General features: G+C 41.9%; 48 protein-coding genes and 2 pseudogenes (1 of these 50 running past the window's edge). 24 read left to right on the forward strand and 26 right to left on the reverse strand.

Annotation, left to right across the window (positions count from 1 at the left end; all coding sequences use genetic code 11):
- The first annotated feature begins 291 nt into the window (after positions 1-291).
- From ACU0NF_RS04980 to ACU0NF_RS05005, 6 genes and pseudogenes are all read left to right on the forward strand, one after another.
- Positions 292-1,248, forward strand: coding sequence for an MlaA family lipoprotein (locus ACU0NF_RS04980; RefSeq protein WP_445660334.1), 957 nt, complete (start codon positions 292-294; stop codon positions 1,246-1,248).
- Between the two features lie 110 nt (positions 1,249-1,358).
- On the forward strand, positions 1,359-2,327 hold the full coding sequence (gene gigA / locus ACU0NF_RS04985; protein ID WP_445660335.1) for an RsbU family protein phosphatase GigA: 969 nt from the start codon (positions 1,359-1,361) through the stop codon (positions 2,325-2,327).
- A gap of 113 nt (positions 2,328-2,440) precedes the next feature.
- Positions 2,441-2,959, forward strand: coding sequence for an anti-anti-sigma factor GigB (gigB, locus tag ACU0NF_RS04990; protein WP_370983541.1), 519 nt, complete (start codon positions 2,441-2,443; stop codon positions 2,957-2,959).
- 23 nt (positions 2,960-2,982) lie between these two features.
- Positions 2,983-3,807 (forward strand): carbon-nitrogen hydrolase family protein, encoded by an 825-nt coding sequence (locus tag ACU0NF_RS04995; RefSeq protein WP_445660336.1) that lies wholly within the window; start codon positions 2,983-2,985, stop codon positions 3,805-3,807.
- Positions 3,808-3,924: 117 nt separating this feature from the next.
- Positions 3,925-4,350 (forward strand): organic hydroperoxide resistance protein, encoded by a 426-nt coding sequence (locus ACU0NF_RS05000; protein WP_370983543.1) that lies wholly within the window; start codon positions 3,925-3,927, stop codon positions 4,348-4,350.
- Between the two features lie 215 nt (positions 4,351-4,565).
- A pseudogene (locus tag ACU0NF_RS05005) lies at positions 4,566-4,736 on the forward strand (DUF4951 domain-containing protein); the annotation flags it as partial.
- Between the two features lie 45 nt (positions 4,737-4,781).
- Here ACU0NF_RS05005 and gspE read toward each other — a convergent pair.
- Positions 4,782-6,269, reverse strand: coding sequence for a type II secretion system ATPase GspE (gspE, locus tag ACU0NF_RS05010; RefSeq protein ID WP_445660337.1), 1,488 nt, complete (start codon positions 6,267-6,269; stop codon positions 4,782-4,784).
- 99 nt (positions 6,270-6,368) lie between these two features.
- Between gspE and ACU0NF_RS05015 the strand changes: the two genes are divergently transcribed.
- Positions 6,369-7,190 carry a hypothetical protein gene (locus tag ACU0NF_RS05015; RefSeq protein WP_131385878.1) on the forward strand — a complete coding sequence of 274 codons (822 nt, stop codon included), beginning with the start codon at positions 6,369-6,371 and terminating at the stop codon, positions 7,188-7,190.
- Positions 7,191-7,199: 9 nt separating this feature from the next.
- Positions 7,200-8,132, forward strand: a complete 933-nt coding sequence (locus tag ACU0NF_RS05020) for a mechanosensitive ion channel family protein (protein ID WP_445660338.1) — start codon at positions 7,200-7,202, stop codon at positions 8,130-8,132.
- A gap of 102 nt (positions 8,133-8,234) precedes the next feature.
- Here ACU0NF_RS05020 and ACU0NF_RS05025 read toward each other — a convergent pair whose 3' ends face one another.
- Positions 8,235-10,940 carry a DUF2339 domain-containing protein gene (locus ACU0NF_RS05025; RefSeq protein ID WP_445660339.1) on the reverse strand — a complete coding sequence of 902 codons (2,706 nt, stop codon included), beginning with the start codon at positions 10,938-10,940 and terminating at the stop codon, positions 8,235-8,237.
- Between the two features lie 162 nt (positions 10,941-11,102).
- Here ACU0NF_RS05025 and polA point away from each other — a divergent pair, with 162 nt between their 5' ends.
- The gene (gene polA, locus ACU0NF_RS05030) at positions 11,103-13,868 is read left to right on the forward strand and encodes a DNA polymerase I (RefSeq protein ID WP_445660340.1); all 2,766 of its coding nucleotides are present in this window, start codon (positions 11,103-11,105) and stop codon (positions 13,866-13,868) included.
- A gap of 223 nt (positions 13,869-14,091) precedes the next feature.
- Here polA and ACU0NF_RS05035 read toward each other — a convergent pair whose 3' ends face one another.
- The 5 genes from ACU0NF_RS05035 to ppx are packed head-to-tail and all read right to left on the reverse strand — an operon-like array spanning position 14,092 to position 19,229.
- Complete coding sequence (locus ACU0NF_RS05035) at positions 14,092-14,661, reverse strand: YggT family protein (RefSeq protein WP_131267055.1); 570 nt, start codon at positions 14,659-14,661, stop codon at positions 14,092-14,094.
- 27 nt (positions 14,662-14,688) lie between these two features.
- Positions 14,689-15,519 (reverse strand): pyrroline-5-carboxylate reductase, encoded by an 831-nt coding sequence (gene proC, locus ACU0NF_RS05040; protein WP_131385886.1) that lies wholly within the window; start codon positions 15,517-15,519, stop codon positions 14,689-14,691.
- Positions 15,520-15,547: 28 nt separating this feature from the next.
- On the reverse strand, positions 15,548-16,897 hold the full coding sequence (gene tilS / locus ACU0NF_RS05045; protein ID WP_445660341.1) for a tRNA lysidine(34) synthetase TilS: 1,350 nt from the start codon (positions 16,895-16,897) through the stop codon (positions 15,548-15,550).
- Complete coding sequence (locus tag ACU0NF_RS05050) at positions 16,834-17,658, reverse strand: acetyl-CoA carboxylase carboxyltransferase subunit alpha (protein WP_131267058.1); 825 nt, start codon at positions 17,656-17,658, stop codon at positions 16,834-16,836. Before ACU0NF_RS05050 ends, tilS begins: the two co-directional genes overlap by 64 nt.
- Before the next feature lie 50 nt (positions 17,659-17,708).
- Positions 17,709-19,229 (reverse strand): exopolyphosphatase, encoded by a 1,521-nt coding sequence (gene ppx, locus ACU0NF_RS05055; RefSeq protein WP_445660342.1) that lies wholly within the window; start codon positions 19,227-19,229, stop codon positions 17,709-17,711.
- Positions 19,230-19,488: 259 nt separating this feature from the next.
- On the opposite strand from ppx, the gene trxA reads away from it, so the two are divergent.
- The 3 genes from trxA to ACU0NF_RS05070 all read left to right on the forward strand — a co-directional run bounded on the left by trxA (position 19,489) and on the right by ACU0NF_RS05070 (position 22,109).
- Positions 19,489-19,815: a thioredoxin gene (gene trxA / locus ACU0NF_RS05060; RefSeq protein ID WP_086175779.1), complete on the forward strand. Its 327-nt coding sequence runs from the start codon at positions 19,489-19,491 to the stop codon at positions 19,813-19,815.
- 329 nt (positions 19,816-20,144) lie between these two features.
- Positions 20,145-21,413, forward strand: coding sequence for a transcription termination factor Rho (rho, locus tag ACU0NF_RS05065; RefSeq protein ID WP_131385892.1), 1,269 nt, complete (start codon positions 20,145-20,147; stop codon positions 21,411-21,413).
- Between the two features lie 420 nt (positions 21,414-21,833).
- Positions 21,834-22,109: a hypothetical protein gene (locus ACU0NF_RS05070; protein WP_131267060.1), complete on the forward strand. Its 276-nt coding sequence runs from the start codon at positions 21,834-21,836 to the stop codon at positions 22,107-22,109.
- Positions 22,110-22,292: 183 nt separating this feature from the next.
- Here ACU0NF_RS05070 and ACU0NF_RS05075 read toward each other — a convergent pair whose 3' ends face one another.
- The 3 genes from ACU0NF_RS05075 to pheS all read right to left on the reverse strand — a co-directional run bounded on the left by ACU0NF_RS05075 (position 22,293) and on the right by pheS (position 26,130).
- Positions 22,293-22,589 (reverse strand): integration host factor subunit alpha, encoded by a 297-nt coding sequence (locus ACU0NF_RS05075; protein WP_004649746.1) that lies wholly within the window; start codon positions 22,587-22,589, stop codon positions 22,293-22,295.
- A complete protein-coding gene (gene pheT / locus ACU0NF_RS05080) occupies positions 22,586-24,967 on the reverse strand; it encodes a phenylalanine--tRNA ligase subunit beta (RefSeq protein WP_445660343.1) in 2,382 nt (793 codons plus the stop codon). The genes ACU0NF_RS05075 and pheT overlap by 4 nt, the downstream gene beginning before the upstream one ends.
- A 182-nt stretch (positions 24,968-25,149) precedes the next feature.
- Positions 25,150-26,130: a phenylalanine--tRNA ligase subunit alpha gene (pheS, locus tag ACU0NF_RS05085; protein ID WP_445660344.1), complete on the reverse strand. Its 981-nt coding sequence runs from the start codon at positions 26,128-26,130 to the stop codon at positions 25,150-25,152.
- Between the two features lie 156 nt (positions 26,131-26,286).
- Between pheS and ACU0NF_RS05090 the strand changes: the two genes are divergently transcribed.
- Positions 26,287-27,330, forward strand: coding sequence for a hypothetical protein (locus ACU0NF_RS05090; protein WP_445660345.1), 1,044 nt, complete (start codon positions 26,287-26,289; stop codon positions 27,328-27,330).
- A gap of 131 nt (positions 27,331-27,461) precedes the next feature.
- On the opposite strand, the gene ACU0NF_RS05095 is transcribed toward ACU0NF_RS05090, so the two are convergent.
- The 3 genes from ACU0NF_RS05095 to orn all read right to left on the reverse strand — a co-directional run bounded on the left by ACU0NF_RS05095 (position 27,462) and on the right by orn (position 29,918).
- Complete coding sequence (locus ACU0NF_RS05095) at positions 27,462-27,971, reverse strand: pyridoxamine 5'-phosphate oxidase family protein (protein WP_445660346.1); 510 nt, start codon at positions 27,969-27,971, stop codon at positions 27,462-27,464.
- Positions 27,972-28,370: 399 nt separating this feature from the next.
- Positions 28,371-29,159, reverse strand: coding sequence for a tRNA threonylcarbamoyladenosine dehydratase (locus tag ACU0NF_RS05100; protein ID WP_445660347.1), 789 nt, complete (start codon positions 29,157-29,159; stop codon positions 28,371-28,373).
- A gap of 204 nt (positions 29,160-29,363) precedes the next feature.
- Positions 29,364-29,918, reverse strand: coding sequence for an oligoribonuclease (gene orn / locus ACU0NF_RS05105; RefSeq protein ID WP_445660348.1), 555 nt, complete (start codon positions 29,916-29,918; stop codon positions 29,364-29,366).
- A 125-nt stretch (positions 29,919-30,043) separates the two neighbouring features.
- Here orn and rsgA point away from each other — a divergent pair, with 125 nt between their 5' ends.
- From rsgA to secB, 4 genes are all read left to right on the forward strand, one after another.
- Positions 30,044-31,102 (forward strand): small ribosomal subunit biogenesis GTPase RsgA, encoded by a 1,059-nt coding sequence (rsgA, locus tag ACU0NF_RS05110; protein ID WP_445660349.1) that lies wholly within the window; start codon positions 30,044-30,046, stop codon positions 31,100-31,102.
- A 93-nt stretch (positions 31,103-31,195) separates the two neighbouring features.
- Positions 31,196-31,603: a rhodanese-like domain-containing protein gene (locus ACU0NF_RS05115; protein WP_131385906.1), complete on the forward strand. Its 408-nt coding sequence runs from the start codon at positions 31,196-31,198 to the stop codon at positions 31,601-31,603.
- A gap of 21 nt (positions 31,604-31,624) precedes the next feature.
- Positions 31,625-31,879 (forward strand): glutaredoxin 3, encoded by a 255-nt coding sequence (grxC, locus tag ACU0NF_RS05120; protein WP_445660350.1) that lies wholly within the window; start codon positions 31,625-31,627, stop codon positions 31,877-31,879.
- 38 nt (positions 31,880-31,917) lie between these two features.
- The gene (gene secB / locus ACU0NF_RS05125) at positions 31,918-32,373 is read left to right on the forward strand and encodes a protein-export chaperone SecB (RefSeq protein WP_131216434.1); all 456 of its coding nucleotides are present in this window, start codon (positions 31,918-31,920) and stop codon (positions 32,371-32,373) included.
- Between the two features lie 145 nt (positions 32,374-32,518).
- On the opposite strand, the gene ACU0NF_RS05130 is transcribed toward secB, so the two are convergent.
- From ACU0NF_RS05130 to ACU0NF_RS05165, 8 genes are all read right to left on the reverse strand, one after another.
- Entirely contained in the window at positions 32,519-33,325 is an 807-nt protein-coding gene (locus ACU0NF_RS05130) for an enoyl-ACP reductase FabI (RefSeq protein WP_131267068.1), read from the reverse strand.
- Between the two features lie 175 nt (positions 33,326-33,500).
- A complete protein-coding gene (locus tag ACU0NF_RS05135; protein ID WP_445660351.1) occupies positions 33,501-34,235 on the reverse strand; it encodes a Bax inhibitor-1/YccA family protein in 735 nt (244 codons plus the stop codon).
- Between the two features lie 174 nt (positions 34,236-34,409).
- Positions 34,410-35,231, reverse strand: coding sequence for a TatD family hydrolase (locus tag ACU0NF_RS05140; RefSeq protein ID WP_445660352.1), 822 nt, complete (start codon positions 35,229-35,231; stop codon positions 34,410-34,412).
- Positions 35,231-36,223 (reverse strand): RsiV family protein, encoded by a 993-nt coding sequence (locus ACU0NF_RS05145; protein ID WP_445660353.1) that lies wholly within the window; start codon positions 36,221-36,223, stop codon positions 35,231-35,233. The genes ACU0NF_RS05140 and ACU0NF_RS05145 overlap by 1 nt, the downstream gene beginning before the upstream one ends.
- A 66-nt stretch (positions 36,224-36,289) precedes the next feature.
- The gene (locus ACU0NF_RS05150; RefSeq protein ID WP_445660354.1) at positions 36,290-37,114 is read right to left on the reverse strand and encodes a hypothetical protein; all 825 of its coding nucleotides are present in this window, start codon (positions 37,112-37,114) and stop codon (positions 36,290-36,292) included.
- Between the two features lie 108 nt (positions 37,115-37,222).
- On the reverse strand, positions 37,223-38,815 hold the full coding sequence (locus tag ACU0NF_RS05155) for a peptide chain release factor 3 (protein WP_131385249.1): 1,593 nt from the start codon (positions 38,813-38,815) through the stop codon (positions 37,223-37,225).
- 124 nt (positions 38,816-38,939) lie between these two features.
- Positions 38,940-41,009 carry a putative bifunctional diguanylate cyclase/phosphodiesterase gene (locus ACU0NF_RS05160; RefSeq protein ID WP_445660355.1) on the reverse strand — a complete coding sequence of 690 codons (2,070 nt, stop codon included), beginning with the start codon at positions 41,007-41,009 and terminating at the stop codon, positions 38,940-38,942.
- A gap of 474 nt (positions 41,010-41,483) precedes the next feature.
- A complete protein-coding gene (locus ACU0NF_RS05165; RefSeq protein WP_445660356.1) occupies positions 41,484-43,682 on the reverse strand; it encodes a carboxy terminal-processing peptidase in 2,199 nt (732 codons plus the stop codon).
- A 200-nt stretch (positions 43,683-43,882) separates the two neighbouring features.
- Between ACU0NF_RS05165 and nagZ the strand changes: the two genes are divergently transcribed.
- Together nagZ and ACU0NF_RS05175 are read left to right on the forward strand one after the other, a co-directional pair.
- Entirely contained in the window at positions 43,883-44,905 is a 1,023-nt protein-coding gene (nagZ, locus tag ACU0NF_RS05170) for a beta-N-acetylhexosaminidase (RefSeq protein WP_445660357.1), read from the forward strand.
- A gap of 179 nt (positions 44,906-45,084) precedes the next feature.
- Positions 45,085-45,945: a class I SAM-dependent methyltransferase gene (locus ACU0NF_RS05175; RefSeq protein WP_445660358.1), complete on the forward strand. Its 861-nt coding sequence runs from the start codon at positions 45,085-45,087 to the stop codon at positions 45,943-45,945.
- 29 nt (positions 45,946-45,974) lie between these two features.
- Here ACU0NF_RS05175 and ACU0NF_RS05180 read toward each other — a convergent pair whose 3' ends face one another.
- Positions 45,975-47,306: an alpha/beta fold hydrolase gene (locus ACU0NF_RS05180; RefSeq protein ID WP_445660359.1), complete on the reverse strand. Its 1,332-nt coding sequence runs from the start codon at positions 47,304-47,306 to the stop codon at positions 45,975-45,977.
- Positions 47,307-47,607: 301 nt separating this feature from the next.
- Between ACU0NF_RS05180 and ACU0NF_RS05185 the strand changes: the two genes are divergently transcribed.
- The 4 genes from ACU0NF_RS05185 (at position 47,608) to pta (ending at position 53,124) form a co-directional block, all read left to right on the forward strand.
- Entirely contained in the window at positions 47,608-48,873 is a 1,266-nt protein-coding gene (locus tag ACU0NF_RS05185; protein WP_445660360.1) for a glutamate-5-semialdehyde dehydrogenase, read from the forward strand.
- A 121-nt stretch (positions 48,874-48,994) separates the two neighbouring features.
- Positions 48,995-49,396 carry a hypothetical protein gene (locus ACU0NF_RS05190; RefSeq protein ID WP_131319640.1) on the forward strand — a complete coding sequence of 134 codons (402 nt, stop codon included), beginning with the start codon at positions 48,995-48,997 and terminating at the stop codon, positions 49,394-49,396.
- Between the two features lie 313 nt (positions 49,397-49,709).
- Positions 49,710-50,927: an acetate/propionate family kinase gene (locus tag ACU0NF_RS05195; protein WP_171535609.1), complete on the forward strand. Its 1,218-nt coding sequence runs from the start codon at positions 49,710-49,712 to the stop codon at positions 50,925-50,927.
- Positions 50,928-50,982: 55 nt separating this feature from the next.
- A complete protein-coding gene (gene pta / locus ACU0NF_RS05200) occupies positions 50,983-53,124 on the forward strand; it encodes a phosphate acetyltransferase (RefSeq protein WP_445660361.1) in 2,142 nt (713 codons plus the stop codon).
- A gap of 120 nt (positions 53,125-53,244) precedes the next feature.
- On the opposite strand, the gene ACU0NF_RS05205 is transcribed toward pta, so the two are convergent.
- Complete coding sequence (locus tag ACU0NF_RS05205) at positions 53,245-53,631, reverse strand: hypothetical protein (protein WP_445660362.1); 387 nt, start codon at positions 53,629-53,631, stop codon at positions 53,245-53,247.
- Between the two features lie 145 nt (positions 53,632-53,776).
- Positions 53,777-54,371: pseudogene (locus ACU0NF_RS05210) on the reverse strand (class I SAM-dependent methyltransferase).
- 624 nt (positions 54,372-54,995) lie between these two features.
- Between ACU0NF_RS05210 and ACU0NF_RS05215 the strand changes: the two are divergent.
- Positions 54,996-56,522, forward strand: coding sequence for a fumarate hydratase (locus tag ACU0NF_RS05215; RefSeq protein ID WP_445660363.1), 1,527 nt, complete (start codon positions 54,996-54,998; stop codon positions 56,520-56,522).
- Positions 56,523-56,628: 106 nt separating this feature from the next.
- Here ACU0NF_RS05215 and ACU0NF_RS05220 read toward each other — a convergent pair whose 3' ends face one another.
- Together ACU0NF_RS05220 and clpX are read right to left on the reverse strand one after the other, a co-directional pair.
- On the reverse strand, positions 56,629-57,342 hold the full coding sequence (locus tag ACU0NF_RS05220) for a DUF2846 domain-containing protein (RefSeq protein WP_445660364.1): 714 nt from the start codon (positions 57,340-57,342) through the stop codon (positions 56,629-56,631).
- A gap of 206 nt (positions 57,343-57,548) precedes the next feature.
- Positions 57,549-57,671, reverse strand: partial view of an ATP-dependent protease ATP-binding subunit ClpX gene (clpX, locus tag ACU0NF_RS05225; protein ID WP_445660365.1) — the 3' portion only. The gene runs 1,188 nt beyond the window's last position; 123 of the gene's 1,311 nt are visible here — the last part of the coding sequence; the start codon falls outside the window, past its right edge; the stop codon is at positions 57,549-57,551.

A 57,671-nucleotide genomic window follows, 5' to 3' on the forward strand; every position in this document is an offset into this window, starting at 1 on the left:
TAACTTCTTCAAGACTTCCAGATTTTACCCTTTAGGCTAAATCCTTGTTTCTCAACAAGTTTTAATCAACATCACCGCCGATGGATGTGCATTCTACAGCATTTCAGATCAGGCGCAACCCCTTTTTCAAACCTTTTTCATTATATGAATATTTTTTAATCGCTTTATCTTTTTTTCCTACATAATTTGATCAAATTTGTTTTAATACCATCGTTCAAAGAACTGTTAATATACTTTATTAGGTATTTTTAGCTTTAAGCACTGGCTTACGATAAAGCTCTAGGATTTTTTATGCACCACTTTCATTATGTTTGGGCTAGCCTTCTATCTTTAGGTTTGATTTCTCCTGTATATGCAAATGATTCAATTGATACTTCCGAATCTTCAGCAACAGATAACCTAAAAACCTCTCCTGCAGAAAAAATCCAAACAGCTCAACACCCTCGTCTTGAAGCATTAAAAGAATTAAAAAATGTTAAAGCGAAAGATTTAAAAGTAAATGCAAATGCATCCCAACCTGAAATTCAAAAGGATCCCTTGCAACCTTTGAATAGACAGATCTTTGCTTTTAATGATGTTCTAGATCGTCATGTAGCTCGTCCTCTAGCAATTCAATATAAGGAAAAAGTACCCACTGATGTTCGTGGGTCGTATCGTCAGTTTCGCAAAAATTTAGGCGAACCTTGGAATGTCGTAAATCAACTGATTCAAGGTCGTCCTCTTCGTGCTGCAGAATCTTTAGGACGATTTACGATTAATACCATCACCACTTTAGGCTTTGCCGACCCTGCCCGACGTCTTGGATTGTCTGCTGAAGAAGAAAATTTTGGTACAACATTAGGTTATTACGGCGTTCCCTCTGGTGCATATTTAGTTTTACCCCTTTTCGGTCCAAGTACATTTCGTGATGGATTGGGCACCATAGTAGATAGTCAGGCACGCCCACAAAAATACATTTTAGATGATCACGACAGGATTTACTGGGCAGATCAAGCGTTACGCGGAATTGATGCCCGTTCACAAATTTTAGATATAGAAGATGTGTTACAAGGCGATAAATATGCTGCCATTCGTGATATTTATTTGCAGCGTAAAAATTTCGCAATTGCAGAAAAAAAAGGGCTAGAATCTGAAAGCATGTTCATTGAAGATGATGTAGACAGCGTTGAGGATGAGGTGCTAGAAGATAATCAAAATAACAGCACGGATGAAATGCAAAACGATGATGTAGACACCACAACTAAATAAGTCTTTGCCATTTATTAAAAATATGGTCAGTAGAGCGTCTTTCTTTGCCGATCATTCGCTTGTTATAGTACAGCTATACATTATTACCTTAAGGATCATACAATTTCTTTATGTATTTCATTCAACCGACTCGCAATATTCCTTATTTAGATCAGGTTCTAAGTACGCTTCCAGGTGTACAAATGATTCACATAGATGATATTGATTTGTATGATCCCACAATTCTAGCAATTGCGGATGTACAAGACTATTTGACGCGTCAGTGGTCATTACCCACGATTGTGCTGGCTTTTGAAAATGAAGGCACCGCTTTAGCCCAAGCTTGGGAGCTGGGTGCTTTAGCGGGCTGGATCTGGAATAAATTACCCGTTGATCCCGTAGCGTCATTACTCAAAATTGATGCGCAATATAAACGTAATCAAGATAGTCGCGACCTGCCCTCAGCTGCACATTTGCAGCAGTGTTTGCTTCCTAATCCGATTGAACTGATCAATTACAAAGTTGAAACATTGTTTCAGCCTTCTGCATATCTGTCAGGTGATTGGTACGATTACTGGAAAATTAGCGATAAAGAAATTATCTTTTATTTGGCGGATGTCTCTGGACATGGAGTCACTAGCAGTTTATTGACTTCCTGGATGGCTGCCTTTCATGGTCGCTCTAAAACACCGCGCGAGTTGATTAAAAAACTTAACGGCATGCTGGTTCAAGAAAATATCGAAAAACATATTACAATGATTGCCGGGGTTTTAAATTTAGAAACGCATCAGCTTCGTTGGTCCAGTGCCGGGCATTACCCCCCTGCAATTATCTTTGAACCGAACCAGCCACCGCAAATTTTAAATACCAGCAGCTTTCCTTTAGGACTCACTGAGGATCTTGAAGTTGAAGAGTTTGAGTGTGTGCTGAATCGTCATGCGCGGTTTATTATTTGTTCAGATGGTGCACTCGAGCCTTATCCTGGCGGACTGAATGAACAATTTGAAAAATTGGTCTTTGATTTACAGAATCAATCCTTCCAAGCGCCTGAACATGTTGCAGACGATATTGCGATCCTAAGTTTACGCCGAATGAATTAATCATATAATCAATGCGTTAACTTTCAACTAAGCGATATACGACCCTAGACTACTTGAGTCTATAGTAGCCCTATGTGATAATTTTAGAATCCTTCTCTGCAAATGGCATTTATATGTCAACAGGTCATGTTGAATATGCAAGCTTGAATGGAACGCATATTTTTAAGCTTATTGGTGAAGTGCGTGCCCAATCTTGTATTAGTCTAGACAAACTCCTTAGTAAAATTGAACAGCAATCGAATGTCGTTGGGGCAATCGTAGATTTAACCCAAACTACATTTATTGACAGTACTGTTTTAGGGATACTTGCCAAGCTTGGTTTAAAGCTGAAGCAAATTCACCAAATTCAGGCGGTCATGTTATCTACCAATCCAGATATTACCACCTTGGCCAATAGCATGGGCTTGGGTCAGGTTTTTGTGATCTTAAATTACTGCGGTGATCCGAAAGTATGTACCCGTGAATTGATGGAAGAACACATTACGCATAACGCTATGTTAACCACTGTTTTAGATGCACATAAAACATTGATGAAATTGAATGAAAGTAACCAAAACATGTTTGAACCTTTGGTTAAGCAACTGCAAAAAGAGCAAGACACCATAGAACAAGTGTCTCAACAAAACGTATAAAAATTATTATTTAGAGCCATCACATGACTTTACTCTCTGTTGTACAAATGAATTCCCAAGATGATATTGAAGCCAATTTCATCGTGATCGAGTCCTTGATACAACAAAGTAAAGCAGATGGCGCAGAGCTGATTGTTTTCCCTGAAAACTTTGTCTGTTTTGCAGGCGGAAAACAACGCGAAACCGCTACGCAGTTTGAAGCCATTCAACAGCGCCTGGAAAAACTTGCGCATCAATATCAAATTTGGATTGTAGCAGGCACTCTCCCATGCCCGTTCCGTCCAGATGGCTCTGTTATTGCTGATGGTCGTGTCCGTACGGTCAGTCTGTGTATCAGTCCGGAACGGACTGAAGCGCGTTATGACAAAATTCATTTATTTGATGTACAAGTCGGTGATGCTGTCGGTGGATATCAGGAATCCCAATTTTTCGAGCCCGGAACAGATGTCGTCGTTGCAAAAACACCTTTCGGCAATATTGGGCTAATGGTGTGCTATGACTTGCGCTTTCCTGAACTTGCCCTCACTTTACGTACTCAAGGTGCCAATATATTGACCGCACCTGCAGCATTTACCTACACCACCGGTCAAATGCACTGGCAATTACTCCTGCAAGCACGTGCGATGGATAGCCAATGTGATGTTTTAGGTGCAGCTCAACAAGGCTGGCATGGTGAAAAACGCCAAACTTGGGGCCATGCTGGTGCAAGCAATAGCCGTGGCCAAATTTTAGATATCATTACTAGCGAAGGGGCGAGCTTAATCACTGTTCCTTTTGACCTTGCCGAGCAAGAAGCTGTTCGTACTTCCATGCCTTTAATACAGCATCGCAAAATTATCAATTTCTAATTCAATTCAGCTTTATATTGCAATTTTTTCTTCTATAAAAATTACAAAATCACTGCTTATTCTTTCATCAAAATCCCACACGATAACAGCTCAATTCAATTCACAGGGATCATAACAATGCCTTTAGAAAAAGCAGTCTATACAGCAAAAGCAAAAGCAACCGGTGGACGTGATGGGCGCGCTACCTCATCGGATGGAATTTTGGATGTTCAATTAGCAGTACCTAAGGAAATGGGTGGACCGGGTGGTGGCACCAATCCCGAACAACTATTTGCAGCCGGTTATTCAGCGTGTTTTTTAGGTGCCATGAAATTCGTTGCCAACCGCGATAAATTAAATATCGCCAAAGATGCCTATATCGAAGGTGAAGTCGGTATTGGTCCGATCCCGACCGGTTTTGGTATTGAAGTAACCTTAAACATTCATTTAGAAGGTATGGATCAGGCAGAAGCACAAAAACTGGTCGATGCCGCGCACATTGTTTGCCCTTATTCCAATGCAACACGTGGCAATATTAATGTAACCTTAAATCCTATTACCTAAGTAGAATTTAAATCTATCCTAAAATGAATCAGGTCATTTTAGGATAGAGTCTATTCATCACATCTCAAATCTCTCATCCACATAAATTATACCTGCTGATCTGATTCACTTAAAAAAGTGAGGTAAATCTCAGGTGAATCTCCACATTCAGTGAATATCTCCAAACCCCATAAAATTTATTGGATTTTGCTAAAAGATAATTTGCTGAAGAAAGTCTTAACAGCATCATGAACAGATATATAAATCTCAAAACCTCAGATATTTTTACTTTAGAGATGCTACAAACTTGGCAAAAGTTTTATGAAAATGAAACTAAGTGCAATCCAGGTAATTCGACTGCTCCAGTTCGTGTACAACTGATAAAAAAAATTGCTGAACTTCACTAAGTTCAGCAATTTATCCAATCTTATAAAAGACAAAAGTATTTCGCGTTAATCCGCTGCCTCATTGGTCACACGAAGCACTTCTTCCAAGGTGGTTTTTCCTGCGATTACTTTGCGTAGACCATCATCCCGAATAGAACCCGACTGTTTGCGCGCATAAGTTTCAATTTCATATTCCGCAGCATTGCCATGGATTAAACGGCGCATTTGATCATCCACAGGGACAATTTCATAAATGGCAGTACGCCCGATAAAACCGGTATGTGCACAGTGTTCACAACCTTTAGGTTGCGGCAACTTAAGTTCAGTGCCGACATCTAAATGGCGGAAAATTTCTGTTTCAAAAGCATCCGCTTCATGCCATGTTGCACAGCGTGGACATAAGGTACGAACCAAGCGCTGCGCAATCACACCAATCAAAGAACTCGCAAGTAAAAACGGCTCAATGCCCATGTCTTTTAGACGAGTGACCGCACCAATTGCAGTATTGGTATGCAAGGTTGATAAAACCAGATGCCCCGTTAATGATGCCTGCACAGCAATTTCTGCAGTTTCCAGATCACGAATCTCGCCGACCATCACTACATCAGGGTCCTGACGCAACATGGCTTTTAAAGCTCGGGCGAAGGTCATATCCACTTTGGTGTTGACCTGCGTTTGCCCTATACCTTCCAACTGATATTCGATCGGATCTTCAGCCGTTAAAATATTTTTTGAACCATCATTCAGGTCGGACAATGCCGCATATAAAGTGGTGGTTTTACCTGAACCGGTGGGTCCAGTCACCAGAATAATACCATGCGGACGATGTACCAAATGGGTTAAGCGATCATAATCAGGCTGCATTAAGCCCAAATGGGTCATATTTAGACGCCCGGCTTGCTTATCCAGCAAACGCATTACCACACGTTCACCATGCGAGGATGGCAAAGTCGATACACGGACATCCACTTCACGTCCTGCCAGTCTTAAAGACATACGGCCATCTTGCGGAACACGTTTTTCGGCAATATCCAGTTTGGCCATAACCTTAATGCGCGACACCAAAAGTGGCGCCAGTTCACGCCGCGGCTGCACAATTTCGCGTAGCTGACCATCGACACGTAAACGTACGGATAATTTTTTTTCAAAAGATTCGATATGAATATCGGACGCACCGACGCGAATCGCTTCAGACAATAATGCATTGATCAAACGTACAATCGGAGCATCATCCTCCTGATCCATTAAGTCTTCAGCTTCAGGCACCGAGTCGGCCAGACTGAGTAAATCAGGATGATCTTCCAGACCTGCAGCCACTTGCTGCGATTCGCCAGTATCTCCGGCGAAGCTTGAACTGAGCAATTGGTGAAATTCTTGTTCGCTACATAATTGATGCTGTGCAGCATGACCTAAATAGCGACGGGCTTCTTGTATCGCCAGCAATGGGGTATTTTCACGGCGCACAATAAAGGCCTGATCGCCCTCGTATCGAAGCAATACGCCATGGCGCTTGGCAAAACTATAGGGTATTTGTAATTGTTTAAGTATTTGCATCAAAGTTTATAATGATGAATAAATTGATTTGAGTGTACTCTAAGCATAAGACAGCGTGAAGTCTGTTTTTACTGATTAAGCAATAAAGGAAATGTGCCGTTGTCTAAAAGCAATGAATTGATCGAACCGGAGCACCCGAATTTAAAATGGTGGGGTGAACACACTTTTGAATTGAATCAGCCCAAAGCATGGCAATTTGGTTCGCTGTTATTTCGTCTGACCCGGGGCTTACAAGAATGGCGAATGGAATTTCATCGCCCACAGGTTCAGTACGACTATGAACAAAAGTGGCATCAGATTGAAGATCCAAATTTTGGATTTCCACAACCGGTCAAAGTAGAACGCTATATGTTCAAGTCAACGCAAAACAAGTTACAGCTTATGCCGCGTTTGGCTGATCGTTCCGTGGTGATCAAACCTGTTGATCCGATTTATATTCCTGCCGGACAGCGTGGTACGCTGTATATCAGTACCCCGTTATGGATTGCCGGTTTTGTCGATGGACAGAAAGATCCTCTGTTTGATATTCCAGTGATTCTGCCTAAAGATACCTGGTTTGGACCGAATCACCGTACTGGGGAAATTTGCTATGCCACTGCGGTCGATGGCCGTACAGAACTGCACCAGTTAAAACCCCGCGCCTTTCGTGCTGTCACCCCGATTGAGTTTCATAATACCAGCCATCAACAGTTACGCTTTGACCGGATGAATGTGCCCGTTTCCGCACTCCCCCTATTTTATAGTGAAAGTACCGGACGCTTATGGACTTCACAAATTAAAGTCCTGCATGAAGGTCTGGATCGGCCGCCTCGAATTCGGATTGAAAACCGCACCCCGCCGCATGCAGGTGAAGTGATGTATCTGCATCCGCCACGCGCTCCTGCCAGTGCTTTGTTTAATATGTTTGATTCATTTTTCTAGGGGGGCAACATGGCAGATTCAAATATCCCAAAAGAAATTACCCAAAGCGTCAAGGGAATTTTCACCAATATCAATACGGAACGCCTGACTGAAATTTTAGTGGCCGTGATCTTGTCCATTATTGGTTTCCTGATTGCCCGCTTTGTCTCGAATGCTTTTATTCGTACCATAGGCTCACGTTTTAATGCACACCAGAGTCTGGTCTGGCGACGCGGTATTTTCTATTTCATCTTCCTGATTTTTGTGATGGCCAGCCTTAAAGAAGCCGGCTTTAAACTGAGTGTATTTTTAGGTGCTGCCGGTATTTTGACGGTAGCCTTGGGTTTTGCTTCACAAACTTCTGCCTCCAACTTAATCAGTGGCTTGTTCCTGATTGGTGAAGGTTCTTTTGAAATTGGTGATACCGTGCAAATGACCTTGATTCGCGGACATACCATTGAAGGTGAAGTAATTTCAATTGACTTGCTCTCGGTCAAACTGCTGACTCAGGACAATGTCTATGTGCGCGTCCCCAATGAACAGCTGATTCGTGCACCGGTCTATAACCTGTCCAAGTTTCCGATTCGGCGTATCCCAATTACCTTGGCCATCAATTTTCATGAAGACATCATTAAAGTACGTGAAGTTTTGCTGGATGTAGCCAACAAATACCCACTGGTTCTGGCTGATCCAAAACCTGCCGTGACCGTTACGGCCTTCCGCGAATCATCCATTGAACTTTTATTTGCGATTTGGTGTGACCGTGAAAACTTTTTAAAAGTTCGGGATGAGATGCAGGAACGCATCCGTAATGGTTTCCTGGACAATCAGATTGAAATTCCAGTGCCAAAAATGGGCTTTGTCGATCGACCTGCGAATGTTCAGCCTTTAACTGAGGAAGACATTGACCCATATGCCAATGCCAATGCCAAAGAAGTGAACCGAGAACCGGGATTGAAATAATTATTTTTATAATTTAATCCTCCCCGACCCTCCTTTATAAAAGGAGGGAGAATCAAATCAAATACTTATTTAGATTCGAGTCCCCCTTTATCAAAGGGGGATTTAGGGGAATTTTTGCGGTAAAGAACTTTCAGGAATCGGGGCGATATAGGCAATCACCAACATCACAAAGCCTGCGCCCAAGAATGAAATTACCCGGGTTAAAGTCCCGATATGCGACAAATCAAACAGCACCAGTTTTAAGGTCACAATCACCAAAATACTGCCACCCAAAATCCAGACTGAACGCAACTGTTTGCGACTGGCCAGACTCATAGTCATAAAAGCCAAACCGACCCATAATAAAGTTAAACTCAGTTGAACCGTACCATCTTCCCATAAAGCAAGTTCGTTAAATGGCGTGCCTAAATACATATGCAATGCACGTAGCACAATATAACTGCTGAGCCAAAGCAGACTGAGCACCATGAGCACCGCCACGATGCCTTTATCTAGACCCGTTTTAACCTGCAATGACAACATCCAGATAAAGCACGCCAACATGGCAATACTCACCAGATCAAATGGATTAATGATCGGTAAAAAATAACCTTGGAATGCTTGTTGGGTAAAAAGTTGTGAACAGATAATCCACGTCGCCATCAGCACTAGGCTACTGCGTGCTTGCCAGAACATTTTCCAGTCTGGATTATCCACCTGCCAATAACACCAGGCACAGAATAGTAAAGGCAAGATCACCACACTAATATAAGGCATGCTTGGAACCAAAGTTAAACTGGTCATGGCGAGACTGGTTAGCGTCCCAAAACTGACCCACTCTTTTTCAGTCCGCACGCCCAACATTGGACGCAGCCATAATGCAGTCAACATCAAGCCAGAGAATGCGAAACCTACTCGATCAAAAGCAGACTCCCACACAATAATGCCCTGCTTGCTCTGATCAATCACCATAATGAATGCAAATACAAAGACTGGAATTAAGCCCAACCATTTGGGAAATAACCACGACCACGTAGCTTTACAACGTAACAGGACTTCATTCATCAGCAAATAGAATCCACTGACAATCAACAAACTCATCGCAAGCTGGTGAGGACTGTCAATTTCATCCAGCAACAGCACAATGAACATGGTGGTTGCAGACAGCATCTGTAAACAGTGAAAAGCGATGGTTGAATTGGTCAGCTGCTGTCTAAAAGATTCTTGGCTATTGGCCACCAGGACCACGGCAAAATAACTCAAGCATAATCCCCAATACATCTCACGTGGAAATTCATTCAGCTCGACTAGATAATAAAGGCTGGATAAGCCCGCAACTATCAGCAAGCCCATGGCAAGATAACGACTGATCTCCGACTTGTGATACAAGGCATAAGTAAAAATGATCAGTCCTTCAACTGCCCAGCCAATCACACTCCATTGTCCAGATAGCAGAATGGGCGGAATCACAGCCAGAAAAATCAGCATTAAACTAAAATAGCTTTGTGAAATCAGCTGCACCGCCTGATTGCGTTTAGAGAGTTGATATAAGCCTGCATATACGACTGCAAACGCCAGACTTGTACCGGCTTGCCAAAGCATTTCTTCAAAATGCATTAAATAAATAAAAATATAACCAACAATCGGTGCACCAAAAATTAGGGCAATATCCAAAGCAGGTTTCAGCTTGAATTGGGCCAGATCGTCTTTGGCAATCAGCTGGCTAAAACGAAAGCTCAGCCAGACAAATATGGCGGTATGGATAGCAACCAATAAGGTTAAAGTATTGCGTTGCTGTTCTTCACCCTGATAAAAGGCATAGCCTCCTCCAACAATCACGGTCATTAAAAAGGCAATCTGATTGAGGATTTTCCAGGGGCGTAATGTACTTAACACGGCAACAGCAAGATTAATCACCACATAATAGGCAACCAATTCAATGGCAGTTGCATTGCGAACCGGCAAGGTAAACGGTGCAATATAGGCAATGATCATCGCCATCAGTGCCAGTTCAATCGATTGTTGTTTTAAACTTAAAGCCAGCGTCACGGACATAATTGCCGCAAAACACACTGCCGCAATTCCCAAGGTCGGAATCACGGCATTGTAATAGGCAAAGAATAAGGTCAAAAATAATGCAGCTAAACCCAAGCCTTCCAAAGCCAGTGCAAAACTGCGGTTTTTAGTCTGGAACCAATACCCCAATCCAGTAACTGCGGCACTCACACTGGCCACAATCGCCAGTTTCAGTGCAAGACTGAGTTGCCAATGTTCGGTGGCAAAACGCAGTAATAATACGATACCCATCACCAGCACCAATATAGCGGCTTTTAAAACAGGATTTCCTTGAAAGATCCACCGCTTTAACTGATCAATCAGCTCTAATGAAGCTGAGGCAGTTTCAGATTCTGCAAGTTGAGGGGGCGGATTTTCGACAGTAGAAGACAGGTTGATTGGCGCCTGATGTAATCGCGTTTGCACCTGGTTTAATAAGCCTTCTAAACGGCGTAACCATCTCAGAAAGAAAAAAATCCACGCGGTAATGCCCAGACCCACGGCAAAACCCCACTCCATTGCACCACCGACAAGGGCAACAATTGAGGAAAGATATAAAGGAACTTTAGAGGTTTCCTGAACTGAAAGATTTGTTTCTGCAGCAATTTTCACTGCGGGTGTCTGGATGGCATCGACATATTGCATCACGCTCATGACAAAGGCCAAGCCACATAAATACGTGAATACGCGTACATCTAAAAACCAAGACCCCACGCCGACAATAATCAATACCATCAGCCAAATCATCCGGATTTCGCTCTGCCCTTTGCGCATCTTTTCTTTATCTCAATCCTTTTGACTTGATCATACATCAGCTCGGACTTTGATTTTTAAGCATTCATCAGATATTCGGTAACACGCTTGTTTGATGATGTGTCTATGTTCATGTGCAAAATCACGTACAATAAGCTCGATATTTGAATTAGGAATCTTTCAATGCCACCATTTGTTTTGGTCGATGGCTCATATTTTTTATTTCGTGCGTACCATGCACTGCCACCACTAACCACTTCGACTGGTTTACAGACCAACGCAATTCGTGGTGCCATTTCTGCGATTCAAAAGTTGATGCGTCGTATTCAACCGACCCATATGGCGGTGATTTTTGATACTCCTGAACCGACTTTCCGTCATGCACTTTCATCGATTTATAAAGGCGACCGTCCAAGTATGCCGGAGGAGCTTTCTCAGCAGATTCCCTATCTTCACAACCTGATCCGTGCTTTAGGTATTCCTTTGCATACCCTGCCAGGCGCTGAAGCGGATGACGTGATTGGTACACTGGCTAAACGTGCTGAAAAAGCCGGTTATCAGGTCCTCATTTCCACTGGCGATAAAGACATGGCTCAATTGGTCACTGACAAAGTGACCCTGGAAGACAGCTTTAAAGACAAGCCAATGGATGTCGATGGCGTATTTGAGAAATTCGGGGTGTGGCCGAATCAAATTATCGATTATTTAACCCTGATGGGCGATGCCTCGGATGGCATTCGTGGTGTACCGGGCGTGGGTGCAAAAACAGCTGCTAAACTTTTAAACGAATACGGTTCCATTGGCGGCATTTTAGAAAATGTCGATAAAATTAAAGGCAAAGTTGGCCAAAGCATTAAAGACAATGTCGAAGGCATTACCCTGGATCATCAGCTGGCAAGTATCGTCTGTGATCTTGATATGGGCCTCACCTATGAAGATCTTAAACTTCTGGATCCTAATGTCGAAGAACTGCGCCGCTTATATACTGAACTTGAATTCCGTAACCAGTTACAGTCGCTCGATCATCCCAATAATCCGAATAATTCAGTTTATAAACAGGCTTCTAAAGGAATCGAAACTTCTGTAGATACCGCAGTCGTGGTAAATACCGAAGCTGAGGCAGAGCTGAGCAGTGTTGATGATCAACTGGGGAAAGCCACTTATCATACCATTTTAACTCAGCCAGACTGGGAACAGCTTTTCCAGCGCCTAAGTCGCGAAAAACGCTTTGCCTTTGATACCGAAACCACCAGCCTGGATTATCGTGTCGCTGAAATGGTCGGCTTTTCACTGGCTTTTGATGCTAATGATGCCTATTACATTCCACTGGCACACGACTATGAAGATGCACCGGAACAGCTGAATCGTGAAACCATCCTTGCGCAAATCAAACCAATTCTAGAAGATGCCAGCATTAAAAAAATTGGTCACCATCTAAAATATGATGCCCACATTTTGCAAAATCACGGCATTGAATTACAAGGCTGGTATTTCGATACCATGCTGGCCTCTTATGTTCTAAATTCTGTGGCAACACGTCATGGTATGGATGATGTGGCGCGTGTCTATTTAAGCCATTTGACCACCACCTTTGAACAAGTGGCCGGCAAAGGGGTTAAACAGAAAACCTTTAACCAAATCGAGATTGAAACAGCCGCACATTATGCCGCTGAAGATGCGCATGTGACCTATCGTCTATATGAAGTGCTGTCTAAAAAATTAAAAGCCGTGCCTGAACTTGATGGCATTTTGCATAATATTGAAATGCCGGTTGCCCGTGTTCTGACGATTATGGAAGAAAACGGTATCGAGCTGGATCTGAAATTTCTGGATCAATTGAGTGTAGATTTTTCCAATACCATTCAAAATCTGGAAAGTCAGATTATTGAAATGGCTGGACAAAGCTTTAATGTCAGCTCACCAAAACAAGTCGGTGAAATTTTATTTGATAAACTTGGGCTAAAAGGCGGCAAAAAAACCGCGACCGGACAATACAGTACCAGTGAAAGTATTCTGGAAAAAATTGACCATCCAATCACCGCTTTGATTTTGGAATACCGCGGTCTGTCTAAACTGAAAAGTACCTATACTGATGGCCTGCAAAAACAGGCCAACAATGACAGCGGACGTGTGCATACCAGTTATCATCAGGCTTTAACCGCAACCGGGCGTTTATCTTCAACCGATCCTAACCTGCAAAACATTCCGATTCGTGCCGAAATTGGCCGTCAAATTCGTAAAGCTTTTATTGCACCGGAAGGTCGGGTCTTGCTGGCAGCCGATTACTCACAAATTGAACTGCGTTTAATGGCGCATCTTTCCCAGGATGAAGCGTTGGTCGATGCCTTTAAGCATGGCCAAGATGTGCATCGCCGTACCGCGGCTGAAGTATTGGGCATCGCACTGGAAGACGTGACCAATGACCAACGCCGCCAAGCCAAAGCGGTCAATTTCGGACTTCTATACGGTATGTCGGAATTTGGCCTGATTCGTCAACTGGGCTTTACCCGCCAGGAATCACAAGACTATATCAAGCAGTATTTCCACCGTTACCCGGGCATTTACGAATACATGCAACGTACGCGTCAGATTGCTTTGGAACAGGGTTTTGTGGAAACCATTTTTGGTCGCCGTTTATATACGCCTGATATCGACGCTCGTAATATGATGGTTCGTAAAGGTGCTGAACGTGCAGCGATCAATGCACCTCTTCAAGGCAGTGCCGCCGACATTATTAAAATGGCGATGGTTGAAGTCGATAAAATGCTACCGAAAGACAAAGCCAAAATGCTGCTGCAAGTACACGATGAATTGGTATTTGAAGTCGATGCCGACATTGCCGATGAATTGGCACCGAAACTGGCTGAAGTGATGCAATCTGTCGTGAAACTTTCAGTCCCCTTGATTGTAGAAGTCGGTAAAGGCATGAATTGGGATGAAGCGCATTAATCTTGTATTAGCTCTTTCTCACTTTTAAAGCTCCTTCTCCCTTTGGGAGAAGGCTGGGATGAGGGTTATTCCAAAAAAGATTTATCCCTCACCTCTCTTAGAGGAAGAGGAACCTCCAATCTTCTCAACTAACCTTATGCCATTTTCTATTTCCATAAAGAATAGAGCATTTCAACAGGCAATAAAAAAGGACTCAATCGAGTCCTTTTTTATCGAGCAAATTTTAAAGCCCTGTCAAAAGCACAATCGCCACTTGATTCATGATGATTTCAGCAATATACAAGGTCAAGAATGCAATAATTGGAGATAAATCAATCATCCCCATATTCGGCAAAATACGACGGAATGGCGCCAACAACGGTTCTGCCAGCTCTTGAATCACTTCAATATAAGGTGAGCGAGACTGTGTAAACATCACCACCCAACTTAAAATAATCGTCGCAAAAATCAAATAACGACAGAAACGAATCAAGTCCTGAATCATGGTGACAAAAGTCAAAATCACCAAATGTACCGGACTATTCGGCATGGCACCGGACAAATACATCACCCCAAAAATCTTGAGTAAATATAAAAGTACCACCAACGCCAAAGCCGCAAGGTTCACACGACCTTTTCCTACAGTGGGAAAAATACGACCAAAGACATCAACGATTTTCGTGGCTTTTACCGTAGACATGACCACCGGATTATAAGCATTCACCGCTGCCAACTGCATGAGAAAACGGAAGAACACGAGCAAAATCGCTACGTTAATGATAATGCCAAAAATTAGCGCAGAGTTTGCACCCATACTGGAACTTTCCTAAATAAAAACGAGTTATTTGCTACTTTCACTTAGCTCTTGAGCAAGTTCCTGACTGCGCTTTTGAGCTGCAGCCAAAGCGGCCTGAATATTCTGAGAGATTTGTGCACGATCAAAGACTTCAAGTGCAGCCTGAGTTGTGCCATTTGGAGAGGTTACGTTTTTACGTAATTCTGCAGGTGAATTTGCACTGGTGATCGCCATTTGCGCAGCACCTAAAGCCGTTTGTAAAGTCAGCGCTGTCGCCACTTTCTCATCCAGACCCAAGTTTTTTCCTGCACGAATCATGCTTTCCATCATATAAAAGAAATAGGCTGGACCAGAACCAGACACTGCAGTCACTGCATCAATCTGTGCTTCGGTATTCACCCAAATCGTTAAGCCGGTTGCTGCCAAAACCTGGCTTGCAAGCTCACGGTCTTTGCTATCCACTGCATCATTGGCATACAAACCATGTGCCCCTGTTTGTACCAAGGCAGGCGTATTCGGCATCACCCGGACAATTCGATCGGTATTTAGCAGATTTGCGATGGTGGAAATTTCAGCCCCCGCAACAATCGACATCACCAGTTTACCGTCAAATAAACCTTTAAGCGGTTTTAATACGCTCGCCAACACTTGTGGCTTCACCGCAAAAAGAACGATATCGGCATCACGAATGGCAGCAATATTGTCATCGGTGACATGTACATCTTTTTCTTCTAATAAAAGACGTACTTTTTCGACCGGATCAGAAACTGTAATACGTGTCGGTGGCAAACCACGCGAAATGAGTCCGCCAATTAAGGCTTGAGCCATATTACCGCCACCAATAAAACAAATATTACAATTTAAAGCTGCACTCATGAATCATACTCGACTTAGAATTTTTTAACTAAGAGATCAACTTTGGTCGCCAACCACCGACTTCACAATATTCAGATTGAGCTAACCAAAACCCTTTCGGTGTAAAAACACCAAGCATAACATTATCTATGCTTAATATTTGAATTGTATAACGCTGCCAAGGAAAAATTTGTGCTTCCTGTATGGCTTTTTTTAACGGCCAGGTTCCCACTCGTCCATGCAAATGAATTTTTTCTCCGCCTTGACGCATCACCAGATTTAATTCTTTGCCCAATAGCGAGGCTGACAATCCGATTTTCGCAGTTTCAGCAACATACTGTCCTGAGAGCACTTTAATATTTTGGTTTAATTCTAAACGGATTACTTGTGCTGAAATATTAAATTCACTTTTTTCAGCCATATATTCTGCTGAACTTAATCGATAAAGTTTTTGTTGATAACGCACATAATAATATTGGTTCCAGTGCAATGCTGCCTGTGCATCGGATTTGGACGCAATCACTTCATGCAACACGCGTTCCACCATCTCAAAACTCGGACGATAGATCTCCTGCCCTTTCATCCAGGCGGATAACAATTGTCTTTGACGCGCTTTGGATAACTGGGATAATTTTTTTAAATCCAGTACAGTTGCCGATCCGCAAAGTGCTAAATCTTGCTGTAGTACGTCTTGCAGAATTTCGTCAGCATCTTGCATTAAATAACTGGTACGGCTGAGTGCCTGTTGCATTTTTGGATAGCGATTTTCTAACACTGGCCACAATTCATGACGGCACCAGGCGCGATCATAATGGCGATCTAAATTGGTGGGATCTTCAATATTTTGCACATTGAGTTGGGCTGCCCATTGGCAAATCTGCTCACGCGAGATATCGAGCAATGGTCGCCAGATCGTGAATTGCGCGCGAACATCGACCTGTTTCATGGCAGCTAGACCCTGCACTCCGGCACCGGAGAGCAAACGCAACATTAAAGTTTCCGCCTGATCTTGCTGATGATGCGCCAGAACTAAAATTTCATTGGGTTTTAAATGCTTTGAATAAGCTTGATAACGTGCGCTACGTGCCTGTTGTTCCAAGTTGCCGGCTTGTACCTCGACCCTTTCTACAATATAAGGCACATTCAGCTCAGCACATTGATCAGTTACAAACTGTCCCCAATCTGCACTACTTTCTTGCAATTGGTGATCGATGTAGATGGCACGAATTTTTTCAGGATATAAATCAGACATCAGATGCAACAACAGCATGGAATCCATGCCGCCACTACATCCAATTAAAAAAGTGCTCTCGATAGGAAAGCACTGGATTTGTTTTAAGACGCCAGACCTAAATTGTCGCTGCCAAACTTCATTAAACGCTGGTAACGTGCTTCGCATCTTTCATTCGCATCCATCGATTGCAATTCTTCTAAAGCCTGTTGTAACACATCTTTAAGAGCTTGCATGACTTGTTCAGGCTGCAAATGCGCACCTTCACCTTCATCCACTACATATTCCACAATACCCATTTTTTGTAGTTTTTCAGCAGTCAATGCGAGCGCTTCACTGGCTTGTTCAGCTTTTTCCGCAGTTTTCCATAAAATGGATGCACAACCTTCAGGTGAAATCACAGAGTAAATACTGTGAGACAGCATCACCACACGATCTGCCACACCAATACCGAGTGCACCACCTGAACCACCTTCACCCAATACGGTTGCAATCACAGGCACTTTCAAGCTTGAAAGCTGTGCCAGACTGGTTGCAATGGCTTCTGCCTGACCGCGTTCTTCTGCACCCACACCAGGATATGCACCCATGGTATCAATAAAGGTAAATACTGGCAGATTAAATCGTTCTGCCATGTCCAGTAACCGCTGTGATTTGCGATAACCTTCAGGATTACTCATCCCGAAGTTGTGTTGCAATTTTTCACGCGTGCTACGGCCACGGTGTTGTCCAACAATCATGACTGGCTGACCATTAAAACGTGCCAAGCCACCGATCATTGCACCATCATCACCAAACAACCGATCACCATGTAAAGCATCGAATTCAGTGAAAATTTCACCAACATAATCCAAAAATTGCGGACGTTCTGGATGACGTGCAATTTGAACCGTTGTCCATGCTTTAGATTGAGCAGCTTTATTTTTCATAGGTCGACCATTATCCCGAAACTAACAATAGCTTGTTAACCAATAACTTGTTAATAGATAAATTGTTCCGACTGAATATTCAATTCAATATCCCAATGCTTGAACTGCACCTGTTCATCGTGCAAGTCTGCTACAAGCAAAGGCCATTGTTTGGCATCGCCAGAAACGCTTAGTTGCCATTGTTGCTCATTGTCGACACTTAATTCAATGGCAGGAAGCATCTCATCGCTACGACTATGATTCAGCAAAACGGCAAGACGAAGCAATAGACTTAGGTAAACTAATTTGCTACCGCCCACCTTCATTACATCGACTCGGCTGTCACTGCGTAACTTACGACGATGATGTGCCACCAAGTGTGAAAGGTGGTTTTGATCGATTTGCGAGAAGCCGGCAATATCTGAATGTTGTAATAAATATGCCCCATGACGGTGATAACCCGCATGACTAATCGCCAAGCCAATTTCATGTAAATATGCTGCTCGGCGCAACAAATCACTTTCTTCACTGTTTAAATTCAGTGTCTTAGCTACACCATCAAATAAATGCTGCGCAGTTTTCACCACACGTTCAGCCTGTTTGGGATCGGCATTGTAACGCCCCATCAAAGCTTGCACACTTCGGTCGCGGATATCTTCGTGTTGGAAACGACCCAGCAAGTCATACATCACACCTTCGCGTAATGCACCATCGGAATACACCAGCTTGTTCAATTCAAGTACATCGAACACAGCATATAAAATGGCAACCCCTGCTGGCAAAACTGCTCGACGGTCTTCTTTTAAACCATCAAAATCGACTTCAGAGATATGCTTAAATTTGAGTAATTTTTCTTTGAGTTTTTCTAGACCTTCGCGAGTCAAGTTCTCTTGCGCATCGCTCCAGCCCATATTTACGGTAATTTGACGACAGGCTTTAATGGTGCCGCTTGAACCGACAACCGTATCCCAACCCGCTGTTTTATAGGTGTTGGCAATACCTGAAAGTTCTTTACGTGCAGCAACGACCGCTCTATCAAAATTTTTCTGGTTAATTTCGCCATCGCTAAAATAAGCTTTGGTAAAGGCGACGCAGCCCATTTGCAAAGATTCGGTATGAATTGGTTCGAATTCCTCACCAATAATCAGTTCTGTAGAACCACCACCAATGTCAATCACCAGACGACGGCCACTATTGGCCATGGTATGCGAGACACCCAAATAAATCAGACGCGCTTCTTCACGACCGGCAATGATTTCAATCGGTTTAGGTAAAATTTCTGCGGCTTTTTGAATAAATTCATGACCATTCTTGGCTTGACGTAAAGCATTGGTGGCTACAATTCGCATCCGTTTCGCTTGCACTGAACTTAAGCGCCCGACAAAACGTGCCAAACAGGCCAGACCACGTTGCTGTGCGGCTTCAGTCAGATTTTTATTTTCATCCAGACCTGCAGCCAATTGCACTTTTTCTGACATTGAAGCAACTTTCTTTACTTCGCCATGATCTACACGTGCAATAGCAAGATGAAAACTGTTCGACCCCATATCGATGGCAGCAAGTAACTCTTCATCAATCAAAAAATCTGACATTATTCAACGAACCTATAAGAATTATGCTTAGAGTAATTCACATACATGCAATTTAAAAGCCATTTATAAACACAAATGAAGCAGTTTTTATGTTTTTAATGATTGACAATTGCATGACACGATTACCAATATCGTGAGCATCAATTAGACAAACTCATTATAATGTCTGAAAATCTACATATCCCTCTACATAGTTAAACGAGGCTATGTAATACTTATAGATATAAAACTATCTTAAAATTTTATTTGGAGCATATCCATGTCTGGCAATATCGTAAACACAACTGATGCAAACTTCGAAGCTGACGTTTTACAATCTGACGTTCCTGTACTTGTCGATTTCTGGGCAGGCTGGTGTGCACCATGTAAAGCAATTGCTCCTGTATTAGAAGTACTTTCTACAGAATTCGAAGGCAAAGTTAAAGTTGTTAAAGTTGACGTAACTGCTTGTGAAGCAACTGCCGTGAATTACAACATCCGCAACATTCCTGCACTATTGATGTTCAAAAATGGTGAAGTGGTTGCGCAGCAAGTAGGCGCAGCACCAAAATCTAAATTGACTGCATTTATTGAAGAAAACATCTGATTCAAAAACAGTCCTATTTAATCCAATACGCTATCTCCGGATAGCGTATTTTTTTCGTCTATAAATTGACAAAAGCTCTATTCTCTCTTATATTGCATGTTCAAGGAATAAAGGATTTTCAATCCGCAATTTTCTTACAAGACACAACACATAAGATCGCCGCTCGGCAACAGAAATTGTTTTTACACTTTTTTCTTCGAAACAATGAATCAGATCTCTGAATTGTTATTGTGCAAATACAATTACGTTACTTTTTTTGCGTGCAAGCGGCTGAATGTTGCTCCCTTTCCTCATCTCTATTCCAGAATTTTGATTCTATCAGACCCCCTATGAATTTAACTGAACTCAAGAAAAAACCGATTGGCGAACTCATCAAGATTGCCGAGTTTATGGGCCTAGAAGGAATGGCTCGTAACCGTAAGCAAGACATCATTTTTGCCATCTTAAAACGCCATGCAATGAATGGCGAAGAGATTTTTGGTGATGGTGTTTTAGAAATTCTATCTGATGGTTTTGGTTTCCTCCGCTCTGCAGCAGGTTCTTATCTTGCAGGTCCTGATGACATTTATGTCAGCCCATCTCAAATTCGTCGCTTTAACTTGCGTACTGGTGACACCATCACAGGTACGATTCGCCCACCGAAAGAAGGCGAACGCTATTTTGCTTTATTAAAAGTTAATCAAATTAACTACGACACGCCTGAAAACTCACGTAACAAAATATTATTCGAAAACTTAACCCCATTGTTCCCAACTGAACAGCTGGTGATGGAGTTGGGTAACGGCACTACTGAAGACTTAACCTCGCGTGTGGTTGACTTGGTTGCACCGATTGGTAAAGGTCAACGTTCAATTATTGTTGCGCCGCCTAAAGCCGGTAAAACCATGCTTTTGCAAACCATCGCACAGTCAATTGTGCGTAACAATCCTGAATGTTTCCTCATTGTGCTTCTGATTGACGAACGTCCGGAAGAAGTGACCGAAATGGAACGTACCGTTCGTGGTGAAGTGGTTGCATCAACCTTCGATGAATCTCCTGCTCGTCACGTACAAGTGGCTGAAATGGTCATCGAAAAAGCAAAACGTCTGGTTGAACACAAAAAAGACGTGGTAATTTTGCTTGACTCAATCACCCGTTTGGCACGTGCATATAACACTGTTATTCCTTCATCAGGCAAGGTATTGACTGGCGGTTTAGATGCACATGCACTTGAACGACCTAAACGCTTCTTCGGTGCAGCACGTAATATTGAAGAAGGTGGTTCATTGACCATCATTTCTACTGCCTTGATTGAAACTGGCAGTAAAATGGATGACGTGATCTACGAAGAATTCAAAGGTACAGGTAACCAGGAAATCACGCTTGATCGCCGTATTTCTGAAAAACGCGTGTTCCCTGCAATGAATATCAAGAAATCCGGTACACGTCGTGAAGAACGTCTCATGAGCGAAGATAACCTGCGTAAAGTTTGGATTCTGCGTAAACTGCTTCACCCTATGGATGAATTGGCCGCAATGGAATTCTTGCTCGATCGTATGAAAGAAACCAAAACCAATGATGATTTCTTCGATCAAATGAAACGTAAAGCAACTAGCTAATTCGATTCATTATTATTTTATATATAAAAGGCTATCTATAACGATAGCCTTTTTATTTGGTTGACTTTGTTTACATAAAACTACAATTGGTCATTTTTATTGTAAACTTTTATGCAAGTTTATGATTGTTAAAATATTCATACAAAAAATACTATAGTTTTTAGCAAGTTATTTAGTACTTATCCAATATAAACCCTCCACTTGATTGTTATTTTCTGTTAATAAATTGCTCATTTTTCATCATTTTCATCATTTTTCGTCTGCTCCCTAGTAGTAATTCAAAATGCGCAGTGATAGCATATTTGCAGACCAGTTAGACTGCCTTTGCATTGTTACTGCCTAACAAATATTAGGAAGAATAAAAGCACTCAACAGGCTAACATAGGTTTTTTTTAATCTCATATTTTAGAGAGTGATGCCATGTTATTCAAAAAAATCGCTATTGCTGCTGCAGTTGCTACTACTTTAGCTTTCGTTGGTTGTGCTAAAAAAACTGAAGACGCTGCTGCTGACGCTAACTCTGCTGCATCTGAAGCTGTAGAAGCTGCATCTGAAGCTGAAGCTGCTGCTTCTGCTGCTACTGTTGAAGCTGCTCCTGCTGCTGACGCTGCTGCTTCTCAAGCTGCTGACGCTGCTTCTGTAGCTGTTGACGCTGCTGCTGACGCTACTGCTGCTTCTCAAGCTGCTGCTCAATAATCATTACGATTATTAAGTAAAAAAAGAGAGCCTTTGGCTCTCTTTTTTTATGTCTAAAATAAAGCTTAATAAAATAAAAATTATCTCATTTTATTTTCACCTGCGACATTATTTCCTACCATAGCCTACTTCACCTTCACTCAAGTAATAGAGCTTGGCAAATTTAAAATAAAAAAAAGCAGATCAATCGATCTGCTCATTTCCTACGCGCTGGCGGAATTTCTGCCCTGCACGGAATGTGACTACACGGCGTGCAGAAATTGGAATTTCTTCACCCGTTTTCGGGTTTCGACCTGGGCGTTGACGTTTATCACGCAACTCAAAGTTACCGAACCCCGAAAGTTTTACTTGCTCGCCTGAGATTAGCGCTTGGCTAATCTCATCGAAGAACAACTCGACCATTTGTTTTGCTTCACGACGGTTTAAACTCGTGAGCTCACTTAAATGATCAGCCATTTCTGCTTTTGTTAATGCTGTCATGAAGCCCTCAATGTCGCCTGATAAGTGTTTTGCAACACTTCGATGATTTGATCCATACCCGATTTAATTTCAGCATCTTCAAGTGTACGTGATGGATGTTGCCATAAAATTGCAAATGCTAATGAGCGTTTACCTTCTTCGACACCTTGTCCAGTGTATACATCGAACAGCCAGGTCGAGCCTAATAACTCTCCACCCGTTTTTTCGATAAGTTGCTGAATTTCGCTAACATTAATCTTATCACTAATTAAAAGCGCAATATCACGTCTAACCGATGGAAAACGTGATAATTCTGTAAAATTAGATACATAAGTTTGCAAAACAGCCTGTTGATCGAGTTCTGCTACCCAAGTGATGCCCAAATCGAGTTCATCTTCTAAAGATGGGTGCAAACGGCCGAGGTAACCGACAGACTTGCCATCTACTAAAATCTCAGCAGATTGACCAGGATGTAACCATGCACGTTCTGAACGAACATATTCAACTTTCACACGGCCCGCAGCTAAAATCTCTTCAACTTCACCTTTAAGGTCAAAGAAATCCATCGGCTGTGCTTTAGCATGCCAAGATTCAGCATTTTTAGCACCGACTGCAATTAAAGCCAAAGTCGGGATTTGTTTCAGATCATGAATGCTCTGCGCATCTTGATAATCAAAACGTAAACCCAGCTCAAAGAAACGTACGCGATTTTGCTGACGATTAATATTGTACTGCACGCATGGAATCAAGCTTGATAACAAAGTCGAACGCATCGCAGCTAATTCGCTTGAGATTGGATTCGCCAACATCAATGGATTAACATTTGGATTCAATTGTTTTTCAAGTTTGGCATCGGCAAAGCTGAAGCTGATCGCCTCTTGATAACCTAAAGTCACCAAGGTTTGACGAAGTTGAGGCAATTCAAACTGATCTTGATGTTTTGCAAGTTTCACATCAATCACAGGCAGACTGATTTGAATATTGTCATAGCCGTGAATACGGGCAACTTCTTCAATCAAGTCTTGATAAATGGCCATGTCATAACGGTGTGAAGGCGGAACAACAGTCCACTCGCCTTGTGCTTTTACCGTTACGATACAACCGAGACGCTGCAACGCATCGGTAATAAAGTCACTTTCAACGCGATAACCCAACAATTGATCCACTTGAGCTTGATTCAGTTCAATCGGGTCACGTGTTGGTAAAAGTTCAGCTTTTTCTGCAACAGTGACTGGACCAAACTCACCACCCGCCAATTCAGCAATAAGCTGTGATGCACGGTTCATGGCAATCATTGGTAATTCGAAATCGACACCACGTTCATAGCGCTGAGATGCATCGGTATGTAAACCATAACGGCGTGCACGACCTGCGATGTGCAATGGCGCGAAGAATGCAGATTCAAGGAAGATTTCAGTGGTTGCATCAGTCACAGATGAAGACAGGCCACCCATAATACCGGCAATCGCCAATGCTTTTGCATCATCTGCAATCACCATCACATCTTCAGTCAATTCAACTTCTTGCTCGTTCAAAAGAACCAGTTTTTCAGCAGCCGTTGCCTGACGCACATGAACTGCACCTTGAACCTTGCCGCCATCAAATGCGTGTAATGGTTGACCGAGCTCAATTAAGACGTAGTTTGTAATATCGACAAGAATACTGTGCTGACGGATACCAGAACGAGCCAGCGCACGCTCCATCCATTCAGGTGTCGGTGCTTTGGTGTTGACGTTTTTGATTATACGGCCCAAATAACGCGGACAACCTTCTGTATCAACAACTACATTTTTAAGGTCTGTAATTGTTGCAGCAACTTCCTTGATTTCAGGTGCAGTCACAGCCAATTGGTTAATTACACCAATCTCACGTGCAATACCACGGATACTGAAACAGTCACCACGGTTTGGCGTGATGCTGATATCAATCACGTTGTCATCAAGGTTTAAATATTCACGTACATTTACGCCTACAGGCGCATCGTTCGGTAATTCTAAAAGACCATCAATTTTATCTTCAAGGTCAATTTCAGAAGCACCACACAGCATGCCTTGTGATTCCACACCACGAAGCTTGCCTTTCTTGATTTTGAAATCACCTGGCAATACTGCACCAATGGTTGCTACAGGAGCTTTCATCCCTGCACGTACATTTGGCGCACCGCATACGATTTGTAAAGGCTCACCTGAACCAATGTTCACTGTGGTGACACGTAAACGGTCTGCATCTGGATGCTGTTCTACAGTCAGAACCTCACCTACAACCACGCCTGTAAATGGTTTAGCTGCTGGCGCTAATTCATCGACTTCCAGACCAAGCATGGTGAGTTGGTCAGAGAGTTTCTCGCTATCAATGGCCGGGTTGACCCATGTGCGTAACCAATTTTCGCTAATTTTCATAAATTCATTTTCCTGAATCTCCCCTAACCCCTCTTTAAGAAAGAGGGGAATTCTCACACGATATTTTTCTTCGTGTAAGTCCCCCTTTTTAAAGGGAGATTGAGGGGGATTTTTAAATCTAAAAATTCAATTTCTGTTTTAACACTCTCCTCAATTGAGGGAGAGGCCATCAATAATCTGTCTTAAGCAAATTGGCGTAAGAAACGCACATCATTTTGGAAGAACATACGCAAGTCATTTACGCCGTAGCGAAGCATTGCAAAACGTTCTACACCCAGACCAAAAGCAAAACCTTTATATTTTTCAGGATCGATGCCCGCTGCTCGAAGCACGTTCGGATGTACCATACCGCAACCTAGAACCTCTAACCAACGACCGCGTTCATCCATAATATCCACTTCGGCACTTGGTTCAGTGAACGGGAAGTAAGATGGACGGAAACGTACGGTTAAATCTTTTTCAAAGAATTCATTTAACAGGTTAACCAACAAGCCTTTCAGTTCCGCAAAGCTGGTATTTTCCGCAATGTATAAGCCTTCAATTTGATGGAACATTGGCGAATGGGTTTGGTCCGAGTCACAGCGATAGACACGGCCCGGGCAAACAATGCGAATCGGCGGCTGTTGGGTTTCCATGGTACGGATCTGTACACCTGAAGTATGCGTACGCAATAAATGATTGACATCAAAATAGAAGGTGTCATGCATGGCACGCGCAGGGTGATGACCCGGAATATTCAGTGCTTCAAAGTTGTGATAATCATCTTCAACTTCAGGACCGGTCGCAACCGTAAAACCCGCTTTGGTAAAGAACTGGCAAATACGTTCTTGCACTTGAGTCACAGGGTGGATACTACCCACGCTTTGACCACGACCTGGCAAGGTAATGTCGATCATTTCGCTAGCAAGTTTTTGTTCTAGTGCAGCTTTTTGTAATTCCGCCTGGCGTGTCGTTAATGCACCAGTAATGGCTTCACGTACAGCGTGAATTTTCGCCCCAAAAACTTTACGTTCTTCAGGATCCATTTTACCGAGTGCCTTCGATTGTTCCGCGAGCTGGCTTTTCTTCCCTGTAAATTGCACTCGTACTTGATCGAGTGTAGCAAGGTCTTGAGCTGCTGCAATCGCAGCGAGCGCTTCAGTGGTCAGGGCTTCCAGTGACATAGTAACTCTCAAAGCAACAATTTAAAAATATAATAAAACCCCATATTCTAACAGTTTTTGAACGTATTGATGAAGTTCCCTGTAGAGGAAAATTAGATTGGCATCCAGATTTATAAAAAGTATAAGATAAAGTCATTATTTATGAGATCAATAACAATGGCACTCGATCCAATCTGGAAACAACAATTGACTTTGGTAACGTATGGTAATGAGTATCTCAGCCAGAATTTAAGCTTTAATTACTGGGTACAGCATTCCATTTTTAACCAGCATAACTTGCGTTTCCGTGATCTCATGTCACAACATTTACTGGCGCAACATTTTCAAATCTGGCTTGAAGGTCTAAAAAAACAAGGCAGTCATCGCATTAGCTTACATAGCTCAAGCCTTTTAATTGACGAAAAAAATCCAAATGCCAATGTAGAGCTTTTAGCCATTCCGCATTTTATTGTCAGCCATGAACATAATAAAAAAACCGCCTGGATTTTTGGTAAGGAACTCCCAGAATGGTATAGCGCTGACAATGACTATGAAGCGCCTAAACCGCAGCAGGAACAATACCGTCAGGAAACATTTTGGCGTTTTGATTTAAATCCCAAGCTTGCAAAACGTGTTGATGCCGATTTGCAGCAGCCGAATTGGGATGACATTCAGACCTATACCGACAACGAGCTGTTCGATAGCAAATTTGCACAAGGCCTTAGCGAGCCGGCAAACCGGGATTTCCCTTATTACGGCCTCACTCAAGCCGAAACCGAAAATGCTGATGGCTCGCTTTTGCTCGAAAGTAAGTATTTGCCCTTGCTGCCGACTGAGTATCAAGCAGATTATGCACATACCACCCTACATCGTTTAGAAGCATTATCGAGTTACATTCAGCATAAACAGCAGCATCCATTTCATGCTGATGGCAATGAACTAACACCTGAAGAACAACTGAATCTGCGTCACTTTTCGCAAAAGCTGGATGATTTAAGGGCAAAGTTTATTGTCAAAGTCGCCAATCACTATCAGTCTGCAAAACTGACCAAAGTAGAAATAGCCAATCCTCTGGATGGAGCACATACAACTATTCCCGCCTCACCCCATTTAAAAGCCCACAAAGCGCCCGGTTCACATAAAGTCGGTGCATCTGGGGTAATTAAACTGATTTTGCTGACTATCGTGATTTGTATCCTGGCTTATTATTTCGGACTTTAATTTTTATAAAGATACTAAAAAATTCATTTTACTTAATAGAAAAAGAAGAACACGTATTTTACTCTATACGTGTTCTTCATACTTAGCCTAAAACGCTTAAGCTATATTTTTTGACCTGAAATACTGACCGATTATAAATCGAGTTTTTTGTGATCCGAATCTACTTCGCCAGCATGGCCTGTCACACTGCCTTTAATTAATTTAAATAACTGAGTTACTTTATTGTCAGTCACGTTCCAGTATTCTGCGCTGACACCTTCAGCAACCAATACGCGCACACTTGGGTCATCCTTACCTGTAAACCAGTTCTCAGCCCAAGGGTTCCAGAGCAGGTCGATCAAGGCTGGATCGGTGCTGAGATGTGCATGGGCACTGATCGAAACATAAATGCCATCCGAAGGTTTGGTAAAGGACAATCCAATCTGATTACGCCCAGAATTCACAGCACTGACCAGATCGTTAGTATCCTTCAAGATAAAATAAAGATTATGACCTTCACTGATCTGTTCAGTCTTGTCGGAATTCAGCATGGTCATGGGTTGTGAGTGTAATTCTTGTGTCTCAGTGGTGTGACTGATCATTGCATAGCGTACTTCCTTGATCAGTTCCCATAATTTTTCGCGATTATGATTATCCGTCATTACTTTTCTCCTGAAGCTAAACTTTAGAAATAAGAAAGAAAAAATTATTAAATTTTGTGCATTCGCTTCTTTTCCAGAGTAGTGATATTTTTTGCTTTGAGTATCCCACCTTACTCAACTTATACATTTGAATAATAAAAGATTGGCTTAAAGCTCATAAGAAATAACGAAAAAGAATTTACTTACCAGGAGAATCAGGAAGTCGAATCTAGGTTGAGCTTTTTATGGTCGGTGAAATAACAGGAAAAAAGTAGGGTAACTGATAAATATAATTATTATTCAATGTATTAGCTTTGACTTTAGGTGAATCATATTCAGGACTGTTGATATTTAAGAGAAACACAAAAAGTAATTCACAAAATGAAAATATCAACAGTCCAGATTCTATAAGCCCAGATTCTATAATGATTTTGATGCTGCAGTTTTCGCTTTTTTCACAGTCAGCTTTTTCAATACTTCTGAAACTGCAATCATGGCAAAACTTGAAGTGACCACCACCGCTGAACCATAACCGCCGCAACGCAAGCCGGCACTTGGACAAACATCTGCACTTGAGAATGGGTTATCAATCGAATACACGCAGGTAATGCCAAACTTCTCTTTGGTCTTTTTGCAAATTCCTTTGGCACGTAACTGACTGCGCAATTTTGCCAGCATCGGGTCCTGTTCGGTTTTAGATAAATCTGCGACACGAATTTTTAAGGGATCAAGCTTGCCACCTGCCCCGCCCGACACAATCAAAGGAATTTTATTAAATCGGCAATGCAGCATTAAGGCCAGTTTGGCTTTGACGTCATCAATGCAGTCCAGAACCACATCCGGTTTGCATTCTAGAAGTTCTGTGACATTGTCAGGCGTTAAATAATCATCGACCAGATTGATTTTGATCCGTGGATTAATTGAATGACAGCGCTCGGCCATTACCTCAATTTTTTCACGTCCCAAGGTCGAACTCATGGCTGGCAACTGACGGTTAATATTAGATGCCGCCACTACATCCATATCAATTAAGGTCAGTTCAGCAATACCGGTACGTGCCAGAGCTTCAACCGCCCAAGAACCGACGCCGCCAATTCCAATCACCATCACATGACTGTGTTCATACTGGCGAAAGGCTTCATCTCCATAAATTTTTTCCACACCTGCAAAGCGGCGCTCATATTCATCATCTTCAGGAAGATCAGTCATTCGTCATCTGGCATCTAAAAAACACCGGCGCATTTTACCAAATTCTGCCTGTATTCGATAATCTATATCTTCAGCATGATCTTCCATATGATTAAGCCGATGAAATAAAAATAAAAAATTGCGCAAAAAATAGAAATAGAATTTTTTTAGCTATAAAAAAGAGGCTTTCGCCCCTTTTTTCAATGTCTATAAATCGGTCATTCTTTACTTATTGGTAATAAAGAAATACTCGCGATAATATTTGAGTTCAACAATCGAATCACGAATATCATCCATGGCCAAATGTGAGGCATTCTTTTTCAGTCCACTCATAATTTCTGGACGCCAGCGTTTCGCCAACTCTTTCACTGAAGAGACATCAAGATTACGGTAATGGAAGAATTGTTCCATTTCCGGCATTAAACGGTGCAAGAAACGGCGGTCTTGGCAAATGGAATTACCACACATGGGTGATGATTTTGGTGTCACCCATTTTCTCAGAAACTCTAAGGTTTGTTGTTCCGCATCTTGCGCAGTAAGTTTACTGCGGCGTACACGTTCAATCAGACCGGATTGTCCATGTTGACGGGTATTCCATTCATCCATCGCATTTAACACGCGATCTGGCTGGTGAACAGCAAGCACAGGGCCTTCCGCCAAAATATTGAGGTTATCGTCCGTCACAATGGTTGCAACTTCAATAATTTGGTCGTTATCAGTATCTAGACCTGTCATTTCAAGGTCAATCCAAATGAGGCGGGTATCAGGAGTGCTGCTCATAAATGTGCAATCTTATTAGGCTTAAAAACCGCTATAGTAGCAAATTTATTGCGTCGATGCTGTAACTGGTACCCCGCTTCATGCTATTTTTGACATCCCTAGTTCATGGTTTTTTTAGGATATGAATGGCTTTAATTCGTAAACGTCGTTTAACTGAACAGCAGCAACGTCGCATTCAGAAACAACATCAAACACGTCAAGAAGAACTCGACACTTCAAGTGATTTAGAAGGCTTGGTGGTACAGCACTATGGTCGTCAACTTGAGGTTCAAGCCCTATCAACGCCTGATGAGCATCCGATCAAACCTGAAGTACTCGCAGGTGAACCAGAACCTTTCTGGAAGCCGATTGAACTCGGCAGTGTCTGGCGCTGTCATACCCGTACCAATTTAGAAGCACTGGTCACCGGTGACCGTGTTAAATGGCAGGCTGACCCGAATACCGGCCTCGGCATTATTACCGCCATTCATCCACGTCAATCCCTGCTAACCCGTCCTGACCGTTACCATAAAGTTAAACCGGTTGCAGCCAATGTCAGTTTAATTGTGATTGTGTTTGCCTCCTTCCCCGAAGTCGCGCCAAGCTTAATTGACCGTTATATCGTGGCGTGTGCCGATGCAGAAATTCCTGCACTTTTGGTGCTGAATAAAGCTGACTTAATCAAAGAAAATGATCCGATTTTGAATCTAATGAAAGAGTATCAGGCCTTAGGTTATGAAGTGATTCAAACTCAATCTGGTGGTGATTTATCAGAACTGGCAAATCGTTTGGCGGGTGAAACCGTGGCCTTTGTGGGACAGTCGGGTGTCGGAAAAAGCTCGCTGATTAATGCCATGGTTCCCGATGCTGCACAAAAGACCAATATTATTTCAGAAAACTCTGCGCTAGGTCAGCACACCACCACCTCTACACGTTTAATTGCGTTTGGTGAAGGTGCAGCACTGATCGACTCACCCGGAATTCGTGAATTTGGTTTATGGCATTTAAACCCCGACAAAGTTCAGCAAGGTTTTCCTGAAATTGAAAATCTGCTTGGACATTGCCAGTTCCGTAACTGTACCCATAAGCACGAAAAACAATGTGCTTTACGTCAGGCAGCCGCGAATGGTGAAATTTTACAGCGTCGTTTGGACAGTTATTTACGTTTAAGCGATGAAATTGCTGAAGCACAGCAAAAAAATTAGTTTTTCTTAACCCTTAGCCCTTGAAGCGGCGATTTTGATCGCCATATTTATGAGCTATACTCTAGGCAATTTTAAATTGTAATTAGGTGACTTGTGGAACGTTGGTTGGAATTTATGGGGAATCACCCCTTCTTGTTTGGAACACTTGGGGTTCTCATCGTTTTGTTCTTCGTTTTGGAAGGACAACGCAATGGTCGTAAGATTTCACCACAGTCTTTAGGTATTTTAGTCAAAGCTAAAAATGCCATGCTGATTGATTTACGCGATGCGAAAGACTTTCGTGAAGGTCATATCAGCGGTAGCCGTAACATTCCGTATAGCCAAATTGCAAGCCATATTGAAGAGTTAAAATCTTCGGATCGTCCACTAGTGTTTATTTGTAACCTCGGTCAAATTGCAGGTACAGCTTTGCAACAAGTGGGTCATGCTGATAGCTACCGTTTAGATGGCGGCGTAAACAACTGGAAAGTCCAAGGTTTACCCCTCATTAAAAGTAAATAATTCGCTTAAGGAGATATTTTAATGGCTGAAGTAATCATTTATTCAACAACTGTATGCCCTTACTGCGTTCGCGCGAAACAACTTCTTGAGCGTAAAGGCGTTGCATATAAAGAAATTAATTTATCTAAGGAAGCGCCTGAAGTACGTATTGAATTGATGCAACGCACCAATCACCGTACTGTTCCACAAATTTTTATTAACGACCAATTTATCGGTGGTTTTGACCAACTTTATGCTTTAGAGCGTGAAGGAAAACTCAACGACTTATTGGCTTAATGGTTTTATTAAGTCACCCTCATATTAAGGATTAAAAAATGAGTGAACAACAAGCTCAACCGCAATTAGCACTTGAACGTATTTATACTAAAGATATTTCTTTTGAAGTACCTGGGGCGCAAGTTTTTACCAAGGAATGGCAGCCTGAATTAAATATCAACCTGTCTTCTTCTGCAGAAAAAATTGATGCGACCCATTATGAAGTTGCGTTACAAGTGGTTGTTCAAGCGAATAACGCCGGTGAAACAGCATTCATCGTTGACGTGACCCAATCAGGTATCTTCTTGGTGGATAGCGTTGAAGAAGAACGCCTTCCTTATATTCTGGGTGCATACTGCCCAAATATCCTGTTCCCATTCTTACGCGAAGCTGTAAATGACATGGTCACTAAAGGAAGCTTCCCGCAATTGCTTCTTACTCCAATTAACTTCGATGCTGAATTCGAAGCAAATATGCAACGTGCTCAAGTTGCCGCTGCTGAAGGTCAAGCTTAATTCTTTAAGCCAGCCTCATATAAAAAAGACCGCATATGCGGTCTTTTTTATTTTCCATTTATTCCCTCTCCCTTTGGGAGAAGGTCGGGATGAGGGGGATTATAGAATCCTCCCCAGCCCTCCTTTAATAAAGGAGGGAGTTTTTTTATTCAGCATCCGCCATCAAATCTGCACTCATACCAACCGTATTAAAGCCAGCATCAACATACATAATCTCACCGGTAATACCATTTGCCCAAGGTGAGCATAGGAATAATGCTGCATTACCCACATCTTCAATGGTTACATTACGTTTAAGTGGCGCAACTTTCTCATTCAGGTCGAGCATTTTACGGAAAGATTTAATGCCTGATGCTGCCAGTGTACGAATTGGACCCGCTGAAATGGCATTCACGCGAATACCTTCACTACCCAAGCTTGACGCTAAATAACGTACACCTGCTTCCAACGATGCTTTCGCCATACCCATCACGTTGTAGTTTGGCATCACACGTTCAGAACCCTGGTAAGTCAACGTCAGCAAGCAACCTTGACGAACTTTGAGTAAAGGTTTCGCAGCACGTGCCATGGCAACAAAGCTGTATGCACTAATATCGTGGGCAACGTTAAAACCTTCACGGTCAGTAACATCGGTAAAGTCGCCATCCAAGGTATGCGCTGGTGCAAAACCGATTGAATGAACCACGCCATCCAGACCATCCCAATGTTTTGCCAAGTCTAGAAAAGCCTGGTCAATTTCAGCATCAACGGCCACGTCACAAGGAAAAACTAAAGTTGAACCAAACTGTGTAGCAAAATCATCAACACGTTTTTTTAATTTTTCATTTGGATAAGTAAATGCGAGTTCCGCACCTTCACGGTGTAAGGCTTGAGCAATACCAAATGCAATGGATAACTTACTTGCAACACCTGCGATTAAAAAGCGCTTACCCGCCAATAGTCCTTGTGCCATGTGAATCTCACTCAAAATAATTTACAAGCATAATGCCAAGTCTGGAGCATTTGCGAAATTGCATAATGCACCTTTTTTAGCATGTTCTGTAAAAATCATAAAAAATGCCCCTATAGGTAGGAGCATTTTTATTTAAATGGATTTTACTTTTAGGATGGCTAATCATCTAGGACGACTAATCATCGCCTTGTAATAAACCAAGCAAACGCAGGAAGGAATAATACATCCAGACCAAAGTCGCCAATAAGGCAATACCACACAACCATTCCATCGCTTTCGGGGCGTACTGTGCAGCTGATGATTCAATCAGGTCAAAGTCGAGAATCAGGTTTAAAGAAGCAATCACCGCAACAAATGCAGCAAAGCCGATCCCGAGCCAGTTACTTTCAAAAATGTAAGGAATGCTTGAGCCAAAAGCCAAACGCATGACAATTTGCACCACAAAGACAATGGCGATCGCAATGGATGCAGACAATACTACCGCTTTAAATTTTTCTGTAGCACGAATAATTTGAAAGCGATACAAGGCAAACATCACCAAGGTGGTAATAAAGGTCGCCAGTAAAGCTTGCAAAGGTACACCCGGGAATTTCACCTGGAAAATCACTGAAATTCCGCCTAAAAAGGCACCTTCAAATAAGGCATAAGGAATCGCTAACACCGGTGCCGTATTCGGTTTGAATGTCGCGATAAGTGCCAAGATCAATCCACCAATCGCACCGACCATTGCACCGGCATAGGCCAGTGATAAATTCATGGTCATAAAGCTATACAGAAACAGAGACAAACCTACCGCAGCAGCAATCACCGTCAGTAATACTGATTTTTGGATCGCGCCTTGCACCGTCATGGTCTGGTTAAAATCACTGTGGGTTTCCACCCGGGTTAAAATGGGATTATTACTTTGCATAATTCACTCATTATTTTTCATTTAGATTTTTAAAATAGTATAGACAGGTTTTAATAATAGAAAATGGATCTTTGCAACATTCTACAAAACAGGAAGATCTAAGGACTACATTCATAGCAAACGATGAAATCAAATACCAATATTTATGGATAAAAGGTTGTTTCATAACGTTTTTTACGAATCAAGATGTAAGGCATGCAGTGAATTTTGCCATAATTTTTCAGCAAGAAAAGCTTGATCCAGATTTAGTGATTGTGCCAGTCCATCCAAAACATAAAGCAAATTCACAGGCGTATTTCGGGTTCGGTGTTCGGTAGAACTTTGACAACATAGGGGCGTCATATCTGGGCAGTCTGTTTCCAAAACCAAATGTTCTGCACCCATGGCCTGAATCACCGCATGTAATTTTTTCGCATTCGGATTGGTAATTTGTCCGGTGACACCAATTTTAAAACCCAGTTTAGTAAAAGCCTTGGCTTCTTCTATGCCGCCACTAAACGCATGGGCAATACCGCCCAATTTAAATTGATGCTGCTTCAAGATTGCCAATGTTTCAGCATGCGATTTACGAATATGCAATAACACGGGCTTATGAAATTGCTGCGCCAATTCAAGTTGTGCAGAGAAATAATCTTGCTGCTTTTGAAAAATGTCTGCTTGTTTGTGCTGTTTTAAAAAAGTATCCAGACCAATTTCACCAATCGCCACACACGATTCAGTTGTTAAAAGTCGCTCTAAATCTGCAAGGTGTGATATTTGATGATCTTCAATATAAAATGGATGCAGACCCGGCGCTAGATAACTTTGGGGCGCATCCGGTAATTGATTTAAAAAACGCTGAGTTTGAACCAAATCGTTAAAGCGAGATTGTACAAAACCAATCAAAATTAACCGTTCCAGCCCCACCTTTTTTGCAGCATGCGCCAGTTGTTCCCGATCATGATCAAAATCGGGAACATCAAAATGGGTGTGAGTATCAAACAGTGAATAAGACATTAAGACTGAGCTTTACTTGCTGTAGGGGTACTTGCCGGCGCTGAAGCATTCTTTGCTTCAACCGGAGGTAAATACTGTTTCTTCAGCACAGTTTGCAATTGATCATAAGGAATGGTCAAACGTGGCAATCCCACCACATAAGGACCGATCTCATATTCGCCATATTGTAAAATCAAACCTTGGCTGGACAAATAGAAATTATCCGATAAGGTGAATTTCCATGCCTGTTCATATTCTTCAACACTATTCGCCAACTTGGATTCAATCACCCAAGTTTTAAACACTTCATGGGCTTTCTTTTCCAAAGCTGCTTTTTGATTCGGCGCTAAAATATCATTCAGCTCAACCTGTTTTTTCTTTTCCAAGTCAAAATTATAGTAGCGCTGTGAGGATGAGCCATGCGCCCCACCCAAGTAACTACTCGAATTTAAAACTACAGTCGCCAAAGGCAAGTCTGCATTTAAGATCTTCGGCTTGATCATTAAACTGATTTGATGATTGGCACTTAATGCCTTCAATTCTTTATCCAAAGACAGGAAATTTACCAAATAAGGTGCAACTTGTTGTTCCAGTTTTTGCTTCGGTGTTTCAACTGCTAGCGATGCTGGCTGTTCAGCTGCCTGATTCTGAGCTTTTGAATCTTTCGGATTTTCCGCTGTTGTCGCCTGCTGATTTTCTTTCAACAACTTTGGCGAAATATCCAAAATTTGATCCAGCTGTTTTAAAATTTGCTGGTCAATAACGTCATCAATAAAGGCCTGGTTACTGGAAAGGCGTTCAATTGAAATTTCAGGACAACTATTCCCATCACATTCAGGCAAAGCTAAAGTTAACTTTTCAGAATCCCCTGCCAATTTTAATGCTTCAGCCTGAACCGCTTCAGATGCTGCCGCTTGATCCTGTTTAGGTTCGGTTTGCTTAGGCTGGCAGGCACTCAATGCAATCGCTGCAGCAAGCATACTCATGGTAAAGATTGTTTTATTTTTTAGCATCATCTGACCTATCATTTTAATCGGGTAAACTGACTTCTGTTAGATGTCTGTATTTACTACGGATTACTAGAACATATGCTGATATACATCAACTTTCAATATCTGTTGCGTTTGTTCTTTGCTTAAATAAATATCCAGTTGTTTGCCATCCTGAACAATTTCATGGGTGCGATAATGTAAGCCAATTCCTTCCTGATCAAAGAACCAGTCAGCTTGTCCCCAATAGAGTTTTTTTGGCGCCTTCTGTCTCACGTCTGCCGTTTGCTCTTTTAACCATTTTTGGTAAGCCTGCTGAACAAGGTTATTCATCGTGTTTTGCTGCGTAGGCTCAATCACATCCAATACAGTGACCGCTTTCTGTTTTTTCCGGTCTGCTACAAAGAAATAATATCGTTCCTTAACCTTAATGCCTTCTTGATTAGTATCTACGCCCAATTGCATCAGGACATATTGATTACGCTGATAGGCAATTCGGGTATACATCGAGAGTTCATAAGCTTTATTCTTGGAAAATTCCGCCTGCCATGCATCTGACTTTTTCACATATGCATTAATAGCCTGCTGTAAACTCATATCCTGTTTAAGTCCAATCTGATCTTGAATGACCACCGCTTGGCTTTTCGCAATCCAGTCATTTAACCAGGCATCTTCGGTATGTACTGTTTGAATACTCAGGTCAATACAATTTTTGGTTTCACAAAAGGGCAAAGCAATTTTTGCCTCTTGTTCTTGAATATTTAAATACGGTAAAACCTCTGCTTTCTCAATTTTTACCACTGAAGTTTCAGACTTTTCATGTGATAGGTCTGATTGTTCCTTTTTTGAAGCATCGCAAGCACTGAGTATCAGACCAATGGCGATCACTGATGCGCCCACTATTTTCCCGTTCATGCTTACAACTCTTTTTCTAAAGTGACTGATCTGTATAAATGTATCTATCTAAATGATTCTACATAATAAAACAGCTTCATAAAGAAGCTGTTTTATTTTTCGTTATGTTTAGTGTTCGCGTGTAGCACGGAATTGAATATCCGGATAACGCTCTTGCATGAGTTGCAAGTTCACACGACTTGGCGCCAGGTAAGTCAAATGACCACCACCATCTATCGACAATTGATCATGCGCTTTTTTCTTAAACTCGTTGAATTTCTTTTCATCATCACATGAAACCCAACGTACAGTATTAATGTTTACCGGCTCGTAAACGCAATCAACCTTGTATTCTTCTTTCAAGCGGTACGCGACCACTTCAAACTGAAGTACACCGACTGCACCCACAATTAGGTCATTACTGATTTGCGGCATAAAGACCTGAGTCGCACCTTCTTCGGAAAGTTCTTTCAAGCCTTTTTGCAATTGTTTGGATTTTAGCGGATCTTTTAAACGTACACGGCGGAACATTTCTGGAGCAAAGTGCGGAATACCGGTAAAATGAACATTTTCACCCGATGAAAAAGCATCACCGATCTGAATGGTGCCGTGGTTGTGTAAACCAATGATGTCACCTGGCCAAGCTTCTTCTAACTGTTCACGTTCACCCGCCAAGAAAGTTAAGGCATCACTAATTCGTACATCTTTACCCAGACGCACATGATTCATTTTTAAGCCTTTCTCATACTTACCGGAGCAGATTCGCATGAATGCAATACGGTCACGATGTTTCGGATCCATATTGGCCTGAATTTTAAATACGAAGCCGGTGAAACCTTCTTCAGTCGCCTCTACAGTGCGTTCTTTGGTTGGATGCGCTTTCGGTTCGGGTGCCCATTTAATGAAAGCATCCAGAACATGATCAACTGCAAAGTTACCTAAAGCGGTACCAAACAGCACTGGTGTTTGTTTACCTTGCAAGAACAGCTCACGATCAATCGGATCATTGGCCATTTGAACAAGCTCTAAGGACTCTTCAAAGGCAGCAAAAGCAAGATCACCGACTTTTTCACGCAAGTCTGGATAATCATACCCATCACGAATTTCAATGTCGGTAATGGTCGAGCCAAAACCTGCTTTGTAAACGTAAAATTTTTCTTCTGCAAGATTATAGACACCGGCAAAATCACGTCCTGTACCCATTGGCCAGGTCAATGGCACGCAACGGATTTTCAAAACGTTTTCAATTTCGTCAAGCAATTCTAGTGGCTCACGAATTTCACGGTCCATTTTGTTGACAAAAGAAATGATTGGCGTGTCGCGCATACGACACACTTCCATCAATTTAATGGTACGTTCTTCGACACCTTTTGCACCGTCAATCACCATAAGTGCAGAGTCAACTGCAGTTAAGGTACGGTAAGTATCTTCCGAGAAGTCTTCATGTCCCGGGGTGTCAAGCAAGTTAATGACATGTTTTTTATAAGGAAACTGCATAACCGAGGTCGTGATGGAAATACCACGTTCTTTTTCCATTTCCATCCAGTCAGACGTTGCAGCACGGTCTGACTTGCGGCTTTTGACCATCCCGGCAACCTGAATCGCTTTACCCCATAACAACAGTTTTTCTGTCATGGTGGTTTTACCAGCATCGGGGTGGGAAATAATCGCGAACGTCCGTCGCTGCGCGACCTGTGCCGCTAATTCGTCTTTAAAACTCATGAAAGATACCTACTGCAGAATGGCAGTGTAAAAGATCAGAACTGATCAATATAAAAATTTGGCGATATTGTAGCAGATCATCAAACTTTTGAAATGAACTAAACTTGTTCAAAATTGACCAATCTTAAATAGGCAGCGCGTATTTGTTCTTTTCCAGGCGATCCACATTTACCGGCATTCCCAACAGATATCCTTGCAATTGCTGGCAACCTAAACGGGTTAAAATGTCGGCCTGCGATGGTGTTTCCACCCCTTCTGCCGTAACCACCAAGCCCAATTTAATCGCTAACTGGATAATACTTTCTAAAATAATTTCATCTTTTGAACCAACCGACAGATCACGAATAAACTCTCGGTCTATTTTCAATTCATCTACAGGCAAGTTCTTTAAATACAAGAAACTGGAATGCCCTGTCCCAAAGTCATCAATGGCCAGTTTAATACCCATCTGACGCAGGCGCTCAAAACTTCGAATACTGGCATCAATATGATGCATCGCTGTTGATTCAGTAATTTCAATGGCTAAATGATTTGGATTAATTTGATAGTTATCAAACAAGCGCTCAAGGGTTGAAAACAAATGTTTATGCTCAAATTGCACCGCCGATAAATTCACGGCGAGCGGAAAATAATTTGTATCATTTCTTTCCCAAATTTGAATTTGCTTAAAAGCTTGCTCAAGTGCCCAATAACCCATTTGAATAATCAGTCCGGTTTTTTCCGCACCCGTAATAAACATATTCGGCGTCAACAGCCCCAAACTGGGATGATTCCAGCGGATCAACGCTTCCACACCACAAATTTCATGACTTTTGGTGGTAAATTTTGGCTGGTAAAATAAAATAAACTGTTGTTCTTCAACTGCCTTATATAAGTCATTGATCAGTTTGGTCTGGCTTTTGGCTTCCTGCTGATCAACGCTATAACTAAACACCGAATAGGTATTCCTGCCCTGATATTTAGACATCAGCATTGCGGCATCGGCATTGATCAGCAAATCTTGCAAATTATTGCCATGGTCTGGATACATTGCAATGCCGATGCTGCTGGAAATATTAATCTCTTTGCCGGCAATCAAGAAACTGTCCTGGATCAGCCGCAATACCTGCTCTGACTTTTCGATTGCCTGTTCAATGCTGGCAGTTTCCAGCACCATCAAAAATTCATCACTGCCAATACGCAGCAGTTTTTGATTTTCTGCGAGTATGCGCTGAATACGCGTAGCAAGTTGCACCAGCAATTGATCGCCGACATGATGACCAAATACATCATTCACTGCCTTGAAGCGATCTAAATCTATATAAAGAAATGCAATTTTGTCATCTCGATAACGATGCTCGGTAAAGAGCAAATGTGAATATTCAGCCAAGAATAAACGGTTCGGCAACTTGGTTAAATTGTCCTGAACAGCTTGGTTGGCAAGTTCACGATTGGCTTTAGAAAGCTGTCTATTTCGTGCTTCCAGGCGTTGTTCCAATACCGCCACAGTAAATGCAGCAACCAGAATTAAACTGCTGACAAAAATGATGCTAAATAAAATTAACCCTTGTCCATTTTGATAATTCGAAGCCAGCTGATCCGCACCAATAGAATAAAAAGCAGCAGAGGCCATACCGGTATAGTGCATGCCGACTATGGTCAGTGCCATCATGAAAGCAATGAAGGCTTTAATATGCAGCATTTTATGGACTGCGTTTTTATATTTGAACGTCAGCCAAAATGTTAAACCAGACCCACCAATGGCAATCAAGACTGAAAAAATGACCAAGAGTGGATCATAATAAACGTTATGGTGAGCAATGACTAAACCCATCATTCCGGTATAGTGCATTCCCGCGATGCCCAAGCCCATCAGCACCGCGCCTAAAACAAGACGTAAAAATGGCAAGGTTGCTCGGGTAGTGAGCCAAACAGCAAAGGTAGAAGCGATAAATGCAATCACATAAGACAGGAAAGTCAGGCCGTAGTCAAAAGAGTAGTCAGCAGGAAAATGACAAGCAAGCATGCCCACAAAGTGCATACACCAAATTGCAGCACCCAGCATACAACCACTTATAACAAGAAGCGTTTTTTCATATTTCTGACCTAAGCTACGGAATAAGGATTGTTCAATCGACACTGCAAAATAACAGGCCAAAACAGCAACAATAACTGAACCTACCACGAGGCTAAAATCATAATGTATATGAGCCATATCAAGCTTCCGTATAGGTTATCTTTCTTGTTTTAATCCACGTTATTAATATCATTTATCCTTTCACAAAAACTTTTGCCCATTAAAGAGTACTTTTAAAAACAATCAATTAAAACAAGCATCTAATACTATTCTATTTTGGTCAAGTGCTATTTACGCTATTCATTTTTATTACTAATTTATTTATTTTAATTATAGAAAGATAGATCAACCTTTTGATCATTATCCTTACACCGTTCATATTTTTGCTGTTCAAGTCATTTTTATTGGCCGATTAAACTTAAGCACTGATAAAAAGTCGTCATCAAAATTAATTAAAAAAAACTGGATTCTTTGCATCTTGTTGTCTATCGCTTCATTTAAAAAAAAGTGATTCAATACAGAATCAGCGTCATACAGACAAATAAAAAAACCAGTCAGACGAACTGACTGGTTTTTCGGGATATTTAAAATCTTAATACTGAATGAATAAGCTTAGTTTGCAGCTGTTTTAGCAGATTGCAATTTGGCATAATCCAATAAAACGTTAGCCGACTCTGTGACAAACACTTCTTCTTCAGGTAAAGCAGGTCGTTGTGTCGCCTTCATTTTTGAACGTGACTCAATCAATGCATCCATAGAAGCTTGGTAACTTTCCCAGTTGGCATACGGCTTTTGACCGGTGACTGCACGACGCTGATTCTCTGAGTCTAAAGTTTTTTGTTCCAGCGCATTCAGCTCTGCTTTACGCTGATCAATATCCAGAACTACACGCTTTTGCTCTTCAGTTTTCTTTGCAATCGCTTTGCGTTGTTCTAAATATTTAAATTGCGGATCAGCCACCACGCGTTGTTGCGACATTTGAGCCAGATTTTGTACATAAGGCTGTACAGAACCTTCTCGCTTAAATGGTGCAGTTGGAATGGTGTCCCATTCCAAGGCATTCTTGGCTTTACGCTCACCAAATTCTTCGTTGTAGATATCCACCAGTTTAATGTCAGGCACTACACCTTTGTTTTGGGTACTGCCACCCGTCACACGATAGAACTTACGCTGTGTCAAGGTCGCCTGACCATGCGCCAAAGTATCCAGTTGAACTTGCGCTGTGCCTTTACCGGTGGTTGTACTGCCAATCACAATTCCACGTTCATAATCCTGAATAGCCGCAGAATAAATTTCACTGGCAGATGCCGAAGCCAAGTTAACCATTACTGCAAGTGGACCTGCATAGGTTTGTGCACCGCCATCATCATCTTCAAATACGCTGACATTGCCATTACCGTCACGAATTTGCACCACTGGACCTGACTTGATCACTTGGCCCAACATGCGTGCAACTTCTTCAAGTGAACCGCCTGGGTTATTACGTAAATCAATAATAATCCCGGTCACATTTTTCGCAGCCAAAGCTTTTAAAGCATTGTTGGTGTCTTCAGAAACCGAGCGATAATCTGTACCCGCACGGCGTGCACGATAGTTCAAATAGAACGATGGAATTTCAATCACACCAAAGGTATAGTTTTTACCATCACGCTTAATATCAACCGTACGTGAACGTACACCGGCATCTTCTTCCTGAATCACGTCACGAACCAAGCTCACAGTACGGGCCTGACTCATTGATGCACCAGCACCCAGTAAGCGCAGGCTGACTTTGGTTCCACGCTTACCGCGGATCAGGCCGACCACTTCATTACTTGCCCAGCCCACAACATCGACCATTTTGTCGCCGTCTTGCGCAACACCGATAATACGATCACCCGATTTAATCTGACCCGATTTACTGGCTGGACCACCTTCTACAATGGTTTCAATCTTGGTGTAATCTTCATTACCGCGTTCAGGACGGATCGAAACCCCAATCCCCTCTAACTGCAAGGTGGTTTGACGGTTTAATTCCATCGCATCTACAGGCGGGAAGTAATTACTGTGCGGATCATAGGTCAACATCATCGCATTTAAAGTTTTGTCCAAGACATCGTCACTTTTAACCCGGCTCATGCGTTCAAGCTGACGGGTGTAACGCTTGGTCAAGGTTTGCACCGGTGTTAAATCTTCAGGACTGGCCAAATCCTGACCATTGGCCAAAGCCGGATCATCTTTTAACGCTTTCTGCTTGGCAGACTCTTCTTCTTTACTGATATTTAAGTTAATGAGCTGCGATACCAGCATTTTTTGCCAATGCGCGCGTTGCTCCGCTGCAGACTTGAAATAAGGCGCTTTTTCGCGATCGGTATCAATATAAACATTGGTTTGTTTCAAGTTTTGCGGCTTCTTCAACTCAGCCAGCATGAACTCATAAAACTGTTTTAAACGTTCACGATATTGGGCATGAATTAAATATGGACCCGATAAATCCCCGGCTTTAAGTGCAGCACCAAAATTGGCACCATAATTTTTCTTATATTGTTCAACTTCAGGTGCTAAAAATAATGAATGGTCTGCATCCAGACTATCTAGATAAAAATCAAGAATTCGGTTAGAGGTCGCTGCATCCAAACGTTGATTTAAATAATGCTGACGGTCAACTAACGTCGCCAATTGGCGCGAAACCAGCGCCTGTTCCTGCGTTGGTTGAATAGCTTGATAAACTGCAACTGTATCATTAGCTGCAATGGCCTCGTTCACTACATGAGAAAAGAAAAATCCGCCAGTCGCAATTGCAACTGCACATGCTAATGTTTGAAGTTTCATAAATAATTCGTAATTCCTTGGTCTTTGACCAATATTTCAATGTCGTTTTTCAACATGAATGCAGTATATTCAAAATCTTAAACAACTTAATATGTGTATGTCGTGTAGTTTTATCATATTCTGTACTGTCAAAATGTAGCAAATCATTGCAGAATTCGGGTATTGTTTTTTCTTTATAAAATTCCAACACGGACACCGATATGATTGGCGCATTGATGCTAGACATCGCTGGCACAGAACTTACTCAAGAAGATATTGAACTATTACGAACACCGCAAGTAGGTGGCATGATTTTATTTTCGCGAAATATAAAATCGCCACAACAGGTTCGTGCTTTAACCGATCATATGCGTCGTATCAGACCGGATATTTTAATTGCCGTGGACCAGGAAGGCGGTCGTGTACAACGTTTAAAACAGGGTTTCACCTTGCTTCCTGCCATGGGTCGTTTGGGTGAACTCTATCTCATCGAACCTGAAAAAGCGGTGGATTTAGCTGAGCAATGCGGCTGGCTGATGGCAACCGAAGTACTTGCTGTCGGTATCGATTTCAGTTTCGCCCCGGTATTGGACTTAAACGATGTCAGCGATGTGATTGGCGACCGTGGCTTTGCCAAAAATATTCAAGATATTGTCCCGCTTGCAAGTGCCTTTTTGACAGGAATGAAACGTGCAGGCATGGCCAATACCGGAAAACATTTTCCAGGTCATGGTTCAGTCAAAGCGGATTCGCATGTGGCGGCACCCGTCGATTCACGTTCTTATGACGAAATCTACAATAAAGATATGCAGACCTTTATTCAGCTCATGCCGCAACTGGATGCACTCATGCCAGCGCATGTGATTTACGATCAGGTCGATCCCAACCCTGCCGGTTTCTCACCGTACTGGATTCAAAAGATTTTACGTCAAGAGTTGAACTTTGATGGCGTGCTTTTTTCAGATGACTTGACCATGCAAGCAGCTTGTGTTGCTGGCGGCGCGGATACCCGGATTCAGGCTGCACTCAAAGCCGGCTGTGATATGGGCTTGGTCTGTAATGACCGTTCAGCGGCTTGTATTGCTTTAGAAGGAATTCGTGACTTAGCTTTACCCAATCAAGAACGTTTGGAGCGTATGCGTGGAAAAATCCCGCAGATTAGCGTAGATGAAACACTTGAATTAGATAATGAATGGAAAAAAGTTCGAGACAATATCGAAAATTTTAAAAATTCATTTAATTAATGCGACAAAAGGAACACGACAAGGTGTTCCTTTTTCTTTATGATAATCAAAAATAAAACTATAGACGTCTTATATATTTGCTGATGTTGACTTTTAACAGATACGAATCAGCCATATAAGACGCCTATCTAACAGCACTTATACATCTAAAACTACAAAAACATACAGGTCAGGATGACATGACACAACCGCTTTCAGAACATCGACACATTTCATTTACTGCACATTATACTGGCTATATTTGGTACACCATGGGAATTTCCCACCCGGTCTTTGCGACATCCAAAGGTAAAATGCTTGCCAAACTGGTTCACCCTTTAGAAAGTTGGGCTGAAAAATTTGTTGGCGGCAGTATGCGTACCACGCTAAAACAACGCCACCGCATGATTGATCAGCATCTCACGCAACTGATTGAGCAACATCCAGATTTACAAGTCCTTGAAATCGCAAGTGGTTTATCACCACGCGGTTGGAATTTTCGACAAAATTTTCCCAATATTGATTATCGCGAACTTGATTTACCCGGTATGGCAAAAGTCAAAACTCAAGCTCTAAAACAGATTGATGCCAATAGTCCGGAAGTTTTATCGGTAGATTTATTCACTGCTGATTTTGAACAAGCATTTCACGTATTTGACCCCTCTCGTCCATTGGTGGTGATTAGTGAAGGTTTGATTAACTACTTCAACAAAGACATGCTATTGCAATTGCTACAAGCGATTACACATTATGGTCAGGGCTTTAAAGAACTGCATTACCTAACCGATATTTATCCGGAGCCGGTGAAAAACAAACTGGCCAATTTTATTTGGGCCAGCAGCAAATTACTGAAATGGATGTCGCGCAGCGCGTTTAGTTTCCATTTTACTTACCCTCAACAGGCGCAAGACTTTTTCCAGCAAGCGGGTTTTGAAAATATCACTATTGTTCAACCTCAACAGTATTTCCATGACCAGCCAACGAATGAATCATCTAACAACGAACACCTGGGTGATTTGGTCTGGATGATTCATGCGAGCATAAAAAACAGCGTTGAATAACGCTGTTTTTTATCTTCAGTAGCAAGCGATTAACTGACTGATTCCAGCACCAGCATCGCTTCTTTTTGTCGTTGTACATAACGTAATAAACGTTCTGCCACTTGAAAACTGCCATGTTTAAATAAGGCGCGAATCTGTGTTGCCCCTACCTCAAAAATCAAACATTCAATCTTGAATTGACCTTCTTCATCTTCCAAATGCAAAGCCAAATCACGTGGATATTGCTCAACTTTTACAGTTAAACCTTCAGCAAACTCAAGTAAAACCCCAAAGAAGTTGAGATCAATAATATGAGTGGGCAATTGCAGCTCTGAATGACGATGGGTCAATACAGTCATTGGGTTTTGTACTGTAATACGCTCTTCACCGCGACGTTCCAAAGTCAGCAACTGTGCACGTGTCATCGGGATAATCCCTTCCACAGTGTGAATGGATTCACCTTGCAAGAACGTTGCAAACAAACTCATGGTTTCCTTACGGCGCTGTAATTGCGGTACATGATCTGCATTGGCAATCATTGCAAATTCCATGTCGGGACATTGCAAGGCAAAATTTGCATTTTCATGTGGCAAGGTAAAACTGTCATATTGCCCACAAGCCACCAATACTTTACATTCAGGAATGGGCACATCGGTTAAACGCAGTAAACGGCTACAGTTAATTTCATAACGATCTTGCTCGGTTGCAGTAAATTCAGCCATCTGTTTAAAGAACAAACGTTTTGCAGTGGGTGACATGCGGGTTTGATCAATTTTGGCATGATTGACCAAATACAAAATTACGGCCTGACCGAACTCGTCCATGCGCTGTTCTTTCATTAAGTGCAAAGACTCTTCCAGCAACATGCGCCAGCTTTTACGGGTTTTTTGCATCACGCCCATCAGAATCATACGATCAATCAATTCAGGTCGTTGATGGGCCAAGCCTGAAGCCACGACTGAACCCAGAGACATTCCCATCACTGAAACTTTGGACAAATTTTCTATATCCAGCCATTCACCGAGCATACGTGCCAAATCCGGCAATTCCAAAGTTCCTGCAGAAACGCCGGTATCACGATTGGTAATTTGTTGATTTGCGCCCATAGAAGGTAAATCAATGAGGATAATCGGGCCTGCACTGAGCAACTGTTCAACACAATATTTATAAGAATTGAAGTTTTGAAATGCCCCGCCAATGATGACGATTGGAGTATTGTGAATCGTTTCAGGCTGAGTAATCGCCATATATTCAATTTTCCAGCCCTTGATCCACGTTGTACGTGCAGGCTCTTTAAAACTGTTTCTATGGTAAAGATCAAAAAAGCCAAAACCCGTGTTTGATTCTTGTACTTCCGAGTCCATTTGGATCATGGAATTCATATCCCTTCCTCCACTCTTGCCTTATTGTTATTTTGCAAGAAAATAAATATAGAATTTCTGCGCTGTACTGCATCCATTCATTTGCTTTAATTATCAGACATCAATGTCACTATTTTTATTCTATACAGAGGAACATTTGACGCGCAACTTATTCCATGACCACTCATCTAAATTTACAAACAAAAGGATTTCAAAATATGAATAGCTTGAAAAGTTTCAAAGATTTTTTCCAGATAGATGCTTCATTGTCTGGTTCCAGGCTGTTACTATCGAAGGTGTAATTTCTAAGTGATCAGCCGCTATGCAAGATTCAATTGAACAATATATGCAAACGGTAGGCCAACAAGCACGCCAAGCTTCTCGCGTGTTAGCAAGCGCTTCTACCCAAACAAAAAACAATGCTTTATCTGCAATTTACACTGCTTTACAAGACAGTGAAGCTGCTATTTTAGCTGCTAACCAAATTGATATGACCAAAGGTCGTAACAACAATTTGGACAGTGCATTGCTTGATCGCTTAGAACTCACCCCCACACGCTTTAAAGGGATGCTACATGGCCTAAAAGATGTGATGAGCCTGGTTGACCCGATTGGGGAAATCACCGATTTAGCCTTCCGCCCTTCGGGCATTCAACTGGGCAAAATGCGGGTTCCTTTAGGTGTGGTCGGCATGATTTACGAATCACGTCCAAATGTTACCCTTGAAGCAGCATCACTTGCGTTAAAGTCTGGAAATGCCATTATTCTGCGTGGTGGTTCTGAAGCACTGGAATCGAATAAAGCTATTGCGCAAGCGATTCAACATGGTTTAAAAGCTTCAGGTCTACCTGAAACTTCAGTGCAAGTGATTAACACTGCGGACCGTGCTGCGGTCGGTCACCTGATTACCATGTCTGAATATGTGGATGTGATTGTTCCACGTGGAGGCAAAGGGCTGATCGAACGTGTGAGCAATGAAGCACGTATTCCTGTGATTAAACACCTGGATGGCAACTGTCATGTCTTTGTTGAAGCACAAGCCGATTTGCAAAAAGCCTTGCCGATTGCGCTAAATGCCAAGACGCATCGTTATGGCGTATGTAATGCCATGGAAACCTTGTTGGTCGATGAGAAAGTCGCTGAAGAATTCTTGCCTAACATTGCAGAGCTGTATGCAGAGAAACAGGTTGAACTCCGCGGCTGCCGTGAAACACAGCGCATTCTAGGTTCAAACGTTAAACCTGCCAGTGAAGAAGATTGGTATACCGAATATTTAGGTCCAATTTTGGCGGTTAAAGTGGTCAGCGGTATTGATGAAGCGATTGAACATATCAACAAATATGGTTCACATCATACCGATGCCATCATTACTGAAAACTATAGTCTTGCTCGCCAGTTTTTGGCACGTGTCGATTCGAGCTCAGTGATGATCAATGCTTCTACGCGTTTTGCAGATGGCTTTGAATATGGTCTAGGTGCAGAAATTGGTATTTCAACCGACAAGATACATGCCCGTGGCCCGGTTGGTCTTGAAGGTCTGACTTCACAAAAATGGGTGGTGTTTGGTGATGGTCAAATTCGCCAATAATTTCTTCAATTAATCAAAGCATTCCGTGTTCAGCTTCAAAAACGAGGCTGAACATAGCCATTACAATATTTCTAAGCTAAATTCATAAGATGATAAAAATAGCCATAAAAGGGAAAATGCAATGTTTTATTATTTAATGATCTGCACATTTGTACTGGCATTACTGGTTTCCTTTGCCGTAATGAAAATTTTTTCCCACTCTATTAATCAAATTCTGGCTCGAATTATTAACGATCCCATTCATGAAGCATGGGCAAAATACACCAAATTTGCAGGCATGGTGGTGGGTACATCTTCCGGCATTCGTATTTATGATATGGAAAAATACATCACCCCCCTCACCTATACCGATAATGACAAAAAAATTGTCATCGAGCTGACACAGCAACGCTGGGTACTGGAAATTTATCGGACAATTATTGAAACCCTGCAAGGCTTGGCCTGGATGATGTTGGTATTTTTTATGGTTGCACTGATTGCTTATGTGATCGTACGCTGGTCAGAAATAAAGTATCAAAACTAAACATTAAAAGTAACGCTTCTATTCTGCTCAAAATTGATCGTCCATGTTATTTTTAGAATTCTAGAGACGATACACTTTACGAATAAGTACTATTTTATTAATAAATGAAAACTATCAACTGATAAATTTTAATTATTATTGTTCTACAGGTCGATAGTGCTTAAGTCTAATCACCTAAAGTCTAGCTTGTAGCTATAAAAACTCACATGGTACAACTATTAAACAGATCGGATGATGCCTCGTGAAATGAATATCAACGGTCAGGGGTAATACAACAATTCAAGTACGATCATTTTTAGTTAAGGAATACGTCATGCCTAAATCAGTACTCGTCATCAATTGCGGTTCTTCATCGATTAAATTTGCATTATTGCTTGAAGATCAAGAATTCCGCATCCATGGTTTGGCTGAAAACTTGGGTACGCCTGAAGCACGTATCAAAGGTGTGACTGTAGGCAATGAACCTGTTGATATTCGTATTCCGAATGCTGATCATAAACAAGCGTTAGAAGTGGGTTTAGAACGCCTGGCCAACTATAAACCTGATGCAATCGGTCACCGTATTGTGCATGGTGGCACGCTCACCAAAGCAGAATTATTGACTGATGATATTATTGAAAAAATCCGTCAGGCAACGCCCCTTGCTCCGCTACACAACCCTGCGCATTTGGTGGGTATTGAAGCAACCAAACGTCTATTCCCTGACTTGCCACAAGTTGCAGTATTTGATACAGCATTCCATCAAACCATGCCGGAACACGCTTTCCGTTATGCATTGCCAAAATTCTTATATACCGAGCACAATGTCCGCCGTTACGGTTTCCATGGCACCAGTCATGCTTATGTGTCTGAACGCGGTTCGGAACTGGCTGGTAGCTTCAAACAAGGTGGCTGGTTAACGGCTCACCTCGGTAATGGTAGCTCGACTTGTGCAATCTGGAATGGCCAAAGTGTGGATACCTCGATGGGTCTAACCCCACTTGAAGGTGTGGTGATGGGTACCCGTAGTGGTGATGTTGACCCAAGTATCCATAGCTTCTTGGCAAGCAACCTCGGTTGGGACATTTATAAAATCGACAAAATGCTGAATAGCCAAAGTGGTCTATTAGGTTTATCTAATCTGTCTAATGATATGCGTACCCTCATTGAAGCCTCTGAACAAGGCAATGAAGATGCAAGCATTGCCATTGAAGTATTCTGCTACCGTCTGGCTAAATCGCTTGCAGCCTTAAGCTGTGGCTTACCACGTCTTGATGGCCTGTTCTTTACCGGTGGCATTGGTGAAAACTCAGCTTATATCCGTGAAAAAACATTGGCATACCTGCCGCACTTCGGTTTCAACTTAAGCAAAGAACAAAACGACAACTTGAAACGCGGAACGGAAGGCCGTATTGATGCCGGTAAAGGTCCGCAAATCTGGGTGGTTCCTACCGATGAAGAAGGTCGCATCGCAAAAGAAACCGAGAACGTTGTGAATGAGGTGAGTCAAGCCGCTGCAAAAAAGTTTGAAGCAGATGTTGCGATGGCTTAAGCCATCGCACATTTTATGATGCTGACCATTCAATCCTTTTATTTAGAATCAAGCTATGAAAACAATTTTATTAGTTCCAACCGGGGAAGGCGTAGGATTAACTTCAGCCAGTCTAGGTTTAGTCTACGCTTTGGAATGCCAAGGTGTGAAAGCCGGTTTTCTTAAACCTTTTTCACAAGAAAAAAATCAGCCTACAGATCGTACAACTGCGCTATATCGTCATTTATCGAATAACGAAACGGTTGAACCGATTACCTATGAAAGCCTGATCCAGCAAATTAGTCTGGGTGAAAGTGACGAGTTACTTGAAGAGGCGGTACGTCTGCATCGTCAAATTGCAAAACAGCATGATGTCATTATTGTTGAAGGCTTGGTTCCGACTAGTCGCGATGCTTTTGCATCAGACTTTAATGCAATTTTAGCAAAAGCCCTGGATGCCCAAGTCATTGTGGTGAGCAATGCAGATGTGAATCAGCCTGCAGTGACTGCCGACAAAGTGGATACACAGTTACGTCATTTAGGCGGCGCTGCCAATGACCGTATTGCTGGTGTATTGTTCATGCGTACCAAGGGTTTGCCAGAAGATTCTGAACAAATTCCTGTCACGCTTGATCCAAGCCTGCGCTTGATTAGCGACACCAATAAATTTGTTGCCTCGATTCAAAAAACCCATGCACATATTGGTTCTGAAAATCTTCCTGTGATTGGTTTAGTGCCATTCAGTAGCACGCTGAGTGTTCCGCGCATATCCGATCTGGCAGCCCATATTTCAGCAGAATGGATTAACCAGGGTGAAGCATCACAGCGTCGTGTATTACACAGCAGTTTAATTGCTTCAAATATTGAACATGAACTGAATAAATTTGTGGCTGGCGAACTGATCATTAGCGCATCTGACCGTATTGATGTTTTATTGGCAAGTAGTTTGGCAAGTTGCAATGGTATTCCCTTGGCAGGATTGGTGTTGACGGAGCACCATGAACCGAATGCAACTGTTTTAGCCTTCTGCCAGTCTGCGATTAAAAATGGCCTACCGATTCTGCATACACCATTAAGCACCTTTGAAACTGCGCAAAGCCTGTCAAATTTAAGTAATGAAATTCCAGTCGATGATACTGAACGTGCAGAACAGGTGACGCGTTTTGTTTCCAGTCACATTAATGTCGATTGGCTGGTACAAATCCTGAATGGTTCATACAAACCACGCTTGTCCCCTTCTGCTTTCCGTCACGAATTGGTTCAAAAATCAATTGCAGCGAAAAAACGTATTGTCCTGCCTGAAGGTGATGAGCCACGTACCATTCAAGCGGCTGCCATTTGCCAATCTCGTGGTATCGCGCACTGTATTTTATTGGCGAAACCTGAAGTGGTGATTGAGGTTGCCAAAGCACGTAATATCGAATTGCCACATGATCTTGAAATTATTGATCCTGATCTGATTCGTGAAAACTACGTGCCTAAAATGGTTGAACTACGCAAAGGTAAAATTAACGAATTACAGGCACGCGAACAACTGCAAGACACAGTGGTACTGGGTACGATGATGCTTGCCCTCGATCAAGTCGATGGCTTGGTATCGGGTGCAGTACACACTACAGCAAATACAGTTCGACCTGCCTTCCAGCTAATTAAGACTGCACCGGATTATTCACTGGTATCTTCTGTCTTCTTTATGCTGTTACCGGATGAAGTCTATGTGTACGGTGACTGTGCCATCAATCCTGATCCGGATGCCGAACAGCTGGCTGAAATCGCAATTCAATCGGCCGATTCAGCGAAAGCCTTTGGTATTGATCCGCGTATTGCCATGATTTCCTACTCAACCGGTACTTCGGGTACGGGTGCAGATGTAGAGAAAGTGGCTGAAGCAACACGCATTGCCAAAGAACGTCGTCCTGATTTGCTAATTGATGGTCCACTTCAATACGATGCTGCATCGGTTGAAAGTGTGGGTCAATCCAAAGCTCCGGGTTCACCTGTTGCTGGCCGTGCCAATGTGTTTATTTTCCCTGATTTAAATACAGGTAACACCACTTACAAAGCCGTACAACGTGCTGCCAATGTGGTGAGTGTAGGACCAATGTTGCAAGGTTTAAATAAACCGGTCAATGACTTGTCTCGTGGTGCGTTGGTGGATGATATTGTATTCACGATTGCTTTGACTGCGATTCAGGCAGAACAGCAAGCTGCACAATAACGCTTAAACTAAGTTCTCCATAACTAAGTTCTCCATGCCATCTGATTGAAAAATTGGGTGGCTTTTTTTATGTGAAATTCGTAGATATCATTCGATTAAATGGAAGGGAACTCAGCTGAATTAATCCGTTAAAGCTACTTTTATTTTAGTTAAAGTTGGATCATTAGTCTTAACGAGAGAAATATTTCCATTCGATTTTACGCAAGCCATTTTGCTGTTAGCGTCAAAAAAACTCGATCGAAAAATTTGCTGAATTTTATTGCCGCTAAAGGCCACGAGGTAAAGACGCTGGTCGGGATAGGATGGCACTTGATCTAAATACTTTTGCTGATCTGGGACAATATTTTTTGAAAAATATTGATGAAACTTAGGATCAATAAGCGTTTCATAGGCTCCTAATATACAAACAGTATCACTATCAGGAAAAATCGAGCTTAATTTTAATGGTTGATCCAGTATTTTTAGTTTCCAATAGATGTGCAATGCTTTTTCAAAAGGCTTATCCAAATATATCGGCCAAAATTTAACAAATAAATATAACAAGCCAAAAGTGATGCACCCTAACAATAATATTCTAATCGTGCTAACTGCTCTTTTTATTTTATAAAGATCTTTTACTTAATCATTGTTCCACATTTTTATTTAGTCTGACTTAATCAATTTTTTGTACCAACCACACCGTATGTCCTGCACATTCCGCATCTTCAGCAACCATTTTTATGACCTGAAAACCATGATCATTCAATAACCGCGTATATTCTTCAGCTGCAAGGCTTGCATGATATAAAGCATCGCCAAACAGATCGCCAGTCCACTGGTAAACATCAATGCCGCTCTTGGCTCAGCATGTTTTTGGAATATCGAAAACATTGCACGCTGATCATCTTGAGTCAGATGAAAAAACTATCCCACGCCAAAATGCCCTGGAACTTTTGCCATAAATCCATCTGACGCATGTCTGCCTGAATCCAGTTCTGTTCAGGAAAGTTTTCCTGCGCCATTTCAATCATGACCTCAGAACTATCTACACCCACCACGGAATGACCTTGTGCAATTAAATAGGCTGCAATGGGTTTCGCTGAACCACAGCCTAAATCAAGGATTGTTGAATGATCTGGAAGCAGTGAAAGAAAATGATCAAACCACGCTTTTTCATAAATAAATTGACCGCGTAATTCTGTCCATGCACGTGCATGTTTTTTATAGATTTCAATAATATTTTGCGCAAGTTCAGACTGATCTTTCATCATCGAATTTTTCATATTTTTAAAAATAGCATACGCAGATTTAGATCGAGATTTGAAGATTTGAAGATTTGAAGATTTGAAGATTTGAAGATTTGAAGATTTGAAGATTTGAAGATTTGAAGATTTAGAATGTTTTTATTTTAATAAAACTTAAAGCAAAAAAAAAGAAGATAGAGCTTAAGCCTGATCTTCTTTTTGACCGTAAAACCATGTTGCTGCGATATATAAAGCAAAGCCAAAAACTGAAACAACTGCAGTAATCATACTCTTATTACACTCTAGATTTGATGAGCTCATTATGTAAAAGTTTTATGACAACTTTATGACAATGCCGTCATATTTAATACAAGTTAAAATCTTTATATTAATTGATAAATTTCAATAAGTTAAATCTATAAATAATTTCTAATTATTTTAATTCCTGTTTTAAATGTCATGTTTATACTGAAATATGACAGTCTTTTATCATATTTATGACAAAAATCCTCACAAAAATGACCGTTTACTTGAGCTGAAATTCACTATTAAACTTTCGGCCAAAAAGCAGTCAAAACGCCCACAAAACTTGCTTTTTATCTTATAATTTAGCCCGCTAGCTAACAGCCCGCTCAAGAGATATTTGATATGACAACTATTATCAAGCAAGATGACTTGATCACATCGGTAAAAGATGCGCTTCAGTTCATTTCTTACTATCATCCACAAGACTTCATCCAAGCGATGAGCCGTGCCTATGATCGTGAAGAGAACAAAGCCGCAAAAGATGCTATTGCACAAATCTTAATTAACTCTCGTATGTGTGCAGAAGGCCACCGCCCGATCTGCCAGGATACTGGGATTGTTAACGTATTTCTTGAAGTGGGTTTAGACGTTAAATTTGATTTAACGATGAGCTTGGACGATGCAATTAACGAAGGTGTACGTCAGGGTTATTTAGAAAACTCGAACATTCTTCGCGCATCAGTTTTAGCTGATCCTGCTTTTGGCCGTAAAAACACCAAAGACAACACACCTGCTGTGATCCACTACAAACTCGTACCAGGTAACAAAGTAGACATTACTGTTGCTGCTAAGGGTGGCGGTTCAGAAAATAAATCTAAACTTGCGATGTTGAATCCTTCTGATTCTATCGTGGATTGGGTGCTTAAAACTGTTCCGACCATGGGTGCAGGCTGGTGTCCTCCTGGGATGCTCGGTATCGGTATTGGTGGTACTGCTGAAAAAGCCATGATGCTTGCAAAAGAAGCATTGATGGAAGAAATCAACATGGACGAATTGCTTCGTCGTGGTCCACAAAGCCAAATGGAAGAACTCCGTATCGAGATCTTCGAAAAAGTAAATGCTTTGGGTATTGGCGCGCAAGGTTTGGGTGGTTTAACCACAGTTCTGGATATTAAAATCAAGGATTACCCTTGCCACGCTGCAGGTAAACCAGTTGGTATGATTCCGAACTGTGCTGCAACACGTCATGCACACTTCCAGTTAGATGGTTCAGGTGTTGCGCATATTCAAGCGCCTAAACTTGATGACTATCCTGCTGTAACTTGGGATTCTTCTACGTCTAAACGTGTTGACCTAGACAATATCACGCAAGAAGAAATGAACTCTTGGCAACCAGGTGACACATTACTTCTTAACGGGACAATCTATACCGGTCGTGATGCTGCGCACAAACGTATGGTTGACATGATCAACAACGGTGAAGAATTACCTGTCGATCTTAAAGGTAAATTCATTTACTACGTTGGCCCTGTAGATCCAGTAGGTGACGAAGTCGTTGGTCCTGCAGGTCCAACCACTGCTACACGTATGGACAAATTCACACGTCAAGTTTTAGAACATACTGGCTTGTTCGGCATGATCGGTAAAGCGGATCGTGGTCCTACTGCTATTGAAGCGATTAAAGACAACAAAGCGACTTACTTGATGGCTGTAGGTGGCGCGGCTTACCTGGTATCTAAAGCTGTTCGCCAAGCTGAAGTGGTTGCTTTTGCTGACCTTGGTATGGAAGCAATCTACAAATTTGTAGTTGAAGATATGCCGGTATCTGTAGCGGTAGACGTGAATGGTACTTCTATTCACGCAACTGCACCAAAAATCTGGCAAGCGAAAATTGGTAAAATCCCAGTCGTTGATGCTGCTGCGGTTTAATTTTCCAAGCTAAAAAAGCACCCTTTGGGGTGCTTTTTTATTTCTAAAAAAACATTTTTTGCTCAACCCATAATGAGTCTTGCCTTTCAAATCCTGAAATGTGGATTTACCACGTTCTTGGATCCCATGGTTTAAAGGGTGTGGTCAGTTGCACATCTTCCGCAGGATCATATTTCGCGGGTTTAAGCTTTTGAGCTTTTTTACGCACTTTACCTGTATTTTGGTCTTGGGCCACAAAGTTAAGACTTTCCGACTTTAACTGGGTAAATGCGATTTCGTTTAAGCCTGCTTTTTCAGGCACGATGATTAAGGGTCCCGAAACTTCACGACGGGTACTTAAATTTTCTTCATCATATTTTATGAAATAAGACTGCCCTGCTTCTACGGTAAAATCTAAATATTTAGGCTTTTGAAAATGCTGTGTACCCAAAGGACGACTGCTCGACAAACGATACGTTCCCGCAGGCAACTCCATCCAGTAATAGTGATTATTCAATAAACTCGGAATACGTTCACTATTAATAAAAAGACTGGATGCCACAATTTCTTGACGGTTCCATTTGCTGTCAGGTCGGTACATGTACACAATGGCAGCTTGATCATTTTGTGCTTGTACAGGTTGAAAACGCTGTCCTAATTTTTGGTTGACCCAAGCTCCAATGGTAAACATCCCTAGACGGTGCTGCTCAATAAAGCCAGGTTCGCTGTTAAAATCAACAGGTTTTAAAGTTGATGTTACTTGAGCATGTTCAACAGCAGATTTGCCATGACAACCCACTAAAATAATACTTGCACAGACCGCAATACAGACTCCACGCATGATTTTCCCTCACCGCGTATTTTTTATTTTTTGTACTTAATTAAACACTTAATTTTTCGCTATTATTAATCACGATATTAATTTTACTTCATTGATTTTATTTAAGCATCCACACCTAATGATTGAGATTAACATTGCGTTTTATTTTTGGAAATAAAAAACGTGCGAAAACACAAGTTTTCCGCACGTTTCAGACGAATAGCGAATTAAGCAGATTTAGAATTTACAACTTTCAAATCTACTTTAAGCGCAGCTTCAGCCTCTGCTTTAGGTTGACGCTCTGCCTTTAACTCTGGCTTTCCTTCACCACTAATCACCGCATCATTTAC

The organism is Acinetobacter sp. F16 (assembly GCF_052712855.1).

What these genes read in the sequence shown, in the direction of transcription:
- pheT (WP_445660343.1), bottom strand. Translation starts at nt 24,967, where the DNA reads ATGAAAATTAGCGAAAATTGGTTACGCACATGGGTCAACCCGGCCATT.
- ACU0NF_RS05130 (WP_131267068.1), bottom strand. Translation starts at nt 33,325, where the DNA reads ATGGCACAAGGACTATTGGCGGGTAAGCGCTTTTTAATCGCAGGTGTT.
- grxC (WP_445660350.1), top strand. Translation starts at nt 31,625, where the DNA reads ATGGCTGAAGTAATCATTTATTCAACAACTGTATGCCCTTACTGCGTT.
- pheS (WP_445660344.1), bottom strand. Translation starts at nt 26,130, where the DNA reads ATGTCACTGGAAGCCCTGACCACTGAAGCGCTCGCTGCGATTGCAGCA.
- ACU0NF_RS05070 (WP_131267060.1), top strand. Translation starts at nt 21,834, where the DNA reads ATGTTATTCAAAAAAATCGCTATTGCTGCTGCAGTTGCTACTACTTTA.
- rho (WP_131385892.1), top strand. Translation starts at nt 20,145, where the DNA reads ATGAATTTAACTGAACTCAAGAAAAAACCGATTGGCGAACTCATCAAG.
- polA (WP_445660340.1), top strand. Translation starts at nt 11,103, where the DNA reads ATGCCACCATTTGTTTTGGTCGATGGCTCATATTTTTTATTTCGTGCG.
- ACU0NF_RS04980 (WP_445660334.1), top strand. Translation starts at nt 292, where the DNA reads ATGCACCACTTTCATTATGTTTGGGCTAGCCTTCTATCTTTAGGTTTG.
- ACU0NF_RS05215 (WP_445660363.1), top strand. Translation starts at nt 54,996, where the DNA reads ATGACAACTATTATCAAGCAAGATGACTTGATCACATCGGTAAAAGAT.
- ACU0NF_RS05140 (WP_445660352.1), bottom strand. Translation starts at nt 35,231, where the DNA reads ATGTCTTATTCACTGTTTGATACTCACACCCATTTTGATGTTCCCGAT.
- ppx (WP_445660342.1), bottom strand. Translation starts at nt 19,229, where the DNA reads ATGTCAGATTTTTTGATTGATGAAGAGTTACTTGCTGCCATCGATATG.
- ACU0NF_RS05075 (WP_004649746.1), bottom strand. Translation starts at nt 22,589, where the DNA reads ATGACAGCATTAACAAAAGCAGAAATGGCTGATCATTTAAGTGAGCTC.
- ACU0NF_RS05135 (WP_445660351.1), bottom strand. Translation starts at nt 34,235, where the DNA reads ATGCAAAGTAATAATCCCATTTTAACCCGGGTGGAAACCCACAGTGAT.
- ACU0NF_RS05090 (WP_445660345.1), top strand. Translation starts at nt 26,287, where the DNA reads ATGGCACTCGATCCAATCTGGAAACAACAATTGACTTTGGTAACGTAT.
- ACU0NF_RS05050 (WP_131267058.1), bottom strand. Translation starts at nt 17,658, where the DNA reads ATGAAAAATAAAGCTGCTCAATCTAAAGCATGGACAACGGTTCAAATT.
- ACU0NF_RS05000 (WP_370983543.1), top strand. Translation starts at nt 3,925, where the DNA reads ATGCCTTTAGAAAAAGCAGTCTATACAGCAAAAGCAAAAGCAACCGGT.
- ACU0NF_RS04995 (WP_445660336.1), top strand. Translation starts at nt 2,983, where the DNA reads ATGACTTTACTCTCTGTTGTACAAATGAATTCCCAAGATGATATTGAA.
- ACU0NF_RS05220 (WP_445660364.1), bottom strand. Translation starts at nt 57,342, where the DNA reads ATGCGTGGAGTCTGTATTGCGGTCTGTGCAAGTATTATTTTAGTGGGT.
- ACU0NF_RS05145 (WP_445660353.1), bottom strand. Translation starts at nt 36,223, where the DNA reads ATGCTAAAAAATAAAACAATCTTTACCATGAGTATGCTTGCTGCAGCG.
- trxA (WP_086175779.1), top strand. Translation starts at nt 19,489, where the DNA reads ATGTCTGGCAATATCGTAAACACAACTGATGCAAACTTCGAAGCTGAC.
- nagZ (WP_445660357.1), top strand. Translation starts at nt 43,883, where the DNA reads ATGATTGGCGCATTGATGCTAGACATCGCTGGCACAGAACTTACTCAA.
- ACU0NF_RS05195 (WP_171535609.1), top strand. Translation starts at nt 49,710, where the DNA reads ATGCCTAAATCAGTACTCGTCATCAATTGCGGTTCTTCATCGATTAAA.
- ACU0NF_RS05190 (WP_131319640.1), top strand. Translation starts at nt 48,995, where the DNA reads ATGTTTTATTATTTAATGATCTGCACATTTGTACTGGCATTACTGGTT.
- proC (WP_131385886.1), bottom strand. Translation starts at nt 15,519, where the DNA reads ATGAGTGCAGCTTTAAATTGTAATATTTGTTTTATTGGTGGCGGTAAT.
- gigA (WP_445660335.1), top strand. Translation starts at nt 1,359, where the DNA reads ATGTATTTCATTCAACCGACTCGCAATATTCCTTATTTAGATCAGGTT.
- ACU0NF_RS05185 (WP_445660360.1), top strand. Translation starts at nt 47,608, where the DNA reads ATGCAAGATTCAATTGAACAATATATGCAAACGGTAGGCCAACAAGCA.
- pta (WP_445660361.1), top strand. Translation starts at nt 50,983, where the DNA reads ATGAAAACAATTTTATTAGTTCCAACCGGGGAAGGCGTAGGATTAACT.
- ACU0NF_RS05020 (WP_445660338.1), top strand. Translation starts at nt 7,200, where the DNA reads ATGGCAGATTCAAATATCCCAAAAGAAATTACCCAAAGCGTCAAGGGA.
- gspE (WP_445660337.1), bottom strand. Translation starts at nt 6,269, where the DNA reads ATGCAAATACTTAAACAATTACAAATACCCTATAGTTTTGCCAAGCGC.
- ACU0NF_RS05150 (WP_445660354.1), bottom strand. Translation starts at nt 37,114, where the DNA reads ATGAACGGGAAAATAGTGGGCGCATCAGTGATCGCCATTGGTCTGATA.
- ACU0NF_RS05035 (WP_131267055.1), bottom strand. Translation starts at nt 14,661, where the DNA reads ATGGGTGCAAACTCTGCGCTAATTTTTGGCATTATCATTAACGTAGCG.
- ACU0NF_RS05175 (WP_445660358.1), top strand. Translation starts at nt 45,085, where the DNA reads ATGACACAACCGCTTTCAGAACATCGACACATTTCATTTACTGCACAT.
- ACU0NF_RS05155 (WP_131385249.1), bottom strand. Translation starts at nt 38,815, where the DNA reads ATGAGTTTTAAAGACGAATTAGCGGCACAGGTCGCGCAGCGACGGACG.
- ACU0NF_RS05095 (WP_445660346.1), bottom strand. Translation starts at nt 27,971, where the DNA reads ATGACGGATAATCATAATCGCGAAAAATTATGGGAACTGATCAAGGAA.
- ACU0NF_RS05100 (WP_445660347.1), bottom strand. Translation starts at nt 29,159, where the DNA reads ATGACTGATCTTCCTGAAGATGATGAATATGAGCGCCGCTTTGCAGGT.
- ACU0NF_RS05165 (WP_445660356.1), bottom strand. Translation starts at nt 43,682, where the DNA reads ATGAAACTTCAAACATTAGCATGTGCAGTTGCAATTGCGACTGGCGGA.
- ACU0NF_RS05025 (WP_445660339.1), bottom strand. Translation starts at nt 10,940, where the DNA reads ATGCGCAAAGGGCAGAGCGAAATCCGGATGATTTGGCTGATGGTATTG.
- ACU0NF_RS05180 (WP_445660359.1), bottom strand. Translation starts at nt 47,306, where the DNA reads ATGAATTCCATGATCCAAATGGACTCGGAAGTACAAGAATCAAACACG.
- tilS (WP_445660341.1), bottom strand. Translation starts at nt 16,897, where the DNA reads ATGCGAAGCACGTTACCAGCGTTTAATGAAGTTTGGCAGCGACAATTT.
- gigB (WP_370983541.1), top strand. Translation starts at nt 2,441, where the DNA reads ATGTCAACAGGTCATGTTGAATATGCAAGCTTGAATGGAACGCATATT.
- rsgA (WP_445660349.1), top strand. Translation starts at nt 30,044, where the DNA reads ATGGCTTTAATTCGTAAACGTCGTTTAACTGAACAGCAGCAACGTCGC.
- secB (WP_131216434.1), top strand. Translation starts at nt 31,918, where the DNA reads ATGAGTGAACAACAAGCTCAACCGCAATTAGCACTTGAACGTATTTAT.
- orn (WP_445660348.1), bottom strand. Translation starts at nt 29,918, where the DNA reads ATGAGCAGCACTCCTGATACCCGCCTCATTTGGATTGACCTTGAAATG.
- ACU0NF_RS05160 (WP_445660355.1), bottom strand. Translation starts at nt 41,009, where the DNA reads ATGGCTCATATACATTATGATTTTAGCCTCGTGGTAGGTTCAGTTATT.